53 protein-coding genes and 1 tRNA gene (1 of these 54 running past the window's edge) are annotated in these 55,700 nt (G+C 72.5%); 31 read left to right on the top strand and 23 right to left on the bottom strand.

The features are described from left to right. On the top strand, positions 1–479 hold the 3' portion of the coding sequence (locus AB0E14_RS11295) for a GntR family transcriptional regulator (protein WP_362414954.1). It extends 217 nt beyond the left edge of the window; the window shows 479 of its 696 coding nt (coding positions 218–696); the start codon falls outside the window, past its left edge; the stop codon is at positions 477–479. A 134-nt stretch (positions 480–613) separates the two neighbouring features. Beyond that, positions 614–1,264 carry a hypothetical protein gene (locus tag AB0E14_RS11290; protein WP_362414952.1) on the top strand — a complete coding sequence of 217 codons (651 nt, stop codon included), beginning with the start codon at positions 614–616 and terminating at the stop codon, positions 1,262–1,264. A 63-nt stretch (positions 1,265–1,327) separates the two neighbouring features. Here AB0E14_RS11290 and AB0E14_RS11285 read toward each other — a convergent pair whose 3' ends face one another. Further along, a complete protein-coding gene (locus tag AB0E14_RS11285; protein ID WP_362414950.1) occupies positions 1,328–2,083 on the bottom strand; it encodes an SLATT domain-containing protein in 756 nt (251 codons plus the stop codon). 271 nt (positions 2,084–2,354) lie between these two features. On the opposite strand from AB0E14_RS11285, the gene AB0E14_RS11280 reads away from it, so the two are divergent. The 10 genes from AB0E14_RS11280 (at position 2,355) to AB0E14_RS11235 (ending at position 13,438) form a co-directional block, all read left to right on the top strand. Further along, entirely contained in the window at positions 2,355–2,693 is a 339-nt protein-coding gene (locus AB0E14_RS11280; RefSeq protein WP_362415098.1) for a YbaB/EbfC family nucleoid-associated protein, read from the top strand. A gap of 103 nt (positions 2,694–2,796) precedes the next feature. Then, positions 2,797–3,396: a recombination mediator RecR gene (gene recR / locus AB0E14_RS11275; RefSeq protein ID WP_362414947.1), complete on the top strand. Its 600-nt coding sequence runs from the start codon at positions 2,797–2,799 to the stop codon at positions 3,394–3,396. 59 nt (positions 3,397–3,455) lie between these two features. Next, positions 3,456–4,115 carry a DUF5063 domain-containing protein gene (locus AB0E14_RS11270; RefSeq protein ID WP_362414945.1) on the top strand — a complete coding sequence of 220 codons (660 nt, stop codon included), beginning with the start codon at positions 3,456–3,458 and terminating at the stop codon, positions 4,113–4,115. A gap of 12 nt (positions 4,116–4,127) precedes the next feature. After that, on the top strand, positions 4,128–6,131 hold the full coding sequence (locus tag AB0E14_RS11265) for an NB-ARC domain-containing protein (protein ID WP_362414943.1): 2,004 nt from the start codon (positions 4,128–4,130) through the stop codon (positions 6,129–6,131). Positions 6,132–6,171: 40 nt separating this feature from the next. Next, positions 6,172–6,651 carry a hypothetical protein gene (locus AB0E14_RS11260; RefSeq protein ID WP_362414941.1) on the top strand — a complete coding sequence of 160 codons (480 nt, stop codon included), beginning with the start codon at positions 6,172–6,174 and terminating at the stop codon, positions 6,649–6,651. Further along, positions 6,648–8,651, top strand: coding sequence for a tetratricopeptide repeat-containing protein (locus tag AB0E14_RS11255; protein ID WP_362414939.1), 2,004 nt, complete (start codon positions 6,648–6,650; stop codon positions 8,649–8,651). Before AB0E14_RS11260 ends, AB0E14_RS11255 begins: the two co-directional genes overlap by 4 nt. A gap of 270 nt (positions 8,652–8,921) precedes the next feature. Continuing rightward, the gene (locus AB0E14_RS11250) at positions 8,922–10,193 is read left to right on the top strand and encodes an aspartate kinase (RefSeq protein WP_362414937.1); all 1,272 of its coding nucleotides are present in this window, start codon (positions 8,922–8,924) and stop codon (positions 10,191–10,193) included. Beyond that, positions 10,190–11,260: an aspartate-semialdehyde dehydrogenase gene (locus AB0E14_RS11245; RefSeq protein ID WP_362414935.1), complete on the top strand. Its 1,071-nt coding sequence runs from the start codon at positions 10,190–10,192 to the stop codon at positions 11,258–11,260. The genes AB0E14_RS11250 and AB0E14_RS11245 overlap by 4 nt, the downstream gene beginning before the upstream one ends. A 289-nt stretch (positions 11,261–11,549) precedes the next feature. Further along, a complete protein-coding gene (locus AB0E14_RS11240) occupies positions 11,550–12,281 on the top strand; it encodes a SigE family RNA polymerase sigma factor (protein WP_362414933.1) in 732 nt (243 codons plus the stop codon). Continuing rightward, positions 12,278–13,438 carry a hypothetical protein gene (locus AB0E14_RS11235; protein WP_362414931.1) on the top strand — a complete coding sequence of 387 codons (1,161 nt, stop codon included), beginning with the start codon at positions 12,278–12,280 and terminating at the stop codon, positions 13,436–13,438. The genes AB0E14_RS11240 and AB0E14_RS11235 overlap by 4 nt, the downstream gene beginning before the upstream one ends. A gap of 61 nt (positions 13,439–13,499) precedes the next feature. Here the strand turns inward: AB0E14_RS11235 and AB0E14_RS11230 are convergent, their stop codons facing one another. From AB0E14_RS11230 to AB0E14_RS11215, 4 genes are all read right to left on the bottom strand, one after another. Beyond that, positions 13,500–14,240 (bottom strand): SURF1 family protein, encoded by a 741-nt coding sequence (locus AB0E14_RS11230; protein WP_362414929.1) that lies wholly within the window; start codon positions 14,238–14,240, stop codon positions 13,500–13,502. 22 nt (positions 14,241–14,262) lie between these two features. Then, complete coding sequence (locus AB0E14_RS11225) at positions 14,263–16,104, bottom strand: prolyl oligopeptidase family serine peptidase (protein WP_362415096.1); 1,842 nt, start codon at positions 16,102–16,104, stop codon at positions 14,263–14,265. Positions 16,105–16,174: 70 nt separating this feature from the next. Further along, positions 16,175–16,459 (bottom strand): DUF6191 domain-containing protein, encoded by a 285-nt coding sequence (locus AB0E14_RS11220; protein WP_362414927.1) that lies wholly within the window; start codon positions 16,457–16,459, stop codon positions 16,175–16,177. 34 nt (positions 16,460–16,493) lie between these two features. After that, positions 16,494–17,531 carry an Lrp/AsnC family transcriptional regulator gene (locus AB0E14_RS11215; RefSeq protein ID WP_362414925.1) on the bottom strand — a complete coding sequence of 346 codons (1,038 nt, stop codon included), beginning with the start codon at positions 17,529–17,531 and terminating at the stop codon, positions 16,494–16,496. Positions 17,532–17,666: 135 nt separating this feature from the next. Between AB0E14_RS11215 and AB0E14_RS11210 the strand changes: the two genes are divergently transcribed. Then, a complete protein-coding gene (locus AB0E14_RS11210) occupies positions 17,667–19,070 on the top strand; it encodes a tetratricopeptide repeat protein (RefSeq protein ID WP_362414923.1) in 1,404 nt (467 codons plus the stop codon). A gap of 17 nt (positions 19,071–19,087) precedes the next feature. Here AB0E14_RS11210 and AB0E14_RS11205 read toward each other — a convergent pair whose 3' ends face one another. The 6 genes from AB0E14_RS11205 to AB0E14_RS11180 all read right to left on the bottom strand — a co-directional run bounded on the left by AB0E14_RS11205 (position 19,088) and on the right by AB0E14_RS11180 (position 23,240). Beyond that, positions 19,088–19,339, bottom strand: coding sequence for a hypothetical protein (locus AB0E14_RS11205; protein ID WP_362414921.1), 252 nt, complete (start codon positions 19,337–19,339; stop codon positions 19,088–19,090). A gap of 59 nt (positions 19,340–19,398) precedes the next feature. Then, positions 19,399–20,496, bottom strand: coding sequence for a protein kinase (locus AB0E14_RS11200; RefSeq protein ID WP_362414919.1), 1,098 nt, complete (start codon positions 20,494–20,496; stop codon positions 19,399–19,401). Between the two features lie 90 nt (positions 20,497–20,586). Beyond that, positions 20,587–21,306, bottom strand: coding sequence for an organomercurial lyase (merB, locus tag AB0E14_RS11195; RefSeq protein ID WP_362414917.1), 720 nt, complete (start codon positions 21,304–21,306; stop codon positions 20,587–20,589). A gap of 101 nt (positions 21,307–21,407) precedes the next feature. Further along, positions 21,408–21,481: transfer RNA gene (locus AB0E14_RS11190), tRNA-Pro, on the bottom strand. 38 nt (positions 21,482–21,519) lie between these two features. Beyond that, the gene (locus AB0E14_RS11185) at positions 21,520–22,260 is read right to left on the bottom strand and encodes a Pr6Pr family membrane protein (protein ID WP_362414915.1); all 741 of its coding nucleotides are present in this window, start codon (positions 22,258–22,260) and stop codon (positions 21,520–21,522) included. A gap of 38 nt (positions 22,261–22,298) precedes the next feature. Next, a complete protein-coding gene (locus AB0E14_RS11180; protein WP_362414913.1) occupies positions 22,299–23,240 on the bottom strand; it encodes a metallophosphoesterase in 942 nt (313 codons plus the stop codon). 73 nt (positions 23,241–23,313) lie between these two features. Between AB0E14_RS11180 and AB0E14_RS11175 the strand changes: the two genes are divergently transcribed. Continuing rightward, on the top strand, positions 23,314–23,778 hold the full coding sequence (locus AB0E14_RS11175) for a GatB/YqeY domain-containing protein (RefSeq protein WP_362414911.1): 465 nt from the start codon (positions 23,314–23,316) through the stop codon (positions 23,776–23,778). A 115-nt stretch (positions 23,779–23,893) separates the two neighbouring features. On the opposite strand, the gene AB0E14_RS11170 is transcribed toward AB0E14_RS11175, so the two are convergent. After that, the gene (locus AB0E14_RS11170; RefSeq protein ID WP_362414909.1) at positions 23,894–26,119 is read right to left on the bottom strand and encodes a transglycosylase domain-containing protein; all 2,226 of its coding nucleotides are present in this window, start codon (positions 26,117–26,119) and stop codon (positions 23,894–23,896) included. Between the two features lie 551 nt (positions 26,120–26,670). Here AB0E14_RS11170 and AB0E14_RS11165 point away from each other — a divergent pair. Further along, complete coding sequence (locus tag AB0E14_RS11165) at positions 26,671–27,015, top strand: WhiB family transcriptional regulator (protein ID WP_181924596.1); 345 nt, start codon at positions 26,671–26,673, stop codon at positions 27,013–27,015. 123 nt (positions 27,016–27,138) lie between these two features. Here AB0E14_RS11165 and AB0E14_RS11160 read toward each other — a convergent pair whose 3' ends face one another. After that, a complete protein-coding gene (locus AB0E14_RS11160) occupies positions 27,139–28,566 on the bottom strand; it encodes an ArsA family ATPase (RefSeq protein WP_362414906.1) in 1,428 nt (475 codons plus the stop codon). Then, positions 28,563–29,525, bottom strand: coding sequence for an ArsA-related P-loop ATPase (locus AB0E14_RS11155; protein ID WP_362414904.1), 963 nt, complete (start codon positions 29,523–29,525; stop codon positions 28,563–28,565). Before AB0E14_RS11155 ends, AB0E14_RS11160 begins: the two co-directional genes overlap by 4 nt. Before the next feature lie 72 nt (positions 29,526–29,597). Here AB0E14_RS11155 and AB0E14_RS11150 point away from each other — a divergent pair, with 72 nt between their 5' ends. From AB0E14_RS11150 to AB0E14_RS11130, 5 genes are all read left to right on the top strand, one after another. After that, positions 29,598–29,756: a DUF4177 domain-containing protein gene (locus AB0E14_RS11150; RefSeq protein ID WP_017947820.1), complete on the top strand. Its 159-nt coding sequence runs from the start codon at positions 29,598–29,600 to the stop codon at positions 29,754–29,756. Beyond that, positions 29,756–30,244 (top strand): RidA family protein, encoded by a 489-nt coding sequence (locus AB0E14_RS11145; RefSeq protein ID WP_362414901.1) that lies wholly within the window; start codon positions 29,756–29,758, stop codon positions 30,242–30,244. The genes AB0E14_RS11150 and AB0E14_RS11145 overlap by 1 nt, the downstream gene beginning before the upstream one ends. A gap of 87 nt (positions 30,245–30,331) precedes the next feature. Further along, entirely contained in the window at positions 30,332–31,342 is a 1,011-nt protein-coding gene (locus AB0E14_RS11140; RefSeq protein ID WP_362414899.1) for an NUDIX hydrolase, read from the top strand. Further along, positions 31,339–32,169: an MBL fold metallo-hydrolase gene (locus AB0E14_RS11135; protein WP_362414897.1), complete on the top strand. Its 831-nt coding sequence runs from the start codon at positions 31,339–31,341 to the stop codon at positions 32,167–32,169. The genes AB0E14_RS11140 and AB0E14_RS11135 overlap by 4 nt, the downstream gene beginning before the upstream one ends. Positions 32,170–32,264: 95 nt before the next feature. Further along, positions 32,265–33,149 (top strand): prohibitin family protein, encoded by an 885-nt coding sequence (locus AB0E14_RS11130; RefSeq protein ID WP_362414895.1) that lies wholly within the window; start codon positions 32,265–32,267, stop codon positions 33,147–33,149. A gap of 98 nt (positions 33,150–33,247) precedes the next feature. Here AB0E14_RS11130 and AB0E14_RS11125 read toward each other — a convergent pair whose 3' ends face one another. Next, positions 33,248–33,922: a Crp/Fnr family transcriptional regulator gene (locus AB0E14_RS11125; protein WP_015034542.1), complete on the bottom strand. Its 675-nt coding sequence runs from the start codon at positions 33,920–33,922 to the stop codon at positions 33,248–33,250. A 253-nt stretch (positions 33,923–34,175) separates the two neighbouring features. Here AB0E14_RS11125 and nth point away from each other — a divergent pair, with 253 nt between their 5' ends. The 3 genes from nth to AB0E14_RS11110 all read left to right on the top strand — a co-directional run bounded on the left by nth (position 34,176) and on the right by AB0E14_RS11110 (position 37,283). Next, positions 34,176–35,201 (top strand): endonuclease III, encoded by a 1,026-nt coding sequence (gene nth / locus AB0E14_RS11120; protein WP_362414893.1) that lies wholly within the window; start codon positions 34,176–34,178, stop codon positions 35,199–35,201. Positions 35,202–35,311: 110 nt separating this feature from the next. Further along, positions 35,312–35,998: a CoA pyrophosphatase gene (locus AB0E14_RS11115; RefSeq protein ID WP_362415094.1), complete on the top strand. Its 687-nt coding sequence runs from the start codon at positions 35,312–35,314 to the stop codon at positions 35,996–35,998. Between the two features lie 85 nt (positions 35,999–36,083). After that, positions 36,084–37,283 (top strand): MarP family serine protease, encoded by a 1,200-nt coding sequence (locus AB0E14_RS11110; RefSeq protein WP_362414891.1) that lies wholly within the window; start codon positions 36,084–36,086, stop codon positions 37,281–37,283. 54 nt (positions 37,284–37,337) lie between these two features. Here AB0E14_RS11110 and AB0E14_RS11105 read toward each other — a convergent pair whose 3' ends face one another. From AB0E14_RS11105 to AB0E14_RS11080, 6 genes are all read right to left on the bottom strand, one after another. Continuing rightward, positions 37,338–37,526, bottom strand: coding sequence for a hypothetical protein (locus tag AB0E14_RS11105; protein WP_362005960.1), 189 nt, complete (start codon positions 37,524–37,526; stop codon positions 37,338–37,340). Between the two features lie 143 nt (positions 37,527–37,669). Next, positions 37,670–38,614 (bottom strand): alpha/beta hydrolase, encoded by a 945-nt coding sequence (locus AB0E14_RS11100; RefSeq protein WP_362414888.1) that lies wholly within the window; start codon positions 38,612–38,614, stop codon positions 37,670–37,672. Continuing rightward, on the bottom strand, positions 38,611–39,108 hold the full coding sequence (locus AB0E14_RS11095; RefSeq protein ID WP_362414886.1) for a phage holin family protein: 498 nt from the start codon (positions 39,106–39,108) through the stop codon (positions 38,611–38,613). Before AB0E14_RS11095 ends, AB0E14_RS11100 begins: the two co-directional genes overlap by 4 nt. 37 nt (positions 39,109–39,145) lie before the next feature. Further along, positions 39,146–40,588, bottom strand: a complete 1,443-nt coding sequence (gene nhaA / locus AB0E14_RS11090) for a Na+/H+ antiporter NhaA (RefSeq protein WP_362414884.1) — start codon at positions 40,586–40,588, stop codon at positions 39,146–39,148. A 233-nt stretch (positions 40,589–40,821) separates the two neighbouring features. Then, on the bottom strand, positions 40,822–42,777 hold the full coding sequence (acs, locus tag AB0E14_RS11085) for an acetate--CoA ligase (protein WP_362414882.1): 1,956 nt from the start codon (positions 42,775–42,777) through the stop codon (positions 40,822–40,824). Positions 42,778–42,988: 211 nt separating this feature from the next. Further along, positions 42,989–45,478: a SulP family inorganic anion transporter gene (locus tag AB0E14_RS11080; RefSeq protein ID WP_362414880.1), complete on the bottom strand. Its 2,490-nt coding sequence runs from the start codon at positions 45,476–45,478 to the stop codon at positions 42,989–42,991. A gap of 323 nt (positions 45,479–45,801) precedes the next feature. Here AB0E14_RS11080 and AB0E14_RS11075 point away from each other — a divergent pair, with 323 nt between their 5' ends. After that, positions 45,802–47,193, top strand: a complete 1,392-nt coding sequence (locus AB0E14_RS11075) for a hypothetical protein (RefSeq protein ID WP_362414878.1) — start codon at positions 45,802–45,804, stop codon at positions 47,191–47,193. A gap of 52 nt (positions 47,194–47,245) precedes the next feature. Here AB0E14_RS11075 and AB0E14_RS11070 read toward each other — a convergent pair whose 3' ends face one another. After that, positions 47,246–48,235, bottom strand: a complete 990-nt coding sequence (locus tag AB0E14_RS11070; protein ID WP_362414876.1) for an ATP-binding protein — start codon at positions 48,233–48,235, stop codon at positions 47,246–47,248. 112 nt (positions 48,236–48,347) lie between these two features. Here AB0E14_RS11070 and AB0E14_RS11065 point away from each other — a divergent pair, with 112 nt between their 5' ends. Further along, positions 48,348–49,175: an oxidoreductase gene (locus tag AB0E14_RS11065; protein ID WP_362414874.1), complete on the top strand. Its 828-nt coding sequence runs from the start codon at positions 48,348–48,350 to the stop codon at positions 49,173–49,175. 329 nt (positions 49,176–49,504) lie between these two features. On the opposite strand, the gene AB0E14_RS11060 is transcribed toward AB0E14_RS11065, so the two are convergent. Then, positions 49,505–50,371: an HAD-IB family hydrolase gene (locus tag AB0E14_RS11060; protein WP_362414872.1), complete on the bottom strand. Its 867-nt coding sequence runs from the start codon at positions 50,369–50,371 to the stop codon at positions 49,505–49,507. Between the two features lie 673 nt (positions 50,372–51,044). Between AB0E14_RS11060 and ssd the strand changes: the two genes are divergently transcribed. From ssd to AB0E14_RS11030, 6 genes are all read left to right on the top strand, one after another. Further along, a complete protein-coding gene (ssd, locus tag AB0E14_RS11055) occupies positions 51,045–52,097 on the top strand; it encodes a septum site-determining protein Ssd (RefSeq protein ID WP_362415092.1) in 1,053 nt (350 codons plus the stop codon). Further along, positions 52,094–53,266 (top strand): TadA family conjugal transfer-associated ATPase, encoded by a 1,173-nt coding sequence (locus AB0E14_RS11050; protein WP_362414870.1) that lies wholly within the window; start codon positions 52,094–52,096, stop codon positions 53,264–53,266. The genes ssd and AB0E14_RS11050 overlap by 4 nt, the downstream gene beginning before the upstream one ends. Further along, complete coding sequence (locus tag AB0E14_RS11045) at positions 53,263–54,147, top strand: type II secretion system F family protein (RefSeq protein WP_362414868.1); 885 nt, start codon at positions 53,263–53,265, stop codon at positions 54,145–54,147. The genes AB0E14_RS11050 and AB0E14_RS11045 overlap by 4 nt, the downstream gene beginning before the upstream one ends. Continuing rightward, positions 54,144–54,911, top strand: coding sequence for a type II secretion system F family protein (locus AB0E14_RS11040; protein ID WP_362414866.1), 768 nt, complete (start codon positions 54,144–54,146; stop codon positions 54,909–54,911). Before AB0E14_RS11045 ends, AB0E14_RS11040 begins: the two co-directional genes overlap by 4 nt. A 62-nt stretch (positions 54,912–54,973) precedes the next feature. Continuing rightward, entirely contained in the window at positions 54,974–55,234 is a 261-nt protein-coding gene (locus AB0E14_RS11035) for a DUF4244 domain-containing protein (protein ID WP_362414864.1), read from the top strand. Continuing rightward, on the top strand, positions 55,221–55,580 hold the full coding sequence (locus AB0E14_RS11030; RefSeq protein ID WP_362414862.1) for a TadE family type IV pilus minor pilin: 360 nt from the start codon (positions 55,221–55,223) through the stop codon (positions 55,578–55,580). Before AB0E14_RS11035 ends, AB0E14_RS11030 begins: the two co-directional genes overlap by 14 nt. Positions 55,581–55,700 lie beyond the last annotated feature (120 nt).

Below are 55,700 nucleotides of genomic sequence, written 5' to 3'. Positions count from 1 at the left end.
GCGTGCACGAGTTCTCGATCGCCGACTACCGGGGCATGGTCGAGGCCCGCATGCTCGTCGTGGACGGCATCTTCCGCCGCCACGACCCCGTCGCCCACCCGCCGGGCCCCGACGTCTCGCGCGGGGTCGCGCTCGTCTCCATACGGCGCCGGGGCGAGGCGGCCGCCCGCGCGGCCCGCGCCGGCGACCTCGACATCCTCATCGGCTACGACATCCGCTACTGGCGCGAGCTGGCCCGGCTGGTCTCCGACAACGACTACATCGCCGACTTCCTGCACCGGCTCCGCGTCCAGGCCTGGGTGTTCTCCGTGCCGTACCTGCGCGCCGACCGGGACGTCCTCGGCTGGCTGTGGAGCGGGCACGTCGACCTCGTCGACGCCCTGACCCTCGGCGACGCGGAGGCGGCGGCCGAGGTCATGCGGGCGTACAACCGGCAGTCCCTCGACTGGGCGGCCCGCCTGGAGGCGCGGGCCCGCTGATCGTTCCTCGGCCGCTCCGGGTGTCGGGAGGCGTGTCGAGGGGCAGGTGAGGGGCAGGCCCCCCACCGGGTGTGCGGCGCCGACCGCGCCGACTACCCTGGCCGTCCCTGCAACTGACGGAGAGCGAGCCTCCCTTGGCCTGTGACCTGTGGCTGGTCCCGCTGGTGGACGTGCTGTGCCACAGCCCCGACAATCCCTTCGCCGAAGAGATCGCCGCCTACGACACGGCCCTGACCGCGTCCGGTCTGCCCACCGTCCCCGTGTACGCCTACATGCCGGGGCTCTCCGGTGACGTCGCGCCCGTCGCCGGGTTCGACTACGACGCCCTGCACTTCCTGCGCCGTGCCTATCTGCTGCACCTGTGCGGCCTGCCCGTCGAGCCGGTCGACGAGCTGGGCGGGGACTACGAACAGCTCCTGGAGATGTTCGAGACGGCCGCGCAGCAGTCCCACCTGGTCTGGCACTACGACCACGCCGGGGCGTACGTCCCGGTGGACTTCCCCGCCCCGCTCTCCACCGACGCGCTCCTGGAGGGTGGCGGCCCGCTGGGCTCCTCGCACGGGCTGCTGCGGGAGCTGGAGTTCGTCGCGCCCGTCATCGGCATCGACCCGGCCAACCCGCCGGCCCCGCCGCTGCCGCCGGAACGGCCCACGTCCCTGGAGGAGCCGGCCCGGCCGATCGCGTACGACGACAGTCCGTTCGCGCGCGAGCGCCATGTGTGGCTGGGGCTGCACGCGGCGGCGACGCGGAGCCTCGGCCAGGGCTCGATGATCATCCTGAGCTGAGGGACACGCACAGCAGAAGAAGGGCGCCCCCGAGGGGGCGCCCTTCTTCTTGCGCTCACAGGCTCAGCGGGGCTCGGGCGGCCGCTGCCGGGGCATGTTCGGGCGGGTGCCCGGGGGGAGCGGGAAGCGGGAGGACGGGTGCCCGCCCTCGGGGCGGGGCGTGCCGACGCCGACCGACTGCAGCGCGAGCGGCGCGGGACCGGAACGGAACTCGACCATCCAGTCGGCCGTCTCCGCCCGTACGAGCTCGGTGACGTCCTCCGAGAACCGGCGCAGCACCCCCAGGCACCGCTCGGCCGCCTCGCTCGCGGTGCCCTCGGTGGGCCCGAGGACCTCCCGCACGCTCTCCGACGCCCAGTCGAACTGCAGGGCCTGGAGCCGGCGCTGCACGGCCTGCGCGGTCGCCACGTCCCTTATCCAGCCCGAGGTGAGGCCGAAGTACCGGTCGCAGGCCATGCAGGCGGCGCCGAGCAGCAGGGACAGGTACCCCCAGCCGGCCGCCCCCTCGGCGACGTCGGTCAGGTCCAGGAGGGGCAGCGCGGCGCCCGCGATGACGCCCAGCGCCGTACCTATGCGCAGGGCCCGCGCGCAGCGGCGCTTCCAGACCCGGTCGGAGAGGTACCACTCGGCGGTGCGCAGCGCGTTGGACTCGACCCAGCGGTACAGCTCGTCCAGACGCTCCGCGGGCTCGCCCCAGTCGCCGAGCGGGAAGGGCGTCCCGGTCAGATCACGGCGCGCGGCGGACCGCCCGGGCTGTCCCGGTTGTCCCGGCTGCCCGGGCGGCGGCTGCGGCGGCGGCATCTCCGGCTGCTGGCTCACCGGGGCACTCCTCTGTTCAGCTCAGCGCTCGTGTCGCTCTGTGACGTGCGGTGCACGTGGTGCCTGCCCTTCCTACCGCCGAATGGTGGGCTGTGGGCCCGGAATCCCGGGATTTCCGCCCGCAAGGGGGTCTTGATCAGGTAGAGGAGCCCGCAGTTTCTCACTCGAAAGAGTTGTGGCGGCAGGCCGGGCATGGACCACGTAGGCTCGGCATACCGAACATCAGTCGTCCCGGTGTCCTGCGGATACCGGCGAAAAGCCAGGAGTGACCGTGATTCCCGGTGGTGGCCAGCCCAACATGCAGCAGCTCCTCCAGCAGGCCCAGAAGATGCAGCAGGACCTCGCCCGCGCCCAGGAGGAGCTCGCGGCGACCGAGGTCGAGGGCCAGGCGGGCGGCGGCCTCGTGCGGGCGACCGTGACCGGCTCCGGCGAACTGCGCGCCCTGGTGATCGACCCCAAGGCGGTCGACCCGGAGGACACCGAGACCCTGGCCGACCTGGTCGTCGCGGCGGTCAAGGCCGCCAACGACAACGCGCAGGCGCTCCAGCAGCAGAAGCTGGGCCCGCTGGCGCAGGGCCTCGGCGGCGGAATGCCGGGCCTGGGCTTCTGACGCGTTTCGGAGCCGCTTCCGGGCGGCTTCGCGGCCTGGGCTTCTAAGGCGCCCCGGCAGCCACTACCGTAAGAAACAAGCACTTCTGAGAAGGGCGCTGGCGTTGTACGAAGGCGTGGTTCAGGACCTCATCGACGAACTGGGCAGGCTGCCCGGCGTCGGCCCCAAGAGCGCCCAGCGGATCGCCTTCCACATCCTCCAGGCCGAGCCGACCGACGTCCGCCGCCTCGCGCACGCGCTCCTGGAGGTCAAGGAGAAGGTCAGGTTCTGCGCGGTCTGCGGCAACGTGGCACAGCAGGAGCAGTGCAACATCTGCCGAGACCCGCGCCGGGACCAGACCGTCATCTGCGTGGTCGAGGAGCCGAAGGACGTCGTGGCGATCGAGCGGACCCGCGAGTTCCGCGGCCGCTACCACGTGCTCGGCGGCGCGATCAGCCCCATCGAGGGCGTCGGCCCCGACGATCTGCGCATCCGGGAGCTGCTCGCGCGGCTCGCGGACGGCACGGTCACCGAGCTGATCCTCGCGACCGACCCGAACCTGGAGGGCGAGGCCACCGCGACGTACCTGGCGCGGATGATCAAGCCCATGGGCCTCAAGGTCACCCGCCTCGCGAGCGGCCTGCCGGTCGGCGGCGACCTCGAGTACGCCGACGAGGTCACCCTGGGGCGTGCCTTCGAGGGGCGGCGACTGCTAGATGTATGACGACAGGGGCCGCGCGAGGGTCTGCGCGCCCGCGCCCGCGCTCCAAGGAGGCACCCGCGATGTCTGACGCCACACTGCACGCGATCACGCAGGACCCGGACGACTTCGCGGTCCAGATCGCCGACTCGATCGAGTCGTTCATCGTGGCGACCACGGAAGTGGCCAAGGGCGACGAGCCCGACAGCGCGGTGCCCTTCCTGCTCCTGGAGATCTCCCAGCTGCTGCTCGCGGGCGGGCGGCTCGGCGCGCACGAGGACATCCTCCCGGACGAGCGCTACGAGCCCGACACGGGCCCGGAGCCGGACGTGGACGAGCTGCGCATGCGCTTCGCCACGATGCTCGACCCGGTGGACGTCTTCTCGGAGGTCTTCGACCCCTACGAGCCCCGCAAGGCCCCTGTCCCGGCGCGGATCTCCGACAACCTGGCCGACATCGTCACCGACCTCCGCCACGGCCTGGCCCACTACCGGGCGGGGCGCACCAGCGAGGCGCTGTGGTGGTGGCAGTTCTCGTACTTCTCCAACTGGGGCCCCACGGCCTCGGCGACCCTCCGCGCCCTCCAGTCCCTCGTCGCCCACGTCCGCCTCGACCAGCCCCTGGCCGCCCTCGACGGCCTCGACACGGACGAGGACCTGACCGAGGACGACCTCGCGGAGGAGGCGGGGCGCGTGATGGCGGAGGAGATCGCGGGACCGCTGGGGCTCGGGCTGAAGAAGTAACGTTCAGGGCTCATGACGGGGGTTACGGGGGTGGCCGGCGCCGAGGCGTCCGGCGAGCGATCGGTGGCGGCGGGCGGGGCGATCGGCCGCGTCAACACGGGTGACTTCGTCACGCAGGTGGAGCGGGCGACGCTGCTGCCGCCCGAGGCGTTGCGGGTGGGCGCGTCCGGGCTGGTCCATCTCCCGGAACGGACGCGGCTGTTCGTCGGCCGCGAGCGCGAACTGGCCCTGCTCGACGCGGGTTCGGGGGTCCAGGTCATCTGCGGCCTGGGCGGCATCGGCAAGTCGACGCTGGCGGCCCGCTGGGCGGCCGACCGGGTGGCCGACCACACGGTGGTCTGGTGGATCACGGCCGAGACCCCGGCCGAACTCGACGCGGGCCTGGCGGAGCTGGCCCGGGCGATGCAGCCCTCGGTGGTGGGCGTCCTGCCCGAAGACGCCCTGCGCGAGCGGGCGTTGCAGTGGCTGGCGACGAACGAGGGCTGGCTCCTGGTCCTGGACAACGTCTCCGACCCGGCGGACCTGCGCCCCCTCCTGGCGAGGGCGGGGTCCGGCCGCATCCTGGTCACGTCGAGGCGGGCGACGGGCTGGCAGGACGTCGGGCGGACGGTGGCGCTGGAGGTCCTGGACCCGGAGGAGGCGGCGGAACTCTTCAGGGGCGTGTGCGAGGCCGACGACGGACTCGACGCGCTCTGCGAGGAGTTGGGCTACCTCCCGCTCGCGCTGAAGCAGGCGGCGGCGTACTGCGCGGAGGCCGGCATCCCGCCGCGTACGTACGCGGAGCTGCTCGCCGCGTATCCGGCGGAGATGTTCGCGGCGACGGCGGAGGGCGGCGAGGCGGCGCGGACGCTGTCTCGGGTGTGGCAGGTGACGCTGGACCGGCTGGGGGACACCCCGATGGCGGTGATGGTGCTCCGGGTCATCGCCTGGTGGGCGCCCGAAGGCATCCCGCGCCGGTTTCTGGAGCCGCTGGGTACGCCCCTGGAGATCACGGAGGCCGTGCGGCGCCTCGCCGCGCACAGCATGATCACGCTGCGGAACGGGGAGCCGGCCGTCCACCGGCTGGTGCAGGCGGTGGTCCGGGCGGACCTGGCGGAGCCCACGGCCCTGGCCCGTGAGTTCGCCGTCAGGCTCCTGCACCACGCCGCCTCGTTGGACGAGTCCGGTTGGGAACGGCAGGTGGCCGTCCACGCGGAGGCGCTGGCCGGGCACACTCCTCAGGCAGAGGACACCGAAAGTGAGGCCATGCTGTTCTGGCTGGCCGGAACGTTCTTCGGGATGGACATGGCCGTCAGCCGGTCCCGCCCGCTCTGCGAGCGGGCGGTGCACGCCCTGCGCAGGGTGCACGGCCCGGACCATCCGCACACGCTGGGCGCGGTGCAGAGCCTCGCCCTGACGATGGGGATGGCGGACGGCGAGGACGCGTCGATCGACCTCCTGGCGGGCAACCTCGCCGACCGGCTGCGGGTCCACGGTCCCGACGACCCCGACACCCTGCGAGCTCGCTGGTTCCTGGCCGAAGCCGTCCAGGGGCGCGACCCGGAGCGGGCGGCGGCACTGCTCACCGAGAACATCGAGCACAGCCGCCGTCTCCTCGGGCCCTCACACCCCCTGACGATCCAGGCACGGTACGCGCTGCTCCAGACCCTCACCGGACAGAACCCGGAGGTGGCGGCGCTCGAGGAGCTGGCGACGGAGGCAGAGCAGGCGTCCCCCGGGGATGTTCTCCTGGAGACCACCATCAAGCGCGCCCTGGCGCTGGCGCTCTCCGCCGCGGGGGAGACGGAGCGAGCCTTCTCCGTCGCCGAGGAAGTGACCGAGATGTCCCGGCGCATGGGCGGAGGAGCGGACTCGCACGTCTTCCTGTCGCGCCTCATCGGCGTCCGTGTGCTGGGCCAGGGCGCGCAGGAGCAACGCGATCGTGCCCAGGCCCTGGGGGCCGAACTGCTCGACGACTGTCTGCGGGTGCTCGGCGAGTGCGAGTTGACGCAGCTCATCCGGCAGGAGCTGGCCTGAGCCCCGCACGGCCTGGCAGCCGCGCTGTCATCATGGGCACATGGCAACGCGCGTGAACTCAAAGGCACTCCTCTGGACCGGCGTTGGCGTCGGTGTCGCGGGGATCGGCGCGCTCGTCGCCGTCGCGCTCACCGACCTCGGCAAGGCCGACCAGATCGCGAGCGTCTCGGGGGTGGTCCTCGCCGTCGTGGGCATCGGGCTCACCCTCTGGGGCCAGTTCGGCCGGGGAGCCGGTCCTCAGCCGCCCGCTCCCGCACCCGCACCCGCGCCCGCGCCCAGCGTGACCGCCTCGGGCGCCGGCTCCGTCGCGGCGGGCGGCAACATCGGGTCCGTGGCCACGGGCAGCGGCACGACCCCCGCACCGGCCGCCGCGCCGAGCCCCGCGCCGAGCCCCGCCTCGGCACCCGCGCCGAACCCCAGCCCCACCCCGCCGCCCGCGCAAGGGTCCGTCACGGCATCCGGAGACCGCTCCGTGGCCGCGGGCGGGGACATCGGGAGCGTGTCGACGGGGGACGCGTGAGCGACAGGGAACGCGGGGTCGAGGCCGCCGGGGACCGGGCCGTCGCTGCCGGCGGGGACATCGGGCGGGTCGCCACCGGTGACTACGTCACCCAGGTCGAGCGCGCGGTCCTGCTCCCGCCCGAGGCCCTCGCGCCCGCGGCCTGTCCGCCCGGCCTTTCCAGGATCCCGCGCAAGGGCGTGCGGTTCGTCGGACGCGCACGCGAACTGGAGTGGCTGGACTATCACTTGGGCAGCCCGGAGGACGGTGTCGTCGTCCTCCTGGGCCTCGGCGGCGTCGGCAAGTCGACGCTCGCGGCGCACTGGGCGGCCCGGCGGGCCGAGGGTCATCGCCCCGCGTGGTGGATCACCGCCGAGAGCCGCGCCGAACTCGACGCCGGGCTCGCCGACCTCGCCGGGGCGATGCAGCCCGCGCTGATCGACGTACTCCCGAGGGCAGCCCTGTGCGAGCGGGCACTGCACTGGCTGTCCACGCACGACGGGTGGCTGCTCGTGCTCGACAACGTCACCGAGGCCGCCGACGTCGAGCCGCTGCTCTCCCGGGTCCCCGGGTGCGGCCGGATCCTGATCACGACCCGGCAGGCGGCCGGGTGGGACGGCCTCGCCGAGGTGCTCGCCCTGACCGTGCCGGACGTGGACGACTCGTACGCGATGTTCGCGCAGACCGTCACCGGTCTCGGCCCCCGCGACGTCTACGACGTGCGCGTCCTCTGCGCCAGGCTCGGCCACCTTCCGCTCGCCGTCGCCCAGGCGGCCGCCTACTGCGCCGAGACCCGCACGTCGCCGGCCGAGTACCTCGATCAGCTGCGGCAGTACCCGGCGGACCTGTACGAGACGGCGCCCGGCGACGGGCGGCAGGCCGTCGCCTGGACCTGGCGGCTCACTTTGGACCGGCTCGCCGCGGCCGATCCCCTCACCGGTGTCATCCTCCGCGTCCTCGCCTGGTGGGGGCCCGACCGGATCCCCCGGCACCTCCTCGACCGGCTCGGTCCCGCGCCGCGCGTGCGCCGCGCGGTCGGCAGGCTCGCCGCGCACAGCATGGTGACGCTGCACGAGGACGGCGCCGTCTCCGTGCACCGGCTCGTCCAGGCCGTCGCGCGCATGGCGGACGGGGACGATCCGCACCGGCGGGCCGACGACATCGAGGACGCCCGCGCCCTCGCGGAGGAGGCGCTGACGTCCGCCCTGCCGCACGGCGTGGACAGCCGGGAGGAGTGGCGCGCGTGGCGCGAACTGCGCCCGCACGTCGAGACGTACGTCGCGCAGGCCGACCCGGCGACCGACACCGCGCGCACCGCGGCCCTGGTGCACCGAGGGGCGCGGTTCCTGGTGTCGGACCGGGACACGTGGGAGGCGGAGGACTGGTACGAGCGGGCGGTCGCCTGCCGGGAACGGGTGCTCGGCGCGGACCACCCCGAGACCGCCGCCAGCCGGGAGTGCCTCGCCGAGTGCCTGGGCATCAGTGGGGATCTGGAGCGGTCGGGCGAGCTCCTGGCGCGGGTCGTCGCCGACCTGGAGCGGGTGCTGGGTGAGGACCGGGTGGAGACGCACGTGGCCCGGGGCAAGCTCGCGATCAACCGGCGCCATCTGGGGGACAAGGACGGCGCGGTCACGCTCCTCGAAGGGGCGCTGGCCGGGCTCGAACGGCTGCTGGGACCCGGCGACCGGGAGACGCTCCTGGTGCGGAGCAACCTCGGCATCGCCTACCAGGACGCCGGGCGCCTGGACGACGCGATCGCCCTCCAGGAGACGACCCTCCGCGAGCGGCGGAGCCTGCTCGGTCCCGACCACCCCGACACGCTGACCTCGCGGCTGAACCTGGTCCGGCTGTACGAGCTGGTGGGGGAGGTCGAGCGGGCGGTGGCCGAGTTCGACGCGCTGGTCGAGGACACCTTGGAGGCGCTGGGCGAGGACCATCACTTCACCGGCCACCTGATGCACGTCTCGCCCCCGGGCGGGCATCGCAGGCCGCTCGGCTGGTTCCCCAGCCCGTTCTGCTGAGGTTCCCCGACCCGTTCTGCTGAACCGGCCCCGGCCGAACCGTGCGCGCGGCCGGCTCTGCGCCCGCCCCTGTGAGCCCGCACACATCCCCGCGTACCCCCGCGCCCCCCGGGCATGCGGTCCTCCACGGGCGGCCCGGGTTCCACGGTCGTGATCACGTCCTGAGCGGGACATCTCAGGATGCGATATACGGTCGGCGATTCCGGGCCGCTCGTTAAACTGAGCCGACCGCAGTGATGACTGCGGCCTAAGACTGAGCGAGGAGCGCACGTGGGCCTTGTCGTGCAGAAGTACGGAGGCTCCTCCGTTGCCGATGCCGAAGGCATCAAGCGCGTCGCCAAGCGGATCGTGGAAGCCAAGAAGAACGGCCACCAGGTGGTCGTCGTGGTTTCCGCGATGGGCGACACGACGGACGAGTTGATCGATCTCGCCGAGCAGGTATCCCCGATGCCGGCCGGCCGTGAGTTCGACATGCTGCTGACCGCCGGAGAGCGGATCTCCATGGCGCTGCTGGCCATGGCGATCAAAAACCTGGGCCACGAGGCCCAGTCGTTCACGGGCAGCCAGGCCGGTGTCATCACCGACTCGGTCCACAACAAAGCGCGCATCATCGATGTCACGCCGGGCCGGATCCGTACCGCCCTCGACGAGGGCAACATCGCCATCGTCGCGGGCTTCCAGGGTGTGTCCCAGGACAAGAAGGACATCACCACGCTCGGCCGCGGTGGCTCCGACACGACCGCCGTCGCGCTGGCCGCCGCGCTCGACGCCGAGGTCTGTGAGATCTACACGGACGTCGACGGCGTCTTCACGGCCGACCCGCGTGTGGTGAAGAAGGCGAAGAAGATCGACTGGATCTCCTTCGAGGACATGCTGGAGCTCGCCGCCTCCGGCTCCAAGGTGCTGCTGCACCGCTGCGTCGAGTACGCACGTCGTTACAACATCCCGATCCACGTCCGCTCGTCCTTCTCGGGGCTGCAGGGCACCTGGGTCAGCAACGAGCCGCAAGGGGACCGCAAGGTGGAGCAGGCCATCATCTCGGGCGTCGCCCACGACACCTCCGAGGCGAAGATCACCGTCGTCGGCGTGCCGGACAAGCCGGGCGAGGCCGCGGCCATCTTCCGTGCCGTCGCGGACGCCGAGATCAACATCGACATGATCGTCCAGAACGTGTCGGCCGCGTCGACGGGTCTGACGGACATCTCCTTCACCCTCCCCAAGGCCGAGGGCCGCAAGGCCATCGACGCCCTGGAGCGGACGAAGAGCGTCATCGGCTTCGACTCGCTGCGCTACGACGACCAGATCGGCAAGATCTCCCTGGTCGGCGCGGGCATGAAGACGAACCCGGGCGTCACCGCCGACTTCTTCAAGGCGCTCTCGGACGCCGGGGTGAACATCGAGTTGATCTCCACCTCGGAGATCCGCATCTCGGTCGTCACCCGCGCCGACGACGTCAACGAGGCCGTGCGCGCCGTGCACTCCGCCTTCGGTCTGGACAGCGACTCCGACGAGGCCGTCGTCTATGGAGGCACCGGACGATGACCGCCAAGCCGACGCTCGCGGTCGTCGGTGCGACCGGAGCCGTCGGTGCGGTCATGCTCCAGATGCTCACGCAGCACGCGGACGTCTGGGGCGAGATCCGACTCGTCGCCTCTCCCCGCTCGGCCGGCGCCAAGCTGGCCGTGCGGGGCGAGGAGACCGAGGTCCTCGCGCTGAGCGAGGAGGCGCTCCAGGGCGTCGACCTCGCGCTCTTCCTCGTCCCCGAGGACATCGCGGCGCGCTGGGCGCCGATCGCCGCCGCCAAGGGCGCGGTGGTGGTGGACACCTCGGCGGCGTTCCGGGGCGACCCGGACGTGCCGCTGGTGGTCCCCGAGATCAATCCGCACGCCGCGCGGGTACGGCCCCGGGGCATCGTCGCGAGCCCCGGCTGCTCCACGCTCGCGCTGATCGTCGCCGTGGGCGCGCTGCACGCCGAATTCGGGCTCGGCGAGCTGGTGGTGACCGCCCAGCAGGCCGTGAGCGGGGGCGGGCAGGCGGGCGTCGCCGCGCTGCGCGGGCAGCTCTCGCTGGTCGCGGGGACCGAACTCGGCACGCACCCCGGAGACGTCCGGCGGGCCGTGGGCGACGACACCGGGCCCTTCCCCGGGCCGGTCGCGCTCAACGTGGTGCCCTGGTCCGGCGTGCCGGCGGAGGACGGCTGGTCCTCCGAGGAGCTGGCGCTGCGCGCCGAGACCCGCAAGATCCTGGACCTTCCCGGGCTGCCCGTCGCCGCGACGTGCGTGCGCGTCCCGGTGGTGACCGCGCACTCGATCTCGGTGCACGCGCGGTTCGAGCGGCCGGTGAGCGTCGGGCGCGCGCACGAGATCCTGGCGACCTCCCCTGGCGTGGTCCTCTTCGACGACCCCGCGTCGGGCGCCTTCCCGACGCCGGCCGACGTCGTCGGCACGGACCCGGTCTGGGTGGGGCGGGTGCGCCGGTCGATGGACGACGAGCGGGCGCTCGAGTTCTTCGTCTGCGGCGACAACCTCCGCAAGGGCGCGGCGCTGAACGCCGTACAGATCGCGGAGTCGATCATTCGCCCGGAGCGTCCGGAAATCGACGACGGTTGATCGTTCGACTTTGTAGGATCTGTGAAAGACCTGTGAGCAAGTCGGCGCCAGATGCCCCTTGAACTGGGGTGACGCCATGTTCGACGATGCTCTTCACCCTTGCCGCAACCGCCAGTTGGGCCAGGGCGTCTCTTAGCGCACCCATGGGGTGTGCCGGTGGCGTGTCGCAAAACAGGCTGTGAATACGGGGCATTGGGGATGAACGAGTACGCATGAGGGCAATAGGGGCACCGTCAAGAACGGTGGCGTACTCGTACAACCCTGACGGGGGGAAGCGTGTCCAACAGACGTGGCAGAGGTACTCGATATCGCGGCGGTCGTCCCGCTCCGCGGCACGTTCACGGTTCCGGCACGCGCCGGCAGCGGCCTGGGCAGTGGCGTCCCTGTGGTGCGCCCGCTCCGGCAGCCGCGCCCGCGTCCGGCGAGCGGCGGCATGCCGGTGATCGCCCCCATGCCCGCGGGGACCAGGGCGGCCGGTGTGAACGGCATACCCGCGCCCCGCGAGAGCGCTGACGGCATCGTGTCCGCGGGCACCTCCGTCGATCACCTGACCGAGACCTACCGAGCGCACTACCGCTCGCTGCTCGGTCTCGCCGCGCTGCTCCTCGACGACACGGCCTCCTGCGAGGACGTGGTCCAGGAGGCGTTCATCCGCGTCCACTCCGCGCGCAAACGGGTCCGTGACCCGGAGAAGACCCTGGCCTACCTGCGCCAGACGGTCGTCAACCTCTCGCGCTCGGCGCTGCGCCGCCGCATCCTCGGGCTGAAGCTGCTGTCCAAGCCGATGCCCGACATGGCGAGCGCGGAGGAGGGCGCGTACGACCAGCTGGAGCGCGACGCCCTCATCAAGGCGATGCGCGGACTTCAGCGGCGGCAGCGCGAGGTGCTCGTCCTGCGATACTTCGCGGACATGACGGAGGCCCAGGTGGCCGAGACCCTCGGGATATCCCTGGGGTCGGTGAAGGCGTACGGCTCGCGTGGCATCGCGGCGCTGCGCGTCGCGATGGAGGCGACGGCATGAGCTCCGGCGGTACGAGTTCCGGTGGTACGAGCGGACTGCCCGACGGTGAACGCGACGACATGGGACACGGGATTGTGAACGACCGGCCGGACAACGAGCGGGCCGACGGCCACGGCGAACCCTTCGACGGCGACGAACTGGCGCTGCGGCGGCTGCTGCAGGGCGCCGTGGGCGACCTCCAGCCTTCCGACGGCGCCCTCGACCACCTGCGCAGGGCCGTCCCCGCGCGGCGCACCCGCAAGCGCCAGGCCGTCGTCGGCTTCGCCGCGGCCGCCGTGCTGCTGGGCACGGCCGTGCCCGCCCTCGTGCACGTCGCGGGCTCCGGCGGCCTCAGCGCCGACCAGGCCATCAACGCCGGCCACGGCGAACAGGCCCAGGGCGGCACCGGCTCGGAGACCGGCGTCGAGGGCGGCGGGCAGGGCGCGGGCAAGCCGAGCGGCACCGCGGCCCCCAGCCAGGGCGCGGCCGCCGGCGGGGGCGAGGCGGAGGACGCCGTCAACGGCGCCACCGGCAGCGGCCCCAGCTCCTCGGCGGGCTCCCTGCCGGTCTGCGAGGCCGGGCAGCTGGCCGTCGGCTCGGCGCAGGCGGGCGGCCCCGACGCCCAGGGGAAGGTCTACGGCACCTTCCGCATCTCCAACATCTCCGGCAAGGAATGCCTGGTCAGCGGCGACGGCACGATCGACTTCCAGGCGCACGGCGCGGCCGACCCGTCGAAGATCTCGGTCGTCGCGCACACCGCCGGTGACGCGGCGAGCGGACTGCCCGACCCCTCGCAGGAGTCGCCCACGCTGCTCCTGAAGCCGGACAGCGCCTACGAGGTGAGGTTCGCCTGGGTCCCCGCGGCGACCTGTCCCACCACGGGCACCACCCCGGACCCCGGCCCCGGCCCGGACCCGACCCCCACGCCGACCCCGACGCCGACCCCGACCCAGACCAAGGACGGCGAGGGTACGTCGACCGGGGCCTCGGGCGGCTCGACCGGCACGGGTGAATCCGTCGACGGCGCGGCCCCGCAGTTCGTCACGGACGGCACGCCCGCCGACGGCAGCGTCGCCATCAGCCACACCGCCGAGCCGGGCGCCCCGCAGGCGGCCACCACGATCCCGAACGCCTGCTCGGGCACCATCTACCGCACGGGCGTCCTGGACGCGTCCTGACCGGTGCCCCACGGCAGCCGGGCACGCGCCCGGCGCGCCGAGGGGCCTGGAAGCGGTTCCCCTACAGGCCCAGCGCCTCGTCGCGCTGGGCCTCCACCTCGCGGCGCAGCAGGCGGAACCACATGAACAGGACGAAGCCCGCGAAGACGAACCACTCCGCGGTGTAGCCGAGGTTCTGGAACGCCTTCAGGTCCAGTGAGGTGCCCGCCGCGGCCGCCGCCGGCACGGGGGTGAGCCCGGCCGGGGAGTCCGTGAGCGTGACCCACGCGTCGTAGATCTCGTCGGGGACCAGGTTGACCAGCGAACCGGCGCTGATCATGGCGAGCTGCCCCTCGGGCAGACCCCCGGCCGCGTGGACGCCTTTCGTGCCCGCGGTCTCCGACGCCTGGAGCGCGCCGACCACGGTGACCTCGCCCGACGGCGGGGCCGGGGCCTTCGCACCGGCCGGCAGCCAGCCCCGTACCACCGGCAGGGACTTGCCGGCGTCCGTCTTCAGGAGCGTCAGGACGTAACTGCCCGCGCGTCCGTCCAGCTCACGGTCGGGCACCAGGAACTGCTGGTCGTACCGGCCGCTCACCTCCGCGTGCCGACCCGAGGTCTCCTTGTCCACGGGCAGCAGCGAGGCCAGCGGCTCGGTCTTCAGCGTGCCCGGGTCGGGGGCCCGCTCCGCCTCCCGGTGGGAGTCGACGCGGTCCTCGAACTTCCCCATCTGCCACGTCCCCATGAACAGGCAGAACGGGATCGCCAACAGGACGAAGACGTTGATCCCCCACCAGCGGGGCGTTCTCAGGAACCGGTACACCCCTCCACGGTACGCAGCCGCCTCACCCCTCGACCGGCCGGGTCCCCAGGTGACGCGCCGCGAAGGCCAGCTCCTGACGGACCTGCTTGATCCGCTCCTCCACCACCAGCGAGCCGTGCCCCGCGTCGTACCGGTACACCTCGTGGACCGCGTCCCGGGCGGCCAGCCTGTCCACGTAGTTGTCGATCTGGCGGATCGGGCAGCGCGGGTCGTTGACCCCCGCCGAGATGTACACGGGGGCCGTGACCCGGTCCACGTACGTCAGCGGCGACGAGGCCTCGAACCGGTCGGGCACCTCCTCGGGCGAGCCGCCGAAGAGCGTCCGGTCCAGTGCCTTCAGCGCCTCCATCTCGTCGGCGTACGCCGTCACGTAGTCGGCGACCGGGACGGCGGCGAGCCCCAGCGACCAGGCCCCGGGCTGGGTGCCGAGCCCGAGCAGCGTCAGATACCCGCCCCACGAGCCGCCCGCCAGGACCAGCTTCGAGGGATCGGCGAACCCCGAGTCCACCGCCCACGCCCGGACCGCCGCGATGTCCTCCAGCTCGATCAGGCCGACGCGGTGCTTGAGCGCGTCCGTCCACTCCCGGCCGTAGCCGGTCGAGCCGCGGTAGTTGACCCGGACCACCGCGTACCCGTGGTCGAGCCAGGCCGCCGGGCCCGAGGCGAAGGCGTCGCTGTCGTGCCAGGTGGGACCGCCGTGCACCTCGAAGACCGTCGGGAACGGGCCCGCGCCCTCGGCCGGCCGCTGCACGAGGGCGTGGATCCGGCCGCCCGGGCCCTCCACCCACACGTCCTCCACCGGCACCGAACCGGGCGCCCGCTGCCCCGGCGGGTCGAGGACGACGCCGCCGGACGTCGAGCGCACGCTCGCCGGCTCGGCGGCCGAGGACCACAGGAACTCGACGCTGCCGTCGGGGCGGGCCGTGGCCTCCGACACCGAACCGGCCGGGGTCTCCACCCGGACCAGGGCGCCCGTCGCGATGTCGTACCGCCACAGCTCGCTGCGCGCCTCGAAGCTGTGGACGATCAGCAGGCCCGTCCCGTCCACGTACCACTCCGCCGCCACGTCGCCCGGCAGGTCCAGGCGCAGGTCGGTCTCCCGGCCCGTCGCCACGTCCCAGAGCATCGGCTCCCAGCGGCCCCGCCGCTGGTGGCCGACGAGCAGCCGGGTGTCCCCGTCCACCGGCGCGAAGCCGAGCACGGAGAGCCCCAGCTCCTTCGTGCCGCCCTTGGAGTCGTCCAGCTCGGCCACCACCGAGGAGTCCTCGGTGCGCAGCACCCGCAGCGCCTCGTGCATCGCGTCGCCGTGCTCGGTGTGCTCGATCACCAGGAGCGAACCGTCGTGCGAGAGGTCGCCCACCCCGGCCGACTCCGGGTGCCGGTAGATCTCGACGGGCGCCGCCCCGTCCCGTACGAGATGGATCGTCGAGCCCTCCTCGTCCGTCGAGCGGCCGACGACCACCGTGCCCTCCCGGCCGATCGCGAGCCCCGCCGGATAGGACGGCGCGAGCCCGGGCACCGCGGGCTCGTCCGCCCCGCCCTCGAAGGGCTGGCGCATCCAGACGCCGAACTCGTCGCCGTCCTTGTCCGAGAACCACCAGATCCACCGCCCGTCCGGCGACAGCGTGCCGTCCGTCGTGCCGTTCGGCCGGTCCGTGACCTGGCGCTGGGCGCTGGTCGCCCGGTCCCAGGCGTACAGCTCGTACGTCCCCGTCGCGTTGGACACGAACAGCGAACGATCGGGGGCCTCCTCCGCCCACTCGGGCAGGGAGACGCGCGGGGCACGGAACCGCTGCTCCCAGGCGGGGACGGCGCGGAGGTCGGGCGTGGCGGTCTTCTCGTTGCTCTCGGTCATGCCCCCCATCATGCTCCGAACGGCGGACATTGCGGCGCCCGCGTCCGCAGCCTGTGGATAACTCGGTGCAGTGGATGACTCAGGGCATGCGGATGACCGCGCGTCCGCCCGCCAGGTCCACCGTCGAGCGGTGCGGCGGCGCGCCGTCCTCCTCGTCGTCGCGCAGGACGAGGGCGCTCTGCCGCTCCTTCAGTTCGTTCTGCTTGCCCTGCGAGAAGGTGGCGTGCAGCTGCTCGAAGCCGGTCGACGACACCTGGCCCGTCCGCCGGCCGCGCCCGGTCATGCGCAGGATCTGGTCGGCGAAGGCGACCACGGTCAGCAGGATGACAAGACCCGGCAGCGTCACGAACACGGCGAACTCCATGCGCCCCATTGTCCGGCGGCGGTCCGCGCTCCGGCTACCCCTCCGCCGAGGGCGGGTCGGCCGGGCGGACGTGGTGGGTGCGGCGGCCGTCGGGGCCCAGGACCTGGGCGCCGAGCTTGTGGACGCGCAGCGAGAGGACCGTACCCGTGATGCGCAGCCCCGGGACGGCCCGGGCGACCGCCGCCGTCACGTCGTTCAGCTCGTCGACCGAGCGCAGCCACACCCCCGCGCTCAGGTTGTGCGGCCCGGTCACCGAGGTGACGAGCCGGGTCTGCCGCAGCCGCCCCACGGCCGCCGAGGCCGAGGCGGCCTCCAGGGGCGGCACGTCCGCCTTGACCAGCGCGAACACCGGGCGCCCCGAGAAGCGGGGGGCCGGCTTGCAGTGGTGGAACAGCGCCCCGCCCGTCGCGAGGGCCTCCAGCCTGCGACGTACGGTCGACTCGCTCGTACCGACCTGACGGGCGAGCTCGGCGGCGCTGATCCGGGCGTCCCCGGCCAGCGCGGCGACGATCCTGCGGTCGGCTTCCGTGAACCGGTGGGGCTTGCGCCCGGGGCCCGCCACCGGCCCGTTGAGCTCCGCGAGCCGTTGCGCCTGCTGGGGCGTCAGCTGGTCGAGCTGCGGGCCGTTGCGGAGCGGGTGCATCCGTGTGATCACCTGCGTACGGGACCTGATCACCCCCGGCAGCCCCTGGACGCGCCGCACCAAGTACTCGTCCAGCGCCACCAGGTCGGGGCAGGTCACCAGGAGCACCAGGTCGGTGTCGCCGGTCACCTGGTGGACGCCGCGGGTCTGCGGGTCGCGCGCGAGTTCGCCGGCGGTGACTTCGGACTGCCCGGCGGCGCAGTCGACCTCCACCCAGGCGTAGAGCGCGTCGGCGGAGGCTTGGTGGCGCGCCAGGAGGCCGGCCCACGCGTAACCGCCCGACGTGAGCTGCTCCCAGCGCCGCGCGAGCGTGTCGGGGCTGGTGCCGATGACCGCCGCGAGGTCCGTCCATGTGGCACGGGGTGCCAGCTGCAATGCGTGGATGAGCGCCAGATCCGCCTCTCCCAGGACGGATTCCCCGGTACGCATTTCCCTCCCTGGCCGTTCTCCGGCAAACCGCCGGTGCCTGCGCCACGGCGCCCCAGGATGGCCCGGGGCACAGGCATTCAAACCGTAATGGCTGTGAAAAGCCACGAAGAGAGACGTGAGGCAGGGGCCGCAGCGATGGGGGACAGAGAGCGTCCGGCGGGCAGTGAACGGGATCCCGGGGCGATACGCGCGCGCCTGCGCGAGGGCCCGGCCCCCTGGCCGCCCCCCGAGCAACTGGCCGTGGTGGACGCCGGATACGCGGCCTGCGACCGCGCCGAACAGCTCCTCTGGGAGCGGCTGTCCGTCTTCGAGGGCACCTTCGGCCCGGAGGCGGTACGGGAGGTCTGTGCGTCGGGCGCGCTGCCCGCCTCCGAGATCCTCGGGGTTCTCGACCGGCTCGCTCCGCTCGCGCTGCTGCCCGTCGAGGGCGCCGGCGGCGAACCCGGCTACTGGATGCCCCACCCGATGCGGGCCGTCGGAGCCCGCAGGCTCACCGAGCGCGGGGACCGCTGGGCCGTCGTTCTGCACCACCGCAGGTGGTGCGTGAAGGTCGCCCGGCGGGCCGCCGACTGGTGGCACGGCGGACGGCAGGAGGACGCCCGCGCGCTCGCGCTGCGCGAACTCCCCGACCTGACCGCCGCCATGGACCCCACGACCGCCCCGCTGTCGCCGTCGGCCGAGGCGGACTCGGCGGTGGAGATCGCCGTCTCGCTGTGGTTCCTCTGGATCGCCTGCGGGCGGGTCGTCGAGGGCCTGACGCGGCTGCGGCACGCCATGGCCCTGCACCCGGGACCGCTGCCGGCCCGAGCGCTCTGGCTGGCCGCCTTCCTCGAACTGGAGGCCGGCCGCCCGGAGGACGCCGACCCGCTGCTCGTCCAGGCCTGGGCCGCCGCCGTGCGCGAGGGCGACGACCGCTGCCTGGGCCTCCTGGCCCACCTGAGGGGCTCCACGGCCCTGTTCCAGGGGCGTACGGAGGCCGCGGCGGCGGAGTTCCGCGAGGCCCTGAACACCATCGGCGACTATCCCGAGGTGGGCCCGAGCCGGGAAGCCGTGTGGGCGGCGCTCGCGCTCGCGCTGATCCGCACCGACCCCGAGGCGGCCCAGGAGGCTCTTGACCGCGCGGCGGGCTGGAACTGGACGGGCCGGGACCTCATGGCCGAGGCCTGGACGTCCTACGCCCGTGCCGAACTCCACTCCTGGGAGGGCGATCCGGTACGCGCCGAACGGCACGCGGTCCGCGCCCTGCGCACCCACCTCAGGCTCGGCGGCGTCGTCGGGGCGACCTGCGCGGCCGAACTCGTCGCCCGGCTGCGGATCCTCGCCGGCCGCCCGAAGGAAGCGGCCCATCTGCTGGGCGCCGTCGACCTGTTACGGAGGTCCGCCTTCGACGACTCGTACCGCGCCGCCCCGTTCTGTGCCCCGGCGCGCCGGCACAGCGACAGCGCGCTCCGCGAGGCGCTACCGGCCAGGGAGCTGACCCGGGCGTACGAGGAAGGCGCCCGCCGAGGCCTGGAGGCCCTGGCGCACGAGTCGCCCTGAGGTCGGCGGAACCGGCGTCAGTTGCGGGACCGCTCGGAAGCGGCCCCCGGCTCGGAAGCGGCCGCCTGCCCCGGCGTCTGCCCGGGCGTTCGCTCGGCGGATCCGTCGAGGCGCTTCGCCGTGCGACCGCGTCGTACGACGGCGGTGCCGATGGCCCCCGCGACGGCGGCGGCGCCGAGGCCGAGGGCGAGCGCGGACGGGCCGGAGTCGGAGACGACCTCGGCGGGAACGGTGGCCGCCGCCTCGGCGGCTGTCCGGAGGGGGTGCATGTCCCCAGGGGACCGGACCGCCCCACCCCGGGCCACCCGGCGACCCCCGTTCGGGTCACTCACGACATCCAGGCCATGCCGATCAGGAGGAAGACGACGAAGGCTATGCCGCCGGCGACGGCGGCGGTCTTCCGGGGCCGCCGCCGCGAGAGGGCGGCGAGCCCGCTCTCCGCGCGCCGCGCCTGCCGCCGCGAGGAGGCGTGGTTCGCGGACCGGTTCGCGGACCGGTTCGCGGCCCGGGGCGCGCTCTGTGCCGCACGCGGCGGCTGAGCCTGATTCCGCGGCGGCTGCCCCTGGCTCCGCGACTGGACCTGACTCCGCGGCTGAGTCGGTGGAAGCGGATGCCCCCGCCAGGCACCGGAGGTGAACCAGTCGGCGATCGCCTGGGCCGGAGGCCTCTGCTCGGGCTCCTTGGCCAGCATGGAGAGGAGGTACGCCTCGAACGCCGCGGGCAGCCCCACTCCGAGCTGCCTGGGCGGCGCGGGAGGTGTGTCGATGTGCTGGTAGAGCAGGGAGGTGGCGGTGTCGCCCTGGAACGGGGGCCGTCCGGTGAGCAGTTGGTACAGCACGCAGCCCAGCGAGTACACGTCGGAGGCGGGCGAGGCGGCCCGGCCGAGCGCCCGCTCGGGGGCGAGGTAGAGGCCGGTGCCGACGATCTGGCCCGTGGTCGTGAGCGCGGCGGACGGGTCGTCGACGAACCGGGCGATCCCGAAGTCGGCGAGCTTCACGGTCCCGTCGCCGTCGAGCAGCAGGTTCCCGGGCTTGATGTCCCGGTGCACGACCCCTTCCCGGTGCGCGGCGGCGAGCCCGGCGGCGGCGTGACCGGCGACGACGGCCACCCGCTCGGCCGGCAGCACCAGGGGCGGCGCCCCGCGCTCGGAGGCGAGGCTGGACCCCTCCACCAACTCCATGACGAGATAGAGCTTTCCGTCCCACGTGCCGAAGTCGAAGACGCCGACCACATGGGGATGGCTGAGCCGCGCGGCGGTCTGCGCCTCGAGCCGGAACCGCTCGCCCGCGGAGGGATCGTGCTCGTGCCCGAGCATCAACTTCACGGCCACGGACCGCCCGAGCACCTCGTCGGTGGCCTGCCACACCTCGCCCATGCCCCCGCGGCCGACACACGTCTGAAGCCGATATCGGTCCGCGACCAGCAATTGAGACCCAGCCTTTCGACGGTCGACTACCTGGTCGACACCTGCGCCGTAACAGAGTAGAGCCGCTTGATCGACTTCCCGCACCGGGCCCTAGGGCCTTTCGTCGGGCAGCCCCCAGAAGGCCCCTCGCAGCCCGACCTCGGCGAAGTAGGCGGAGGCGGAGGCGGGGTCGCGGCGGGTGTAGCCCGGGTGGAGGCGTCCGGTGTACCAGTCACCGGCGAAGCGCCAGAGGGTGTCGAGCCCCATGACGTAACCGCGCTCCTGCCCGGTCCGCCGCAGCCAGTCGTCGACACAGTCCTCGGAACAGAACAACCGCTGATGGGCGCAGGTGTGCAGCACGTCGTCCCAGGCATGCGCCATGGGCACGAGGAAGTGGGCCACTTGCCCGCCCTCCGGCGGCGCCTCCCGGCCGACGACCCAGGCGTGCGGGGCGTCGCAGGCCGGGCAGCGGGTGGCGACCAGGACGTCGGGCTCGTCGTCCAGCAGGTGCGGCAGGGCGAACGAGTCCCAGGCGCAGCCGCCCCACCAGAGTGTGTGCGCCCCCATGACGGAGAACCCGAGCGGCACGGCCGCGAAGGGGTGCGCCAGGACGACCCGGTCGCCGTCCTCCGGATCCAGCACAAGATCACGACTCTCGTGCAGGCCGCGCAGCTCCCGCCGCACCTCCTCGCCGGTGAGCCGGGTGAGCCCGGCCAGCTCCGCGACCCCCGGAGCGTCGCCGGTCCGCGCGAACCCGTGATAGACGGCCAGCCGAACCCGCTCGGCCCCACTCAGATGCGACGCGGGCGCGGTCGAGACCTTCCCACCCATGCCGTGGCTCCTTCCCGGGATAGCGCCCCCACGCCCCAGGAAACCACTCAGGGGCCTGATCCGCTCGCGCGGATCAGGCCCCTGACCTGGTGTTTCAGCTGTCGGGGTGGCGGGATTTGAACCCACGACCTCTTCGTCCCGAACGAAGCGCGCTGCCAAGCTGCGCTACACCCCGATGTCACTGCTCAGTTCTTCACGTCGCGGCGACATCGATTACTTTAGCCCACCCGCGCCCTGAGACGAAATCCGGTTTTCGCGGCCCCTCACCGCAGGTCGGACGCGGTCCAGGGCGACGATCGCCAGGCCGAGCGCGGAGAAGGCGAGGCCCAGGACGAGGGCGTTGACCGCCACGCCCGCGTAGCCGTACTCGGTGACGTCGATGAAGGGATACGTGTAGCGGGTGGGGACGTCCGGGGCGAGCAGGGCGCCGCGGATCAGGGCGAAGGCCAGGTAGGCCGCCGGGGCCGCGAGCCACTGGACCGCGTGGCGCCAGCGCATCGCGCCGGGGAGGGTGAGGAGGAGCCAGTCGAGGACCGCGCCGATCGGGGTCACCGTGTGCAGGAGCTGGTTGGCGACCGCCTTGCCGCCCGTGAGCTTCGCGATCTCCGCGGCCTGGTTGAACTCGCTCGAACCGTTCGCCAGGACGAAGTGGAAGACCAGCCCCACCACGGAGATGCACAGCAGCACTCCGCCGGTCCACACCGCGGGCAGCGGCGGCCGGCCGGTCCAGGCGCGGCGGGCCGAGAGCGCGAAGACGACCGCGACCCCGATGTTCGACCAGATCGTGAAGAAGCTCAGGACGACCGGCACGCTCCCGAGGACGCACTCGATCACCACGCCCGTCGCCGCCGCGAGCGCGACCAGCCCGCGGAGGACGGCGGCCACGGGCCGGCGGACGGCGGGTACGACGGCGGCGGCCGGTACCGCGGCCGAGGCGGGGTTCGGCGTGAGCATCCCCCCACCGTAAAGGCGCCGTCCGGTGGTCCGCAGGCTCAGTCCCGCGCCGTCAGCGTCAGCAGCGTCGCCTCCGGGGGGCAGGCGAAGCGGACCGGCGTGAAGCGGTTCGTGCCGCAGCCGGCCGAGACGTGCAGGAACGACGTCCGGCCCGCCGCCGTGTGCGTGGAGAGGCCCTTCACCCGGTCCGTGTCCAGGTCGCAGTTGGTCACCAGCGCGCCGTAGAAGGGGATGCACAGCTGGCCGCCGTGCGTGTGCCCCGCGAGGACCAGCTCGTAGCCGTCCGCCGTGAACGCGTCGAGGCTGCGGAGGTACGGGGCGTGCACCACGCCCATCGAGAAGTCCGCCGACGCGTCCGGGCCGCCGGCCACCCGCTCGTACCGGTCCCGCTTGATGTGCGGGTCGTCGAGCCCGGTGAAGGCCAGGTCGAGACCACCGGGCAGCTTCAGCCGGCCGCGCGTGTTGGTGAGGTTCACCCAGCCCGCCTCGTCGAAGGCGTCCCGCAGCTCCTCCCACGGGTTGTGCACCGCGCCCACCACCGGCTTGTTGCCGTTCAGGCCGTGCCGCCCCTGGGCCTTCTCCATGAGGTAGCGGGCGGGGTTGCGCAGCCGAGGCCCGTAGTAGTCGTTGGAGCCGAAGACGTACACACCCGGGTACTCCATCAGCGGGCCGAGCGCGTCCAGGGCCTCCGGCACCGCGTCCGTGTCGGAGAGGTTGTCGCCGGTGTTCACGACGAAGTCGGGACGCAGCCCCGCGAGCTTCTGCAGCCAGGCCCGCTTCTTCCGCTGCCCGCACACCATGTGGATGTCGGAGACCTGAAGGACCCGCAGATCCCGCATCCCGCGCGGGAGAACGGGGATCGTCACCCGGCGCAGCCGGAACGAGCGGGCCTCGAAGCCCGCCGCGTAGACGATTCCGGCCGCGGCCGTCGCCGTGAGACCTGCCGTGACCTTCAGGGGGATCCCGTACCGTGCGCGCATCCCCCCATCGTCGCAGACCCGATGGGCGGAAATGCGCGGGCGGGTGGGGTGGGACACCTGACACACTTGGGGCATGACCACGCTCAAGGCCACGCTTCAGGACGACCTCAACGCCGCCATCAAGGAGCGCGACGAGCTGCGCTCCTCGACGCTCCGGCTCACCCTCACCGCGATCACCAAGGAGGAGGTCTCGGGCACCACCAAGCGCGAGCTCTCCGACGACGAGGTGCAGAAGGTGATCGCCAAGGAGGCGAAGAAGCGCCGCGAGGCCGCCGAGGCCTTCGCCCAGGGCGGCCGCGCCGAGTCGGCCGAGCGGGAGAAGGCGGAGGGCGAGATCCTCGACGCGTACCTGCCCAAGCAGCTCGACGACGCGGAGCTTGAGCAGATCGTGGCCGCGGCCGTCGCCGAGGCCAAGGCCGCCGGCGCCGAGGGCCCGCGCGCCATGGGCGCCGTCATGAAGATCGTGAACCCGAAGGTCGCGGGCCAGGCCGAGGGCGGGCGCGTGGCGGCCGCGGTGAAGAAGCTGCTCGCCGGCTAGCGGGCGACGACGTACGGACCGTCCGGAGGGTACGGACGGTACGGACGGTACGTACGACCGAGGGCGCCCCCCCCGCCGCGCGGGGGAGGCGCCCTCAGTCATGTCCCTGCCGGTGCTACGGGCCGTTGCCGCCGCGGCCCCGGCCGCCTCCGTCACCGCCGCCGATCAGGTCCGGCGGGAGCGTGATCCCGGGGAGGTTCGGCCGGTTGGGCTTGCCCGGCTTGTTGTCGTCGTCGCCGGGCTTGTCCTTGTCCTTGTCCTCCGGCTTCTCGCCGCGCGGTACGGAGATGGGGGCGAACTGCGGCGTCTCGGAGGCGTCGAGCGCCCCGCGCATCGCGATCTTCCAGATGGGGCCGGGGAGGCAGCCACCGCAGACCTTCGGGTAGTACTGGCCGCCGATGGTGATGTTGAACATCGACACCTTCTCGCCGACGTCGTCGCCGACCCAGACGGCCGTGGACAGGTTCGGCGTGTACCCGACGAACCAGGCGTCCTTGCGGTCGTTCGTCGTACCCGTCTTGCCGGCGTTGTCGCGGTCGCTCAGACCGGCCTTCGTACCGGTGCCGTCCTCGACGACGCCCTTCAGCATCTGGTTGATGGTGTCGGCCGTCCGCTCGCTCATGGCACGCGAGCACTCGGTCTGGGGCACCTTCAGCTGCTCGCCGCCCGCCGTCTTGATCGACTCGATGGCGATCGGCGTGCAGTACGTGCCCCGGTTGGCGAAGGTCGCGTAGGCGGCGGCCATGTCGAGCGGGGTGGCCTCGATGGCGCCCAGCGTGATCGAGGGGCTCTCCTTGACCTTCTTGCCCAGCTCGCGCTCGTAGCCGACGTTCTTCGCCATCGTCACCGTCTCGCACAGGCCGGCCATCTGCTCCAGCTTGGCGAAGTAGGTGTTGATGGACTTGCCGAGCGCGCTCGTCATGTCCCAGGTGCCGGTCTCGGACTTGAGCTCGTTGCCGACCTTCCAGTCCGCGTACCCGGCCGGCTTGCCGTCACAGCGGGTGTACGAGTTCTCCGGGACGGAGATCTCGTAGCCGGTGGAGAAGCTCTGCGCGGGGCTCAGCCCCTTCTCCAGGGCGGCCGCGGCCGTGATCGGCTTGAACGTCGAACCGGTCTGGAAGCCGTACGTCGTGCCGCCCATCTTGCTGCCCACGGCCAGGTTGAGCGTGGTCTGGTGCTGCTTCTGGTCGAGACCGTACGGCCGCGACTGACCCATCGACAGGATCTTGCCGCTGCCCGGCTGGACCTGGACGACCGAGGCGGCGACCTTGTCGTCCTCGTTGACGTGGGCGACCGCGGCCTCGTTGGCCGCCTCCTGGGCGCGCGGGGCGAGCGTGGTCCGGACGGTCAGGCCGCCGAGGTTCCACAGCTTCTGCCGCTCCTCGACCGTCTTGCCGAAGACCGGGTTGGTGAGGATCGTCTTGCGCACGTAGTCGCAGAAGAAGCCGGCGCCGTCGACGGCGGTGATGCAGCCGTTCTTCGGGGTCTTCACCTTCAGCTTGATCGGCGTGGCCTTCGCCTTGTCCGCCTCGGCCTGGCTGATGTCCTTCACGTCGGCCATCCGCTGGAGGACCACGTTGCGGCGCTTGGTGGCTTCCTGGAGGTCGTTGATCGGGTCGTAGCGGCTCGGCGACTGGACGAGGCCGGCCATCATCGCGGCCTCCTCCACCTTGAGGTCGGCGGCGGGCTTGGAGAAGTAGCGCTGGGACGCCGCCTCGATGCCGTAGGCCTGCTGGCCGAAGAAGGTGATGTTGAGGTAGTTCTCGAGGATCTTCTTCTTCCCCAGCTCCTCCTCGACCTGGATCGCGTACTTCAGTTCGCGCACCTTGCGGCCGATGGTCTGCTGGGTGGCGGCGGCGACCTTCTCCGGGTCGTCACCGGCCTCCTCGACGAAGACGTTCTTCACGTACTGCTGCGTGAGCGTGGACGCGCCCTGGGCCACGCCGCCCGACTGGGCGTTGCGGTTGATCGCGCGCAGCACGCCCTTGAGGTCGATCGCGCCGTGCTCGTAGAAGCGCGAGTCCTCGATCGCGACGATCGCCTTCTGCATGTACGGAGAGATCTTCTCCAGCGGCACGACCTTCCGGTCGCGGGAGTAGACGGTGGCGAGAACGCCGCCCTCCGAGTCGAGGATGGTGGTGCGCTGACTCAGGGGTGGCGTCTTCAGGTTCGACGGAATCTCGTCGAACCCCTCGACCGTCCCCTTCGCCGCAAGACCCAGTGCACCGGCCGCGGGCAGGGCGATGCCTGCCAGCACCGCTCCCGCGAGCACACTGACACCGAGGAACTTGGCGGCCTGCTGGGTCCCGGTCAGACCTCCGCCCGAGCGCTTCTTTGCCATGGGGGCAGCCTAATCCGTAGTGATGAGCGTTCCGTAGGAGCGGGGGCCTCTCGGAGCGTTCGAGTACGAGAACGTGACATCCGGGCCGGTCCTGGCAGGTCCGGGCCCATGACGACGCGGACATGACGAGTCGACGTTCGCATTCGCCGGACAGACGGGAATGCCTTGGCCTAAGCTGCTCCCAACTGTCACAGCAGTGTGGTTTCGCATCAAGGTCCAGGCAAGACCCCGGGCGTGACATCGGCAGTAATTCCCTTGGCCCCGAACCCTGGGAACCCCCTGTCCGATTTCGCCCCATGCGTCACTCGACGCCCTAAGTGGCACCGACCCAGCCGGGCGAACTGTACCGGTTCGACCGATTCGGCACGCATGTCCATCGGTCACTCCCCTGGGTGATCTGCCGCGTACGCATAGTCCGTTCGGGCCATTCAAGATTGGGCCCGAAGGGGGTGTTGCGCTGTGCCCACCTTCCGTAACGTCACCAACTGGCAGCGGTGAATATGCCGCTACCGCCGTGGGGGAGCCTCGATTCGGGAGAGGACGGCGCCGGTATGGGCTGGGTAGCTGACTGGAGTGCGCAGGCGGCCTGCCGCACTACCGATCCGGATGAACTTTTCGTGCAGGGAGCGGCGCAGAACAGGGCGAAGGCGGTGTGCACCGGCTGTCCGGTGCGGACCGAGTGCCTGGCCGACGCCCTCGACAACCGTGTGGAGTTCGGCGTGTGGGGCGGCATGACGGAGCGCGAGCGCCGTGCCCTGCTGCGCCGGCGGCCGACCGTCACCTCGTGGCGGCGCCTGCTGGAGACCGCGCGGACGGAGTACGAGCGGGGAGCGGGCCTGCTGCCCGTGGCGATCGACGACGACGCGACGTACGAGGCGTACGCGGCGGTGGGCTGACCGCCCGCTGCCGGCAGGAGCGATCGGCCGGCAGAGCGATCTGGCGGCACAGGGATCGGCCGGAACAGCGATCTGCCGGCACAGCGATCGGCTGCCCGAGAGATCGGCTGTAGTGATCCGCTGTCAGGACGTCGGCATTCGGCCCGCCGTGAGGCGGTCGCCGATGGCGCGGAGTCCGGACAGGTCGTGTACGTCGCCCGGCAGGGCGGCCACTTCGGCGACGGCCACCTCGGGGTGGAGCGCCGTGAACCGGTCTCGTGTGCGCTGCTCGCGCGCGAGCACCTGCATCCGCTCGGCATGGAGCCGGAGCAGGCCGGCGGTCAATTGCTGGATGTCCGGCGCGTCGGGGTCGGCAACATCGGCCTCGTCGGCTGTGGGGGCAGCCTCGGGGATCGGGTCGATGTCCGCGCTGGTGCCTGCGGTCGTACCCGCGGTGGGGACCGCGGTCGTGCCTGCGGTGGTGCCTGTCGTCGTGTCGGCGGCGGTCGCTGGGTCGGACAGCTCGTTGTCCGACGGCTCGTCGGGGGCGGTGGCGCGGGAGCCACGCCCTCCAGTCTTCCCGGCGCCCTGATCCACAATGCGCCCCTCGTCAAGATTTTCCGCCGCGGCCCGCGCCCGCTCGGCCGAGAGCCGGGCGGCGCCACTGCCGTGGACGCGGTTCAGGACGAGGCCCGCCAGCGGCATCTCCTCGGCCGCGAGACGCTCCACGAAGTACGCCGCCTCCCGCAGCGCGTCCCGCTCCGGCGTCGCGACCACCAGGAACGCCGTTCCCGGCGCCTGGAGCAGCTTGTACGTCGCGTCCGCCCGGGTCCGGAAGCCACCGAACATGGTGTCCATCGCGGCCACGAACGTCTGCACGTCCTTGAGGAACTGACCCCCCAGCAGCTTGCCCAGGGTCCCCGTCATCATGGACATCCCGACGTTCAGGAACTTCATCCCGGCCCGGCCGCCCATCTTCGCCGGGGCCATCAGGAGCTTGATGAACTTCCCGTCCAGGAAGGACCCGAGCCGCTTCGGCGCGTCCAGGAAGTCCAGCGCGGACCGCGACGGCGGGGTGTCGACGACGATCAGGTCCCACTCGTCCCGGGCCCGCAGCTGCCCGAGCTTCTCCATCGCCATGTACTCCTGCGTCCCGGCGAAGCCGGCCGACAGGGACTGGTAGAACGGGTTCTCCAGGATCGCCCGGGCCCGCTCGGCGTCCGCGTGCGCCTCGACGATCTCGTCGAAGGTCCGCTTCATGTCGAGCATCATGGCGTGCAGCTCTCCGCCGTCGGACCCCTTGATCCCGTCGACCTTGCGCGGCACGTTGTCCAGCGAGTCGATCCCCATCGACTGCGCGAGCCGGCGCGCCGGGTCGATCGTCAGGACGACGACCCTGCGGCCCCGCTCCGCCGCCCGAACGCCGAGCGCCGCCGCGGTCGTCGTCTTCCCGACACCGCCCGCCCCGCAGCAGACGATGATCCGGGTGCCCGGGTCGTCGATGAGCGCATCGAGTTCGAGGACGGGTACGGAGTCCAGACCGTTCGCCGTGCCGTTCACCGGACCCGTCACGCGCCCACCCCTTGCTTCCGCAGATCCTTCGCCAGCCGGTACAGCCCCGCGATGTCCGCCCCGTCCCCCAGGAACGGGAGTTCGTACGCCGGTACGTCGAGCCCCAGCAGCACCGCCCGCTGCTCGCGCTCCAGCTCCACCCGCTGTGCGTGCTCGGCCGCCTGCTCCAGGAGCGGCTCGACCAGCTTCGTGCCGCCCCGGACGCCCGCGGCGGCCAGCGTGCGTGCGACGGCGTCCCGGTGGTCGCCGGAGGCCGCCCGTACCGCCGCCTCGTCGAGGACGTGCGGACGGACCATGTTCACGATGACGCGGCCCACCGGCAGTTCGGCCGCGTGCAGCTCCGCGATGCCGTCCGCGGTCTCCTGGACCGGCATCTCCTCCAGGAGCGTCACCAGGTGCACCGCGGTCTCCGGGGACTTCAGGACGCGCATCACGGCCTGGGCCTGATTGTGTATCGGGCCGATCCGGGCGAGCCCGGCCACCTCGTCGTTGACGTTGAGGAAACGGGTGATCCGGCCCGTCGGGGGCGCGTCCATGATCACGTGGTCGTAGGTGTAGCCGCCGTGCTTCTCGCGCCGCCTGACCGCCTCGCAGGCCTTGCCGGTCAGCAGCACGTCCCGCACGCCGGGCGCGATCGTCGTCGCGAAGTCGATCGCGCCGAGCTTCTTCAGGGCCCGTCCTGCGGTGCCCAGCTTGTAGAACATCTGGAGGTAGTCGAGGAGGGCCCGCTCGGCGTCGATGGCCAGCGCGAAGACCTCACCGCCGCCCGGGGCGACGGCGATCTTGCGTTCCTCGTACGGAAGGGCCTCCGTCTCGAAGAGCTGTGCGATGCCCTGTCTGCCTTCGACCTCGACGAGGAGAGTGCGCTTGCCCTCCGTCGCGAGGGCGAGCGCGAGGGCGGCGGCGACCGTCGTCTTACCGGTACCGCCCTTGCCGCTGACGACCTGGAGCCTGCTCACGCCTTCGAGCCTAACCACTGGAGCGCTCGCCTAAGCAGGAGGCTGCCTGTGGCAGCGGATACAGTCGGCTCCATGACCAAGTGGGAATACGCGACCGTGCCCCTTCTCGTGCACGCGACGAAGCAGATTCTGGACACCTGGGGCGAGGACGGGTGGGAGCTCGTCCAGGTCGTTCCCGGCCCGAACAACCCCGAGCAGCTCGTGGCCTACCTGAAGCGGGAGAAGTCCTGATGAGCGGCGCCGCGAACGGCACCGGCGCCGTCGAGGCGAAGCTCGCCGAACTGGGCCTGACCCTGCCGGAGGTCGTGCCTCCGCTGGCCGCCTACCAGCCGGCCGTGCAGTCGGGCGTGTACGTCTACACCTCGGGCCAGCTCCCGATGGTGCAGGGCAAGCTTCCGGTGACCGGCAAGGTCGGCGCCGAGGTCACCGCCGAGGAGGCCAAGCAGCTCGCCGCCACCTGCGCGCTGAACGCCCTCGCGGCCGTGAAGTCGGTCGCCGGTGACCTGGACCGGATCAAGCGGGTCGTGAAGGTCGTCGGCTTCGTCGCCTCGGCCGCCGACTTCACCGGCCAGCCCGGCGTCATCAACGGCGCCAGCGAGCTGCTCGGCGCGGTCCTCGGCGACAAGGGCGTGCACGCGCGCAGCGCCGTCGGCGTGGCGGTCCTCCCGCTCGACGCCCCGGTCGAGGTCGAGGTCCAGGTGGAGCTGGTCGAGGCCTGACCGCCCGTACGTCCGTCAAGAGCCGGTTCTCCCGCCCAGGGGGAATCGGCTCTCGTGCATCACGGTAGTTGCGCATACCATCCGGCCATGCCGAATGGTCAGTGGTACCCACCGGAATGGCCCGACCGCATCCGCGCCCTCGCGGCGGGTGAGCTCACGCCCGCGGCCCCCAGGCGGGCGGCGACCGTCCTGCTGCTGCGCGACGCCGCCGACGGGCCGCACGTCCACATGCTGCGGCGGCGCGCCTCCATGGCCTTCGCGGGCGGCGCGTACGCCTATCCCGGTGGCGGGGTCGACCCGCGCGACGAGCACCCGGTGCGCTGGGCCGGGCCCTCCTTGGAGAGCTGGGCCGAGCGACTCGGCGTCACGGGTACGCAGGAGGCGCAGGCGATCGTCTGCGCGGCCGTGCGCGAGACCTTCGAGGAGGCGGGCGTCCTGCTCGCCGGGGAGACCGCGGACTCCGTGGTCGACGACACGACGGGGGAGGACTGGGAGAAGGACCGCGAGGCGCTGGTCGCCCGCGAGCTGTCCTTCGCCGACTTCCTCGACCGGCGCGGGCTCGTCCTGCGCTCCGACCTGCTCGGCGCGTGGGCGCGGTGGATCACGCCGGAGTTCGAGTCCCGGCGGTACGACACCTGGTTCTTCGTGGCCGCCCTGCCGGCCGGTCAGCGCACCCGGGACGTCTCGACGGAGGCGGACCGCACGGTCTGGATCCGTCCGGCCGACGCCGCGGCCGGCTACGACCGGGGCGAGCTGACGATGATGCCGCCGACGATCTCGACCCTGCGCGGCCTCGAACGCTTCGGTACGGCCGCCGGGGCGCTGGCCGCGGCCGAGGACCAGGACCTGACCCCCGTACTGGCGCAGGCCCGCCTCGAAGGGGACGAGCTGATCCTGAGCTGGCCGGGCCACGAGGAGTTCACCAAGCACATCCCGACGGGGTCCGGCAACGGCGCGGGCACGGACGCGGGCACGGACGCGGGCGCGGACTCCGGCACGGGCGCGGGCACGGGCGCGGACTCCGGGACCGGCGTGGGCACGGGCGCGGACTCCGGCAACGGCAGCGGCAGCGCTCCGGAGTCCGGGGGTGCGCGGTGACCGCCGCGGGTTCGCTGCCGGGGCAGCCGAGGGGCGGGGTGCTCTCCGGTCCCGCGACCGCCCGTACCGTCAACGTCCTCGCGCCCAACCCGTCCGCGATGACCCTGGACGGCACCAACACCTGGATCGTCTCCGAGCCCGACTCCGACCTGGCCGTCGTCATCGACCCGGGCCCGCTCGACGACGGCCACCTCCACCACGTCGTCGCGACCGCCGAGAAGCTCGGCAAGCGGGTCGCGCTCACCCTCCTCACGCACGGCCACCCCGACCACGCCGAGGGCGCGGGCCGGTTCGCCGAGCTGACCGGGACGCGGGTGCGCGCCCTGGACCCGGCGCTGCGCCTCGGCGACGAGGGTCTCGGCGCGGGGGACGTCATCACCGTCGGCGGTCTGGAGCTGCGGGTCGTACCGACCCCCGGTCACACCTCGGACTCGCTCTCCTTCCATCTGCCCGCCGACCGGGCGGTCCTGACGGGCGACACGATCCTGGGGCGCGGCACGACGATCGTCGCCCACCCCGACGGGCGGCTCGGCGACTATCTGGACTCGCTGCGCCGACTGCGTTCGCTCACGGTCGACGACGGGGTGCACACCGTGCTGCCGGGCCACGGGCCGGTCCTGGAGGACGCCCAGGGCGCCGTGGAGTTCTACCTCGCGCACCGTGCGGGACGGCTCGCCCAGGTGGAGACGGCGGTCGAGAACGGCCACCGGACGCCGTCGGAGGTGGTCGCCCATGTGTACGCGGACGTGGACCGCTCGCTGTGGCCGGCCGCCGAACTCTCCGTGCGGGCACAGCTGGAGTACCTGCGGGAGCACGGTCTGATCTGACCGTCCGCCCCCGTCCACCCCCGAGGGCGCGCGGCGCACGGGGCGTGCTTTACGCTCCGCTTACCTTTTGACCGTAGTCCTCGGGGGGAAAGCCTGTGTTCGTCATATCGATTCTGCTGCTCGTCGCGGCGGTCGTGCTGTTCTTCATCGGCCGGTCCAACGACTCGAAGGGGCTGAAGCTGGGCGCGCTCGGCGCGGTCCTCGCGGGCGCGTTCTCGCTGATCGCCTCCATGACGTACGTCGTCAGCGCGTACGAGGTCGGTGTCCCGGTCGCCTTCGGCAAGGTGGGTCAGCCGATGACCTCGGGCATGCACGTCAAGTCGCCGTTCACCGATGTCACGACCTTCTCCACCCGCCCCGTCGACCTCAACCTCTCCGACAAGGACGTGGTCGAGGTCCGTTCCTCGCAGGGTGGCGTGATGGAGGTCGAGGTGACCGTGAAGTGGGCGGTCACGCCCGCCAAGGCCGTCGAGCTGTACCGGCTCGCGGGCAGCGAGGAGTCGATCCAGACGAGGCTGGTCTACCCGGACAGCCGGGAGATCGTCCGTAACGTCTTCGCCCGCTACACGAGCGAGCAGGGCTACGCGAGCGACCGCGAGAAGATCAACGCCGAGATCGGCGCGCTCATCAAGGAGCGCCTCGCCCCGCGCGGGATCGACGTCACCGCCGTCAACCTGCGCAACGTGAAGCCCTCGGCGGCGCTGCAGACCCAGATCGACCGCAAGATCCAGCAGCAGCAGGCCACCGAGCGTGCCACCGAGGCGGCCCGCACGGCCAAGGCCGAGGCCGACCGGCGCCGTATCGAGGCCGAGGGCATCGCCCGCGCCAACAAGATCCTCAACGAGTCGCTGACCGACAAGGTCCTGGCGAACCAGTGCATCGACGCCTACAAGGAGGCCGCGGCGAAGAACCCGGTGTACGCGGTTCCGTGCGGCAGCGGCACGGGCACCCCGGTGATCGTGGACGGCTCGAAGCGCTAGTCGCCCGTACGCGCCTGCAGGCGTCCGTACGCGTCCGTACGCGAGAAGGCCGCCCCGGTTCCAGGACCGGGGCGGCCTTCTCGTACGTACGGGAGGGGTCAGCGCGAGCGCTTCGCGAGCCGCTCCACGTCCAGCAGGATCACGGCGCGGGCCTCCAGGCGCAGCCAGCCGCGCTGGGCGAAGTCCGCGAGGGCCTTGTTGACCGTCTCGCGGGAGGCGCCGACCAGCTGGGCCAGCTCTTCCTGGGTGAGGTCGTGGACGACGTGGATGCCCTCCTCCGACTGCACGCCGAAGCGGCGCGACAGGTCGAGGAGCGCGCGGGCGACGCGGCCCGGCACGTCGGAGAAGACCAGGTCGGACATCTGGTCGTTGGTCTTGCGGAGCCGGCGGGCGACCGCGCGCAGCAGGGCGGTGGCCACCTCGGGGCGGGCGTTCAGCCAGGGCTGGAGGTCGCCGTGGCCGAGGCCGAGCAGCTTGACCTCGGTCAGCGCGGTCGCGGTGGCGGTGCGCGGGCCCGGGTCGAAGAGGGACAGCTCGCCGATCAGCTCGCCGGGGCCGAGGACGGCGAGCATGTTCTCGCGGCCGTCGGGGGACGTGCGGTGGAGCTTCACCTTGCCCTCGGTGACCACGTACAGGCGGTCGCCGGGGTCTCCCTCGTGGAAGAGCGCGTCGCCACGGGCGAGCGTCGCTTCACTCATCGAGGCGCGCAGCTCCGCGGCCTGCTCGTCATCGAGCGCCGCGAAGAGCGGGGCGCGCCGCAGAACGTCGTCCACGAGTTCTCTCCTATGTCGACCTGCTCAGGGGACCTTGATCCCATGATGCCGGACGCACAAAACAGTGCGATCAATCACAACAAGTTTGACGTACCGAACCGCCCGTCCGTACGTCAGGGCCCCGATTGGGTCCTCATCGGCCGTGCCCGGGGCGGATGTCAGTGGCGGCCCTTAGGCTGGCCGGGTGTCCAACTCGCCGGTGAGAGCGCAGGCCAAGGGGGCTGGGAGAGTGTCCGCGAAGGGTAATTCCGCTGTGGGCGAACAGGGTGCCTCGAAGCGGACAAATGTCGCGAAACGCACGCCGAAGGCCGCCCCGGAGCCCGACCGGAAGCCCGCGCAGAAGTCTGCCCGGACGCCCGCGAAGCGCACGGCGAAGGCGGCCGGCGCGACGGCGGGCTCGAAGGCGGGCGGCGCGACGGCGAGCGCGAAGGCCGCCCCGAGGACGGCTTCGAAGACGGCCTCGAAGACGGCCCCGAAGGCCGCTCCCAAGGCCGCGAAAGCGGAATCCCGGCTCGGGATGGTCCGCCGGGCCAGGAAGATCAACCGGGAGCTGGCCGAGGTCTATCCGTACGCCCACCCCGAGCTGGACTTCCGGAACCCCTTCGAACTGCTCGTCGCCACCGTTCTCTCCGCCCAGACGACGGACCTGCGGGTCAACCAGACCACCCCCGCGCTCTTCGCCGCGTACCCGACGCCCGAGGACCTGGCCGCCGCCGTCCCCGAGGAGGTCGAGGAGCTGATCAGGCCCACCGGCTTCTTCCGCGCGAAGACCAAGTCGATCATGGGTCTCGCGGCCGCCCTCAGGGACGACTTCGGCGGCGAGGTCCCCGGCCGCCTCGACGACCTGGTCAAACTGCCCGGCGTGGGCCGCAAGACCGCCTTCGTCGTCCTCGGCAACGCCTTCGGGGTGCCCGGGATCACCGTCGACACCCACTTCATGCGCCTCGCCCGCCGCTGGAAGTGGACCGAGAGCGACGACCCGGTCAAGATCGAGGCCGAGGTCGCCGAGATCTTCCCGAAGAGCGAGTGGACGATGCTCTCGCACCGGGTGATCTTCCACGGCCGCCGTATCTGCCATGCCCGCAAGCCCGCCTGCGGCGCCTGCCCGATCGCCCCGCTCTGCCCGGCGTACGGCGAGGGCGAGACGGACCCGGACAAGGCGAAGAAGCTCCTGAAGTACGAGAAGGGCGGCTATCCGGGCCAGCGCCTCAACCCGCCGCCGGACTACCCCGGCCGTCCGGCCGCCCCCGCCACCGGCGTGGCCCCGGGCGCCGAGTGACACCGGTCCGGGGGACCTGGGGGAACGAACCCACGCACGGATCGCGTTGTGAATCACGGGGGTGTCTGCCTATGACGCGCACGGACGAAGAGACCGAAGAGACCGACGGCATGCCACCGGGCGTGGGTGCCGGCGGCCTGGTGCGCCGGGACGGGCTGCCCGACTGGCTCGCCCCCGTCGACCGGGCCGCGCGCGGCGTCCGGCCCGAGCAGCTCAGCCGCTTCCTGCCGCCCGCGAGCGGCGCCGGACGCCAGTCCGCCGTCCTGATCCTCTTCGGCGACGGGGAGCGCGGCCCGGAGCTGCTGCTCATGGAGCGCTCGGGCTCGCTCCGCTCGCACGCGGGCCAGCCCTCCTTCCCCGGCGGCGCTCTGGACCCCGAGGACGGCGACCCGGCCGACGGAGGCCTGCTGCGGGCCGCCCTGCGCGAGGCCGAGGAGGAGACCGGCCTCGACCCGGCCGGCGTGCAGCTCTTCGGCGTCCTGCCCCAGCTCTACATCCCGGTCAGCGGCTTCGTCGTCACCCCCGTCCTCGGCTGGTGGCGCGCCCCCAGCCCGGTCGGGGTCGTCGACCCCGCCGAGACCGCCCGGGTCTTCACCGTGCCCGTGGCGGATCTCACGGACCCCGCGAACCGCGCGACCGCCATCCACCCCAGTGGCCACGCGGGTCCCGCGTTCCTTGTCGCATCTGCCCTGGTCTGGGGTTTTACCGCCGGAGTGATCGACCGGCTACTGCACTACGCCGGCTGGGAGCGGCCGTGGGACCGGGCCAAGCAGGTCCCGCTCGACTGGCGGTCATGACAGGCTGACCCAGGAACGGACCGACCCGGAGCTGGGGCGACCCTGGTCCGGGGCGACCGAAGACGGAACTGCGAGGCTATTGACGGTGAACGTGCTGGACATCCTGCTGCTGCTCGCCGCCGTGTGGTTCGCGATCATCGGCTACCGCCAGGGCTTCGTGGTCGGCATCCTGTCGGTCATCGGCTTTCTCGGCGGCGGTCTCGTCGCCGTCCTGCTGCTCCCGATCATCTGGGACCAGCTGACGGACAACTCCGAGGTGTCGACCACGGCGACCGTCGTCTTCGTGGTCGTGGTGATCGTCTGCGCCTCGGTCGGCCAGGCCTTCACCACCCACCTCGGGAACAAGCTGCGCCGCCACATCACCTGGTCCCCGGCGCGCGCCCTGGACGCCACCGGCGGCGCGCTGGTCAACGTGGTCGCCATGCTCCTGGTGGCCTGGCTTCTCGGCTCCGCCCTCGCCGGCACCTCGATGCCCACGCTCGGCAAGGAGGTCCGCAGCTCCAAGGTGCTGCTCGGCGTGGAGCAGGTGATGCCCGATCAGGCGTCCACCTGGTTCACCAACTTCACCTCGACGCTCGCGCAGAACGGCTTCCCGCAGGTCTTCAGCCCGTTCGCCAACGAGCCCATCACCGAGGTCCGCCCGCCGGACCCGGCGCTCGCCGGCAGCCCGGTCGCGGCCCAGGCCCAGCGCGCCATCGTCAAGGTCGTCGGTACGGCCCCGAGCTGCGGCAAGGTCCTCGAAGGCACCGGCTTCGTCTTCGACGAGCGCCGGGTCATGACCAACGCCCACGTGGTCGGGGGCGTCGACGAGCCGACGGTCCAGATCGGCGGCGAGGGCAAGCTGTACGACGCGAAGGTCGTCCTCTACGACTGGCAGCGCGACATCGCCGTCCTGGACGTGCCGAACCTGAACGTCAAGCCCCTGCAGTTCACCGACCAGGACGCCCGCAGCGGCGACAGCGCGATCGTCGCGGGCTTCCCCGAGAACGGCTCGTACGACGTCCGCTCGGCGCGCGTCCGGGGCCGTATCAACGCCCAGGGCCCGGACATCTACCACCGCGGCGAGGTGCGCAGGGACGTGTACTCCCTGTACGCGACGGTCCGTCAGGGCAACTCCGGCGGCCCGCTGCTCACCGCGGACGGCAAGGTGTCCGGGGTGATCTTCGCCCGCTCCCTCGACGACAAGAACACCGGCTACGCCCTGACGGTCGACGAGATCCGCGAGGACATCGTCCAGGGTCGCGCGGCGACCCAGCAGGTCGACAGCCAGGGGTGTGCGCTGTAGAAGGCGGCGAAGGCGGGGGCGGTGCGCCCGGGCCGGGTCCCGGGTGCGCCCGACTCAGTCCCGGGTGTGCCTGAGCCGGGCCGAGACCCAGCGGGCCCGGCGGCGCAGGATGCGCGGGATCCCGATCTCCTGCACGGGATGCGAGCGGCCCTGTTCCTGTGGGCCGCTCCTTTCGTGTGAGCCCGGCCCAGCGGCCGAGCGGCGGTTGCGTGCTGTGTCACCGAAGTCGTGCGTCCAGCCCATACCTCGACGTCTGCCCGTGCCCCAAGGTCGGTAACCGCCCCGGGGCCCGCCAATTGGAGTATGCGCCGGGCACATGGCCGTTCGGGGAACGGACGTACGGAGTCGGGGTGCTGACGGTGCGCCGACCCCGTGCCGACGGGGTGTCAGCGGTCCGGCTCGGGGTCCTTGAGCCAGTTGATCAGCTCCGTGGAGAACGCCACCGGGTCCTCCTCGTGGGGGAAGTGCCCGAGGCCGTCGAAGAGCCGCCAGCGGTACGGCGCCTCCACGTACTGGCCCGATCCCGCCGCGCTGCGGGTCCGCATCACCGGGTCCATGGAGCCGTGCAGATGCAGCGTGGGCACCCGCACCGGGCGCTTCATGCGCCGGTTGAACTGGATGCCGTCGGGGCGGGCCAGCGAGCGCACCATCCACCGGTACGGCTCGATCGAGCAGTGGGCCGTCGACGGGATGCAGATCGCCCGCCGGTAGACCGCGATCGCCTCCTCGTCCGGCAGGCCGGGGCCGGACCAGTCCTCGATCAGCCGGCCCACCAGGGCCGCCTCGTCCGCGACGAGCTGACGTTCCGGCAGCCACGGGCGCTGGAAGCCCCACACGTACGATCCGGCGCGGGACTGCGAGAAGTCCGACAGCATCGCCGAGCGCCAGCGGCGCGGGTGCGGCATCGAGGAGACCGCGAGCCGGCGCACCAGCTTGGGCCGCATGACCGCCGCCGTCCAGGCGAGGTAGCCGCCCAGGTCGTGGCCGACCAGCGCCGCGTCCGGCTCGCCGAGGGAGCGGATGACGCCCGTGATGTCGAGCGCCAGGTTGGCGGGGTCGTAACCCCGGGGCGTGCGGTCGCTGCCGCCGACGCCCCGCAGGTCCATGGCCACGGCCCGGAAGCCGGCGTCGGCGAGCGCGGGCAGCTGGTGGCGCCAGGTCCACCAGAACTGCGGGAACCCGTGCAGGAGCAGGACCAGCGGCCCGTCGCCCATCTCGGCGATGTGGAAGCGCGCTCCGTTGGCGGCCACGTCGCGGTGGGTCCACGGACCGTCGATCCGGACGGGGCTGCCGACGGGGCCGCTGCCGTTGCTGCTCTCGGGGACGGTCATGTGGACGAGCGTCCCACAGCCGCGACCTTGTCCTGGACCGCGGCGGGCAGCGCCACCTGTTCGGGGCGCGGGTGCGGCTTGGCGTTCTGCAGGATCGCGGCGGTCTGCTTGGCCGAGGCGATGGACTTCTCCGGCGGCTTGACCTTCTTGAACTTGGCGTACGCGATCAGCCCGAGCAGCCCGGCGAGCAGCACGTTCGCCGCGAAGGAGAGCAGGAAGCACCAGGCGAGGTTCCAGCCGCCCTCGCCGTTGTGGCCGCCGGTCCAGGCGTTGATGCCGTACGCGAGCGCGAAGCTCAGCATCGGCAGCGAGAAGAGGAGCACCGTGGCGGCCGTCACGCCGGCCGCGCCGCCGATGGCGCCCCGCTTGACGTCCTGTCGGATCTCGGCCTTGGCCAGCGCGATCTCGTCGTGCACCAGCGCGGACATCTCGGCGGTCGCCGAGGCGACCAGCTGGCCGAGGCTGCGCTCGGCTCCGTTGACCGGGTCGCTCATCGCTGCTCCCTCTTCTCTTCTACGGTCCGACCTCAGATCATGCCGGACTGTCGTCGTCATCGCGCGATGCCCCCGCCAATAGGGCGCGCTCTCGGTGCTCGGCGGCCTTGCGCTCGTAGATGGCGGCCATCCGGAGGTGGTACTCGGGGTTGTCCTCCTCGTAGATGTCCGGGATGCCGTCCTGGTCCTCGTCGCGCTCCTCCTCCGCCATCAGTGCCTCGTACTTCCGCACGCGCAGCTTGAGCAGGATCGTGGCGAGGACGGCCGCCGTGAGCGAGCCGATCAGGACGGCCGCCTTGACCTCCTCCGTCAGCGTCGGGTCGCCCTCGAAGGCCAGTTCGCCGATGAGGAGGGAGACGGTGAAGCCGATGCCGGCGAGGGAGGCGACGGCGAAGACGTCCGGCCAGGCCAGGTCGCTGTTGAGCTCCGCGCGGGTGAAGCGGGCGGCGAGCCAGGTGCCGCCGAAGATGCCGACGGCCTTGCCGACGACCAGGCCGAGGATCACACCGAGGGTGACGGGGTTGGTGGAGACCTCGGCGATGGACTTGCCGGTGATGGTGACGCCCGCGGAGAACAGCGCGAACAGGGGCACCGCGATGCCCGCGGAGAGCGGCCGGACCAGGTGCTCGATGTGCTCGCCGGGGGAGTGCTCCTCGCCCTCGCGCTTGGTGCAGCGCAGCATCAGGCCCATGGCGACACCGGCGATGGTGGCGTGGATGCCGCTGTTGTACATCAGGCCCCAGATGACCAGGGCGAGCGGGACGTAGATGTACCAGCCGCGGACGCCCTTGCGCAGCAGCAGCCAGAAGACGGCGAGGCCGACGAAGGCGCCGGCGAGCGCGGCGAAGTTCAGGTCGCCGGTGAAGAACACGGCGATGATCAGGATGGCGAAGAGGTCGTCGACGACGGCGAGCGTGAGCAGGAACGCGCGGAGCGCGGACGGCAGCGAGGTGCCGATGACGGCGAGGACCGCGAGGGCGAAGGCGATGTCCGTGGCGGTGGGCACGGCCCAGCCCTGCATCGAGCCGCCGCCGATGAGGTTGGTGAGTACGTAGACGAGGGCCGGTACGGCCATGCCGCAGAGGGCGGCGATGACGGGGAGCGCGGCGGCCTTGGGGTCGCGCAGCTCGCCCGCGACCAGCTCGCGCTTGAGCTCGATACCGGCGACGAAGAAGAAGATCGCGAGGAGGCCGTCGGCCGCCCAGTGCTGGATCGAGAGGTCCAGGCCGAGAGCGGCCGGGCCTATGTGGTAGTTCCGTACCGTTTCGTAGCTGTCGCTGAGGCCGGTGTTCGCCCAGACGAGGGCGGCGACGGCGGCCACGAGCAGGAGCACGCCACCGACGGTCTCGGCGCGCAGTGCGTCGGCCACGAATCGTCGCTCGGGCAGCGACAGTCGGCCGAGGAACTTGCGGTCGGTGCGGGTGGGTGCGGGCGCGGGCACGGCGGGCGACCTCCGGTCGGTAGGCAGGGCGAAGCACATGCCGACCAGACTTCCCGGCGCACCTAGGTATTTCTGTCGCGTCTCTGACGCGATCTTTACTTTACCTAACGAGCGAGGGTTGTGTCCGGCGATCTTCACTTTAAGTACAAGGCCGCACTCCGGCTCGTTGGAGACAAAGCGCCCATAGAGGTGTGAAGGGGGTTATTTACGCCAAAGGGCGCCCGCTCCAGATGGACCGGAGCGGGCGCCCTACGGGAAGCGGGGGTTGGGGCTCAGTCCTCGCTGGCCGCGCTCGGCAGCTTCGTCTGGATGAGGTCCATGACGGAGGAGTCCGTGAGCGTCGTCACATCGCCGAGCTCCCGGTTCTCCGCCACGTCCCGCAGCAGGCGGCGCATGATCTTGCCGGACCGGGTCTTCGGCAGCTCGGCCACCGGCAGGATGCGCTTCGGCTTCGCGATCGGGCCGAGCGTCGTACCGACGTGGTTGCGCAGCTCGGCGACGAGGCCCTCGTCCTCGCTCGCCGTACCGCGCAGGATCACGAAGGCGACGATCGCCTGTCCGGTCGTCTCGTCGGCCGCGCCCACGACCGCCGCCTCGGCGACGGCCGGGTGCGAGACCAGCGCCGACTCGACCTCGGTGGTGGAGATGTTGTGCCCGGAGACGAGCATGACGTCGTCGACCCGGCCCAGCAGCCAGATGTCGCCGTCCTCGTCCTTCTTCGCGCCGTCGCCGGCGAAGTACTTGCCCTCGAAGCGCGACCAGTACGTGTCCAGGAAGCGCTGGTCGTCACCCCAGATGGTGCGGAGCATCGACGGCCACGGCTCGGTGAGGACCAGGTAGCCGCCGCCCCCGTCGGGTACCTCGTTGGCCTCGTCGTCGACGACGGTCGCGGAGATGCCGGGGAGCGGGCGCTGGGCGGAGCCCGGCTTGGTCTCGGTGACGCCGGGCAGCGGCGAGATCATCATCGCGCCGGTCTCGGTCTGCCACCAGGTGTCCACGATGGGGGTCTTCCCGGCGCCGATGTGCTCGCGGTACCAGACCCACGCCTCGGGGTTGATCGGCTCGCCGACCGAGCCCAGCACGCGCAGGCTCGACAGGTCGAACTTGGCGGGGATGTCGTCGCCCCACTTCATGAACGTGCGGATCGCGGTGGGCGCCGTGTAGAGGATCGTGACGCCGTACTTCTGGACGATCTCCCAGAACCGGCCCTGGTGCGGGGTGTCCGGGGTGCCCTCGTAGATGACCTGCGTCGCGCCGTTGGAGAGCGGCCCGTAGGTGATGTACGAGTGTCCGGTGACCCAGCCGATGTCGGCGGTGCACCAGTAGACGTCGGTCTCCGGCTTGAGGTCGAAGACGGCGTGGTGGGTGTAGGACGCCTGGGTGAGGTAGCCGCCGGAGGTGTGCAGGATGCCCTTGGGCTTACCCGTCGTCCCCGAGGTGTAGAGGATGAAGAGCGGGTGCTCGGCGTCGAACGCCTCGGGGGTGTGCTCGGTGGACTGGCGGCCGACGATGTCGTGCCACCAGACGTCCCGGCCCTCGGTCCAGTCGACGTCCTGGCCCGTACGGCGGACCACGAGGACGTTGTCCACGCCGGCGCCCCGGGTCAGGGCCTCGTCGACGGCGGGCTTCAGAGCGCTGGGCTTGCCGCGGCGGTAGCCGCCGTCGGCGGTGATCACCAGCTTGGCGTCGGCGTCCGCCACGCGGGTGGCGATGGCGTCGGCCGAGAAGCCGCCGAAGACCACGGAGTGCGCGGCGCCGATGCGGGCGCAGGCCAGCATCGAGACGACGGCCTCGGGGATCATCGGCAGGTAGATGGCGACCCGGTCGCCGGAGGTGACGCCCAGCTCGGTCAGGGCGTTGGCCGCCTGCGAGACCTCGTCCTTGAGCTGGGCGTAGGTGAGGGCGCGGCCGTCGCCCGGCTCGCCCTCGAAGTGGATGGCGACCCTGTCGCCGTGACCGGCCTCGACATGGCGGTCCACGCAGTTGTACGCCACGTTCAGCGTGCCGTCGGCGAACCACTTGGCGAACGGCGGGTTCGACCAGTCGAGGGTCTCGGTCGGCTCGGTGGCCCAGGTGAGGCGCTTCGCCTGCTCGGCCCAGAAGCCAAGCCTGTCCGCCGCGGCCTGCTCGTAGGCCTCCGCCGTCACGTTGGCGTGCGCGGCCAGCTCGGCGGGCGGCGCGAACCGCCGCTCCTCCTTGAGCAGGTTGGCCAGGCTCTCGTTGCTCACGACATCTCCCTTTCCCAGGGCGTCCTATGTGCCTATGTGTCCCGCGTCATAGCTCATCAGTCAGAGGGCCGGGTGACAAGAGTCTCCAGGCAATTGGTTTAGACCTGTGAGCCGACGGGGGTGCGCGGTGGCGGGATGCGCGGTGGCCCCTCCGTCCCGAGCGGTAGGACGAAGGGGCCACCCAGTCTCACGGACGCGCGGGCGGGACGGTTCAGGACGCGCGGGCGTCCGTCAGGTCGTCGACGCGGGACGCGGCGACCCGGTCGTCGTCGACGGTCCGCGCGAGCACCTCGTCGGGCGGTGCGGGGTGCTGCGCGAGGCGGTCTTCGGACTCCTCGGCCCGCCCCTCCGGTCGTCCGGCCGGTCCCGACGGTGCGACGCGGTCGAAGACGTCCTCGTAGCGGTGCTGCTCGTCCGGCGCGGCCAGCAGATACGCCTGTGCCTCGCCGACGTGGAAGTACATCCCGTGCAGTGTCAGCGTGCCCTCGGCGAGCCGCCGCGCCACCGACTCGTACGCCCGCAGGTGCTCCAACTGCTGGACCACGTTGGTCAGACAGAGCTGCTCCACCGCGTCGGCCGGCAGCCGTCCCGAGATCCGGGCCCAGGCGTGGTGCCGGCTCGCCATCCGCTCCAGGCTGGGCTTCCCGTGCCGCAGCCAGCGCCGCAACGGGGTCCGCGGGGCGTCCGGCGCGCTGTTCATGAGGGCCTGCATGGCGCCGCAGCCGGAGTGTCCGCAGATGGTGATCGACTGGACCCGCAGCACCTCCACCGCGTACTCGATCGCCGCCGCGACCGAGTCGTCGCCGCTCTCCTCGCCGGGCAGCGGAACGAGATTGCCCACGTTCCGCACGGTGAACAGGTCACCGGGGCCGCTTGAAGTGATCATGCTCGTCACCAGGCGGGAATCGGCGCAGGTGAGGAAGAGCTGCGAGGGGCGCTGGCCCTCGCGGGCCAGCCGGGCGAGCTCGTCGCGCACGAGCGGCGCCGTGTTGCGCTGGAACTTGCCGATGCCGCTCGCCAGTTGGTGCCCGGTGGCCGGCCGGTCGTCGGTCGCCGGCCGATGCCCCGTCGCCCGGCGCGTCTCGTCGGCGGGGTGATGGTGCCCGCCGCAGTGGTTGCGCCAGGGCGTCCAGGGGCGGCAGCACGCGTGGGAGGCCGGGTCGGGCTCGGCGATCCGGGCGCCGGACGGGCCGGTCACCTCGACCTCGCCGCCGAGACGGACCTGGCTCGCCTGCCAGTCGTGCAGGGTCTCGTACGCCGCGTGGTCCATGAACGACCCGTCCAGCTCGACGACGACCCGGGCTCCCTGGGGCAGTTGGTGCAGCGCCCGGCTCAGCCGGGGAACGGCGAGGAACGTCAACTGCCCGCGGATGCGCACCAGGTGGCGGCCGTCCCGCTCCTCGCGGGTGATCCGGGTCTTGGTGAGGCGGTGCATGGCGACGGCGGTGGCCACGGCGATCCCGAGCGCGACGCCTTCGAGGATGCCGACGAGGACGACTCCGCTGACCGTCACGGCGTACACCAGGACCTCGCGGTGGCGGGTGACGCTGCGGATGTGCGTGATGCTGACCATCTGGATGCCGACGACCATGACGAGCGCGGCGAGCGCGGGCAGCGGGATCAGGTCGAGGACCGGGACCAGGAGGAGCGCGGCGAGCACGATCCACAGGCCGTGCAGCATCGTGGAGTTACGGCTCACGGCGCCGGCCGAGACGTTGGCGACGCTGCGCACCGCGACCCCGGCGACCGGGAGCCCGCCGAGGGCGCCCGAGACGACGTTCGCGGCGCCCTGGCCGGCCAGTTCGCGGTCGAGCCGGGACCGGGGCACGCCGTGCCCGTGGTCCGCGCGGGCGGCCACCAGCTTGTCCACGGCGACCGCGGAGAGCAGCGACTGCACGCTGGTGACCAGGGTGATCGTGAGGACGCCCGCCGCGATGCCGAGGACGGGGCCCTCCGGCAGCCCGGGCAGGGCGTGACTGCTCCAGGAGGGCAGGTCGACGCGCGGGACGGCGAGCCCGGCGAGCGTGGCAGCGGCCGTCGCGGCGGCCACGGCGGCGAGGGCGGCCGGGACCTTCCGCAGCAGCCGTCCCGTACGGCCCGGCAGGCGTGGCCACAGCAGGAGCAGGGCCACGGTGAGCGCACTGATCACCAGCGCGGCCGGGTGCACGTCGGCCACCTGCGAGGGCAGGCCGACGACGTTGTCCACGGCGGAGCTCTGCGGGGTGCCGCCGAGCACGATGTGGAGTTGCGCGAGGGCGATGGTCACGCCGATGCCGGCGAGCATGCCGTGCACGATCGCGGGGGAGACCGCGAGGGCCGAGCGGGCCACCCGCAGGGCGGACAGGCCGAGTTGGGCGAAGCCGGCGAGGACGGTGATGGCGCAGGTGGTGCGCCAGCCGTAGCGCTGGATCAGCTCGGCGGTGACCACCGTGAGGCCCGCGGCGGGGCCGCTGACCTGGAGCGGCGAGCCGCCGAACCGGCCGGCGACGATACCGCCGACGGCCGCGGCCACGAGTCCGGCCTGGAGTGGGGCTCCGGTGGCGAGGGCGATACCGAGGGAGAGCGGCAGCGCGATCAGGAAGACGGCGATCGACGCGGACACGTCGGCGCCTGCGATACGGAAGCGGCGGGCGGGGCCGCCGTCGGGCGGGCTGTGCGGTCGCTGGTCGGGGGTTCGGCGCAGGGGTGAGCAGAGTGTCATGTGTTCCCGTCTTCTCCGGGGCAGCGCGGTCGCGGCTCGTGCGGGACGAACGTGGGGGTCGCGGCCGTGGGTCACGGCGTGCAGTGGCGGGATGACCGGGCGGCGACACACGCCGTGCGGGGCGACGGCGACTATCAACGCTCAGTAAATGGATCGTAATGGAGAGTAAAGACTGCGGCATTATTTTCGGGGCAAACAGGGCAATGATTCACCGGTTGGGGTGACAGTCCGTTGCCGTTCCGCTTGTCGTTTCATCGTTCCGGGCTCCGTGGTGCGACGTTGACGCCGCTCGCACCCGTACGGAACCGAGGAGAGGTGGGCGGATGTCAGCCGCCGGGAGAAGGACCACTGTCCGCACTGTCCGCAGGAGGGCCCTCGGCGTCGGTGCCCTCGCCGTCGCCCTGATGACTTGCCTCGCCGGCTGCTCGGATTCCTCGGGGTCGGCGCCGAAGGAGAAGGGCGCCCCCGGGGCGAAGAAGCCCGCCCCGGCCGCCGCGCCGAACGCGCCGCGCCTGATCGGTGACGGCTCCACCGCCTTCACCGGCGCGCAGCCGCGCCAGCCCGTCTGGAAGAAGCTCGAACCGGGGCAGCAGCCCCCGCAGTTCGTGGTGTTCTCCTGGGACGGCGCGGGCGAGGACAGTCAGAAGCTCTTCTCCCACTTCCGTGAGGTGGGCAAGAAGTACGACGCGACCATGACCTACTTCCTCAGCGGCGTGTACCTCCTGCCCGAGGACAAGCGCACGCTCTACGACCCGCCGGGCCACGCGGCCGGCCGCTCCGACATCGGCTTCAACGACACCGAGGGCATCCGTGCCACCGTCCGCGAACTGCGCGGCGCCTGGCAGGAGGGCAACGAGGTCGGCACGCACTTCAACGGCCACTTCTGCGGGCCGGAGAGCGGCGTCGGCACCTGGTCGGTCGAGGACTGGAAGAGCGAGATCGGTCAGGCCAAGTCCTTCGTGAAGAACTGGAAGACGAACTCGGGCCTGACCGCCGAGCAGCCCCTGCCGTTCGACTACGACAAGGAGCTGGTCGGCGCCCGTACGCCCTGCCTGGAGGGTCGCGAGAACTTCGTGAAGGCCGCCTCCGAGCTGGGCTTCCGCTACGACACCAGCGGCGTCAACGACCAGATCTGGCCGAAGAAGGACCACGGCCTGTGGGACCTGTCGATGCACCTGGTACCGATGCCCGGCCGGGCGTTCCAGACGCTCTCGATGGACTACAACTTCATGGTCAACCAGTCGGGCACCAGGACCCAGGGCGACCCCTCGCAGCACGAGTACTGGGGCAACCAGATGCGGGACGGTCTGGTGCAGGCCTTCAACCGCTCGTACCACGGCAACCGGGCGCCGGTCGTGATCGGCAACCACTTCGAGTCCTGGAACGGCGGCACGTACATGCGCGCCATCGAGGAGACCATCGCCACGGTCTGCGTACAGAAGGACGTGAAGTGCGTGTCCTTCCGGCAGCTCGCGGACTGGCTCGACGCCCAGGATCCCGCCGTCATCGCGAAGATGCGGACCCTGAAGGTCGGCGAGGCCCCGCAGGGCGGCTGGTCGACCTTCCTGGCCTCGCAGCCGCAGGCGCCGTCGGACCCGCTGGCTCCGCCGGCGAAGCCGCTGACGGGCTCCGAGCCCCTGGCGGGATCCGAGCCTGTGGCGGGATCCGAGCCGGTGGCCGGATCCGCGCCGCTGAGGGAGCCCGGACAGGACTGAGCCGCCCTCGGGGCGGCCGCTGTTCAGCCGGGCTGGGCGCCCGTACCGCCGCTCAGCCGGTCTGGGCGGCGACGGCCCGCTCCTCGCCGAGGACGAAGCCGGGGTCGACCTGCGCCGCCAGGTCGACCCCGGTCTTGGCGTTGCCCCAGCTCTCCGCGTTCCGCAGGTGGAAGTGGACCATCTGGCGCGTGTACCGCTCCCAGTCGCGCCGCTCGTACGAGTCGTCCGCGGCGTTCTGGAGGGCCTGCAGCGCCATCCGGTTGTCGGCCTCCAGGAGCTCGAAGCGGGCGGGGCGGCCCTTCTCCATGGCGCGCACCCAGTCCGAGTGGCCCACCGTCACCAGCAGGTCGTCGCCCACCTCGGCGCGCAGGAAGTCCACGTCGTCCTGGCCCTGCACCTTGTTGCCGACGACCTTGAGGGCGACGCCGAAGTCCCGCGCGTACTCCTTGTACTGGCGGTAGACCGACACCCCCTTGCGAGTCGGTTCGGCGACCAGGAACGTCATGTCGAAGCGGGTGAACATCCCCGAGGCGAACGAGTCCGAGCCGGCCGTCATGTCGACGACCACGTACTCGTCGACCCCGTCGACGAGGTGGTTCAGGCAGAGCTCCACGGCGCCCACCTTGGAGTGGTAGCAGGCCACCCCGAGGTCCGACTCGGTGAACGGCCCCGTCGCCATCAGCCGGATCTCGCCGTCGTCCAGCCGGACCGTCCGGGCGCAGGTCTCGTACACCGGGTTGTCCTCGCGCACCCGCAGCAGGCGCGAGCCCTCGCCGGGCGGGGTCGTCTTGATCATCGAGTCCGCCGAGGCGATCCGCGGGTTCGCGCCCCGCAGATACTCCTTGATCATCGGCAGATGCGCGCCCATCGCGGGCAGCGCGGCCGCCTGGGCCTCGTCGAGCCCGAGCGCGGCCCCGAGGTGCTGGTTGATGTCGGCGTCCACCGCGACGACGGGGGCTTCATTGGCGGCCAGATGGCGGATGAAGAGCGAGGACAGCGTGGTCTTGCCGCTGCCGCCCTTCCCTACGAAAGCGATCTTCATGTTCACGAAGCGTAGCGCCATGACTGCGTCGCGTGGTCGAGGTCCGTGAAGAAGACCACTCCAAGGTGGGGCGGGCCGGGGTGGGCGCCGCGGGCGCGTAGCCTCCCTACTTATGAGTACGCACGCCTCTGACCCCCTGGCCGCCCTCGGCTCCCTGCCGGGCGTCGCCGACTCGGTGGACTCCGTACGCAAGGCCGTCGACCGGGTCTACGGCCACCGCGTCATGCGGCGCCGCAGCAACGAGATCACCTCCGAGGCCGCCCTGCGCGGGGCGCGCGGCTCGGCGGCGCTGTCCGGCGCCGACTGGGCCCTGGAGGAGGTCCGCCGGCGTACCGACTTCGGCGGCGACGCCGAAGCGCGGACGGTGGGCGCGGCCCTGCGGCTCGGCGCCGAGTCGGGTCAGCTGCTCTCCATCTGGCGCCAGTCCCCGCTGCGGGTGCTCGCCCGGCTCCACCTGGTCGCGGTCGGCGACACCCCCGACTTCGGGGACTCCGTCGGCAGGCCGCGGCAGCCGGGCGAGGCGGTGGACGAGCCGCTGATCGAGGCGCCGCTGCCGGATCCTGCGGAGGTCGCAGGGCGGCTCGACGGGCTCAGCGAGCTGATCATCGCGGGCGGTACGGCCCCGGCGCTGGTGACGGCCGCCGTGGTCCACGGCGAACTGCTCGCGCTGCGCCCGTTCACCTCGTACAACGGGCTGATCGCGCGGGCTGCCGAGCGGATCGTGCTGATCGGCAGCGGGCTGGACCCCAAGGCGATCTGCCCGGCGGAGGTCGGGCACGCGGAGCAGGGGCGTGCGGCGTACGTCGCCGCGTTCGAGGGGTACCTGTCGGGGACCCCGGAGGGCATGGCGGCCTGGATCGCCCACTGCGGGCGGGCCGTGGAGCTGGGAGTCCGGGAGTCGACGGCGGTCTGCGAGGCGCTGCAGCGCGGCGCGGCGTGAGACGTTCCTGCGGTGGGGGCGGTCTGAACCACCCCTGACAAAGGGTTGCGGCGGTACCAGTCCTGGTACCGCCGCTGGCACGTCTGCCGAGTTACCAAGCGTCCTCGATATGTGCCCATCAAGCGGGGAACTTTGCCCATCGCCTGGTGCGGCTGGCCCGTAATCGACGGGTCGACGTCGCGTGGGTGCTCAGCTTCTGTGCGTGGTCCGTGGGGCCTTCTTGCTCAACAGGTGATCCTCTCGGATGTCCTAGGTCTCGCGGGCCTGATTCCTTTCTACTCCTGTCGGGTGGGAAGCGAAAGTCCTGACTCCAGTTCTTTACTTTCGCCTCAAATCCGGGCAAAGCGATCGGCAAGGGTGGAGTGGCGTCGCCGGTTGGCGTACCAGACGAGACCGGCCGTCGCGGCGGCCGCGCCCACGGCGGCGGCAGCAAGGAGCGCGGGGCGCGGTGGCATCCGGAACGCGGGCAGTCGCTGCTTGAGGCGGACCGGCTTCTCGAAGGAGAGGATCGGCCAGTCCCGGGCGATCGCCTCACGGCGGAGCGTCCGGTCGGGATTGACCGCGTAGGGGTGGCCCACGGACTCCAGCATCGGTACGTCGGTCGCCGAGTCGCTGTACGCGTAACAGCGTGAGAGGTCGTAGCCCTCGGACTCCGCGAGCTCGTGGATCGCCTCCGCCTTGGTGGGGCCGTAGGCGTAGTACTCCACCTCTCCGGTGAAGCAGCCGTCGTCGCCGACGACCATCCGCGTGGCGACGACGCGATCGGCGCCGAGCATCTCGCCGATCGGTTCGACCACTTCGGCGCCGGAGGTCGAGACGATCACGACGTCCCGGCCGGCGGCGTGGTGCTCCTCGATGAGGGACGCCGCCTCGTCGTAGATGATCGGGTCGATCAGCTCGTGCAGGGTCTCGGCGACGAGCTCCTTGACCTGCGCGACGTTCCAGCCTTTGCAGAGCGCGGAAAGGTATTCGCGCATCCGCTCCATCTGATCGTGGTCGGCGCCGCCCGCGAGGAAGACGAACTGGATGTAGGCCGTCCGCAGGACGGCACGGCGGTTGATCAGTCCGCCTTGGTAGAAGGACTTGCTGAAGGTCAGCGTCGAGGACTTCGCAATGACCGTCTTGTCCAGGTCAAAGAAGGCGGCTGCGCGCGGCATCGAGTGGTTTTCCACGAGCCGAGCATAGGTGGCCGCCATTCGGCGTACCCTCGGGCGTGTGGGTTTGCCTGAGAAGGCTCTCGGGTACACCATGGAAGTCACGGATCGTTCGCGACCGTGCTAACCCGGTCCGGCTCCTCCCCCCCCGAGTCGGCCGGAGAGACGACCCCCGCTCTCCCCCCCGGCGGGGGTCGTCGCATGTCCGGACGCGTTTTCGTCCGCCGGATCCTCATCTCTCCCCCTCTCCGCGGCCGAGTGGCCGCGATGGCCTGATGCCTTCGTTTCGTCACTCAGCGTAGCGGTCAGGATGCTCTCCGGGCATCCCCGGTATGGGGCACGGGGATATTCACATCGGCGGGGTTATCCACAGTTTTTGAGCAAGATCCACACGATTTCCGGGATGGCGCCACGGTGATTCCGACCGCGAACTCCGCGGACGGAAGGAATCACCGATCTCGGCCGTGCGAGGGCGCGGCCGGGATCGCATCGACAGGGGGCGTGTGCTGTGGCGGGAACCATGACTTTCGGACCGGCGAGGGCGGCGAGGACCGCGAGGGCTTCGGGGGCTTCGCCGACGTGGACGGAGGGCGGGGCTTCGAGGGCGCGCGGTGCGCACGGGCCGGCAGGCGGGCGAGCGGCCCCGGGAGCGCGGGGTGCCTCGCGGACCTCGTCGGCGGCCGGGCCGGCCGGGGGCGCTCGTGCGGCCGGGCCGCTGATCGTGACCGAGGACCTCGGGCTCCGCGACGACCTGCTGCGGCTCTGCGCCGCGGCGGGCGCCGAGCCCGAGGTGCACCACACGGTGCCCGAGCGCCGGGCGAGTTGGACCGACGCCCCGCTGGTCCTGGTCGGCACCGACGTGGCGGCGCGCTGCCGTGGGGCGGCGCGCAGGCAGGGGGTGATCCTCGTCGGCCGGGACCCGGACGTGCCCGAGGATCCCGGGGTGTGGCGGCAGGCGGTCGAGATCGGCGCCGACTGCGTGCTGCGGCTGCCGGACGCCGAGAGCTGGCTCGTCGACCGCATCGCCGACGCCACCGAGGGCGCGGGCCGCCAGGCCCTGACCGTCGGTGTCATCGGCGGCCGCGGCGGAGCCGGGGCCTCCACCCTGGCCTGCGCGCTCGCCCTCGCCGCCGCCAGGACCGGGCGGCGCACCCTGCTGGTGGACGGCGACCCGCTCGGCGGCGGTCTCGACGTGCTGCTCGGCGGGGAGCGGGCGGAGGGCCTGCGGTGGCCCGATTTCGTCGCCTCCAAGGGGCGGGTCGGCGGCGGCGCCCTGGAGGAGTCACTGCCCTCGGTGCGCGGGCTGCGGGTGCTCAGCTGGGACCGCGGTGACGCGGTCCTCGTCCCGGCGGAGGCCATGCGCGCGGTCCTCGCGGCGGCGCGCAGGAGGGGCGGGATCGTCGTGGTGGACCTGCCGCGCCGGATCGACGAGGCGGTGACGGAGGCGCTGGCCCAGCTCGACCTCGGACTCCTCGTCGTCCCGGGCGAGTTGCGGGCCGTCGCGGCGGCCCACCGGATCGCCTCGCTCGCCGGCCAGGTCCTCGCCGACCTGCGCGCGGTGGTGCGCGGACCGTACGCGCCCGGGATCGACGAGCAGTGGGTCGCGGACACCCTCGGGCTACCGCTCGCGGGGGAACTCCCGCACGATCCGGGCCTCCTGGCCGCGCTCGACAGCGGGGCGCCGCCGGGCGACGAGGCGCGCGGACCGCTCGGCCGGTTCTGCGCCGCGTTCTGGGAGCGCGCGCTCGCACCGGAGGCCGCCGCGTGACCGCCGCCACGACGCACGGCGGCGGCGCGGGGCTCCTGGAGGCCGTGCGGCAGCGGCTCGCCGAGAGCGGGGCCGAGCCCACCCCGGCCAGGGTGGCGGCGGCCCTGCGGGAACAGGGCAGGCTGCTCGGGGACACGGAAGTCCTGGGCGCGGCCGAGGCGTTGCGCAGCGAACTGGTCGGCACCGGACCGCTGGAGCCGCTGCTCACCGATCCCGCCGTCACCGACGTACTGGTCTCCGGCCCCGACCGGGTCTGGGTCGACCGGGGCAGCGGCCTCGAACTGACCGGGGTCCGCTTCCCGGACGCCCCGGCCGTGCGCCGACTGGCGCAGCGGCTCGCGGCGGTCGCGGGCCGACGCCTCGACGACGCCCGGCCCTGGGTGGACGCCCGGCTGCCGGACGGGACCCGCATGCACGCCGTGCTGCCCCCGGTGGCCGTCGGATCGACGTGCCTGTCGCTCCGGGTCGTGCGGCCCCGGGCCTTCTCCGTGGGGGAGTTGACCCGGGCGGGCACGGTGCCGCCCGGCGGCGAGCGGATCCTGCGCGCCCTGATCGATGCCCGGGTCTCGTACCTGATCTCCGGAGGGACCGGCTCGGGGAAGACGACGCTCCTGTCCACGCTCCTCGGCCTGGTCGGCGAGCGGGAGCGGATCGTCCTCGCGGAGGACTCGGCCGAGCTGCGGCCCGACCATCCGCACGTGGTGCGCCTGGAGGCGCGACCGGCGAACCAGGAGGGCGCGGGTCTGGTGACCCTGCGGGACCTCGTCCGGCAGGCGCTGCGGATGCGGCCGGACCGGCTGGTCGTCGGAGAGGTGCGCGGAGGCGAGGCGGTCGACCTGCTGGCAGCTCTGAACACCGGCCATGAGGGCGGCTCGGGCACGCTCCACGCCAACACGGCGGCGGACGTACCGGCCCGCCTCGAAGCCCTCGGGACGGCGGCGGGACTCGACCGGGCCGCCCTGCACAGCCAGTTGGGGGCAGGACTCTCGGCGGTACTGCATCTCGTACGGGACAGGGCGGGAGTCCGGCGGATCGCGGAGATCCACGTCCTGGAGCGGGACCGGGCGGGGCTCGTGGTCACCGTGCCCGCGCTGCGCTGGGCGGCGTCCGGCTTCGAGCGGGAGCGCGGCTGGGAGCGGCTGCGGTCGCTGATCGGGGGTGGCTCATGACCGCGGACCAGTGGGCGCCGGCCCAGGCCGCGGCGGTGCTGTGTGCCGGGGCGGCGCTGTGGCGGGTGGCCGAGCGGGAGCGCGGAGCGCGCAGGGCGCGCCTGGTGCTCGCGGGTGTCGGGGCTCCGGGCGTGGCGGGGGACCACCGGGGTCCGTCGTGGCGGGCGCTCGGCCTGCGCTGGTGGGCTGCCCTGCGGGGGCGGCGCGCCTGGCTCTGCCTGCCGGTGGCGGCGGTCCTCGCGGTGCTCGGTGAGTCGCCGCTGCCCCTGGTGGCGGGCGCGGTGGCGGTGCCGCTGGTGGGGCGCCGGCTGCGGGCAACGGAGCTGCGCCGGGAGCGGGAGGCGCGGTCCGACGCGGTGGTGGACCTGTGCGGCGCGGTCGCGGCCGAGCTGAGGGCGGGGCGGCAGCCCGCGCGAGCGCTGCGGTTCGCGGTGCGGGCGACCGGGGCGCTCGGGCCGCGGGAGGAGGCGGAGGTGCTTGCGGCGGCCCGGTTCGGAGGCGATGTGGCCCTGGCCCTGCGGAGGGCCGCGCGGCGGGACGGGGCGGACGGGCTGGCCGGTCTCGCGGCCTGCTGGCAGGTCGCGGTCGACGGCGGCGCGGGCCTCGCGGCCGGGCTCGACCGGCTGGAGGCCGCGCTGCGGGAGCACCGGGACCAGCGGGAGCGGCTGCGGGCCCAACTGGCCGGCGCCTGGGCGACGGTGGCCGTGCTCGCGGTGCTCCCGGCCGTCGGTCTCGTGCTCGGTACGGCGCTCGGCGCCCGCCCGCTGCACGTGCTGCTGCACACCCCGGTGGGGCTGGGGTGCCTGGCCGTCGGCGCGGCCCTGGAGGCGGCCGGACTGTGGTGGGCGGCCCGGATCGTCCGAGGAGGGGAGCGCGTGTGACCGGGGAGTTCGTCCACAGCCTGGGGGTGACGGTCGCGGTCCTCGCCTCGCTCGCCTGGGCGGCCTGCGCGGTGGCCGACCGGCGGCGCGAGCGGCGGACGCGGAAACGGGCCGAGACCCTCCTGGGCGCCGGGCCGACGCGAGGGCGACGGTTCGGGAACCGATGCCCGCAGTGGCTGCGGACCTGGTTCGCCCCGCTCGCGACAGCGGCCCTCGTCCTGGCCCTCGTCGGTGGCGTGCCGGGGGGCCTGGCGGGCCTCGCCGCCGGCTGGGGCGTTCGGTGGTGGAGCGCGCGCCGCGCCCCCGCGGTCGGCGACGAGGAGGAGGCCGTACGGCAGTTGCCGCTCGCGGCCGACCTGTTGGCGGCCTGCGCGTCCGCCGGAGCGGGGCCGGGCGAGGCGGCCGAGGCGGTGGGGCGCTCGCTGGGCGGACCGCTCGGCGAGCGGCTGACGCGGACGGCCGGAGAGCTGCGGCTCGGTGGTGAACCGGCCGATGTGTGGCGGAGGTTCGGCGCGATACCGGGAGCCGAGGCCCTGGCCCGCTGCCTGGAGCGGGCCGGCTCCTCGGGGGCGCCCGCCGCCGAGGCCGTCGCACGGCACGCGACCGACCTGCGCGCGGAACGGGCCCGCGCGGCGGCGGCCCGCGCCCAGCGGGCCCAGGTCCTGATCACCGCACCCGTGGGGCTCTGCTTCCTGCCTGCCTTCCTGGCGGTGGGGGTGGCCCCGGTGGTGATCGGCCTCGCGACCGGGCTCCTGCGGAACTGACCACGAAGCACGACGACGCATCACGAAAACGGCGAACACAAGGACCACACATGGGGGTTGGCATGACGAAGACAGTCCGGACGGCTACGGGCACCACCGCGGCCACGGGGGAACGGACGCCGCGCACGCGGCGGACGATCGCCCGGTGGCGGGACCGGCGGGCGGCCGCCCGGGGCGACGCGGGGATGACCACCTCGGAGTACGCGATGGGGACGATCGCGGCGGCCGGGTTCGCGACGGTCCTCTACAAGATCGTGACCAGTGGGTCGGTCTCCGGAGCACTGGAGTCCGTGATCGGGAAGGCGCTCGATGCGCCGTTCTGACGACCGGGGCGCCGTGACCGTGGAGGCGGCGATGGCACTGCCCGCGCTGGTGGTGTTCACCATGGCGCTGGTCTGGGCGCTCGGCGCCGCCGCCGCGCAGATCCAGTGCGTGGACGCGGCGCGGGCCGGGGCGCGGGCGGTGGCCAGGTCCGAGCCGGTGGCCGGCGCAGAGGCGGCCGCCCGGGCGGCCGCGCCGGAGGGCGCGCGGGTCGCGGTCACCCGTTCGGGCGAGCTGTGGCGGGTGACTGTGGAGGCCCCCGCACCCGGTCCTGGCGGCATGGGCCTGACGCTGCGCGCCGGTGCGGCGGCACTCGCCGAGGACACGGTCGGGGTGGGGGAGCCATGAGCGGGGCACGGGCGGGCACGGCGGTCCGCGCGCCGCGTGGTGCCGGCCGGGGACGGCTGCGCGCGCCGCGTGGTGCCGGCCGGGATCGGGGGGTGGCCACGGTGTGGACGGCCTTCGCGG

The sequence above is a fragment of the Streptomyces sp. NPDC047981 genome, from assembly GCF_040653315.1.
In the GTDB taxonomy this organism is placed as follows: Bacteria; Actinomycetota; Actinomycetes; order Streptomycetales; family Streptomycetaceae; genus Streptomyces.
This window is presented reverse-complemented; position numbering and strand designations above follow the sequence as displayed.

Excerpts from the sequence above, each read along its gene's own strand:
- AB0E14_RS11070 (WP_362414876.1), bottom strand. The coding sequence starts at position 48,235 with ATGAAGATCGCTTTCGTAGGGAAGGGCGGCAGCGGCAAGACCACGCTG.
- AB0E14_RS11180 (WP_362414913.1), bottom strand. The coding sequence starts at position 23,240 with ATGCGCGCACGGTACGGGATCCCCCTGAAGGTCACGGCAGGTCTCACG.
- nhaA (WP_362414884.1), bottom strand. The coding sequence starts at position 40,588 with ATGTGCTTCGCCCTGCCTACCGACCGGAGGTCGCCCGCCGTGCCCGCG.
- AB0E14_RS11030 (WP_362414862.1), top strand. The coding sequence starts at position 55,221 with ATGCGCCGTTCTGACGACCGGGGCGCCGTGACCGTGGAGGCGGCGATG.
- AB0E14_RS11210 (WP_362414923.1), top strand. The coding sequence starts at position 17,667 with ATGGGGGACAGAGAGCGTCCGGCGGGCAGTGAACGGGATCCCGGGGCG.
- merB (WP_362414917.1), bottom strand. The coding sequence starts at position 21,306 with ATGGGTGGGAAGGTCTCGACCGCGCCCGCGTCGCATCTGAGTGGGGCC.
- AB0E14_RS11220 (WP_362414927.1), bottom strand. The coding sequence starts at position 16,459 with ATGGAGTTCGCCGTGTTCGTGACGCTGCCGGGTCTTGTCATCCTGCTG.
- AB0E14_RS11215 (WP_362414925.1), bottom strand. The coding sequence starts at position 17,531 with ATGCGTACCGGGGAATCCGTCCTGGGAGAGGCGGATCTGGCGCTCATC.
- AB0E14_RS11115 (WP_362415094.1), top strand. The coding sequence starts at position 35,312 with ATGCCACCGGGCGTGGGTGCCGGCGGCCTGGTGCGCCGGGACGGGCTG.
- AB0E14_RS11060 (WP_362414872.1), bottom strand. The coding sequence starts at position 50,371 with ATGGCGGCCACCTATGCTCGGCTCGTGGAAAACCACTCGATGCCGCGC.
- AB0E14_RS11150 (WP_017947820.1), top strand. The coding sequence starts at position 29,598 with ATGACCAAGTGGGAATACGCGACCGTGCCCCTTCTCGTGCACGCGACG.
- AB0E14_RS11105 (WP_362005960.1), bottom strand. The coding sequence starts at position 37,526 with ATGGGCTGGACGCACGACTTCGGTGACACAGCACGCAACCGCCGCTCG.
- AB0E14_RS11175 (WP_362414911.1), top strand. The coding sequence starts at position 23,314 with ATGACCACGCTCAAGGCCACGCTTCAGGACGACCTCAACGCCGCCATC.
- AB0E14_RS11260 (WP_362414941.1), top strand. The coding sequence starts at position 6,172 with ATGGCAACGCGCGTGAACTCAAAGGCACTCCTCTGGACCGGCGTTGGC.
- AB0E14_RS11035 (WP_362414864.1), top strand. The coding sequence starts at position 54,974 with ATGACGAAGACAGTCCGGACGGCTACGGGCACCACCGCGGCCACGGGG.
- AB0E14_RS11080 (WP_362414880.1), bottom strand. The coding sequence starts at position 45,478 with ATGACACTCTGCTCACCCCTGCGCCGAACCCCCGACCAGCGACCGCAC.
- AB0E14_RS11235 (WP_362414931.1), top strand. The coding sequence starts at position 12,278 with ATGAGCTCCGGCGGTACGAGTTCCGGTGGTACGAGCGGACTGCCCGAC.
- AB0E14_RS11265 (WP_362414943.1), top strand. The coding sequence starts at position 4,128 with ATGACGGGGGTTACGGGGGTGGCCGGCGCCGAGGCGTCCGGCGAGCGA.
- AB0E14_RS11075 (WP_362414878.1), top strand. The coding sequence starts at position 45,802 with ATGTCAGCCGCCGGGAGAAGGACCACTGTCCGCACTGTCCGCAGGAGG.
- AB0E14_RS11065 (WP_362414874.1), top strand. The coding sequence starts at position 48,348 with ATGAGTACGCACGCCTCTGACCCCCTGGCCGCCCTCGGCTCCCTGCCG.
- AB0E14_RS11140 (WP_362414899.1), top strand. The coding sequence starts at position 30,332 with ATGCCGAATGGTCAGTGGTACCCACCGGAATGGCCCGACCGCATCCGC.
- AB0E14_RS11245 (WP_362414935.1), top strand. The coding sequence starts at position 10,190 with ATGACCGCCAAGCCGACGCTCGCGGTCGTCGGTGCGACCGGAGCCGTC.
- AB0E14_RS11225 (WP_362415096.1), bottom strand. The coding sequence starts at position 16,104 with ATGGGGGGCATGACCGAGAGCAACGAGAAGACCGCCACGCCCGACCTC.
- AB0E14_RS11045 (WP_362414868.1), top strand. The coding sequence starts at position 53,263 with ATGACCGCGGACCAGTGGGCGCCGGCCCAGGCCGCGGCGGTGCTGTGT.
- AB0E14_RS11165 (WP_181924596.1), top strand. The coding sequence starts at position 26,671 with ATGGGCTGGGTAGCTGACTGGAGTGCGCAGGCGGCCTGCCGCACTACC.
- AB0E14_RS11145 (WP_362414901.1), top strand. The coding sequence starts at position 29,756 with ATGAGCGGCGCCGCGAACGGCACCGGCGCCGTCGAGGCGAAGCTCGCC.
- AB0E14_RS11170 (WP_362414909.1), bottom strand. The coding sequence starts at position 26,119 with ATGGCAAAGAAGCGCTCGGGCGGAGGTCTGACCGGGACCCAGCAGGCC.
- AB0E14_RS11100 (WP_362414888.1), bottom strand. The coding sequence starts at position 38,614 with ATGACCGTCCCCGAGAGCAGCAACGGCAGCGGCCCCGTCGGCAGCCCC.
- AB0E14_RS11270 (WP_362414945.1), top strand. The coding sequence starts at position 3,456 with ATGTCTGACGCCACACTGCACGCGATCACGCAGGACCCGGACGACTTC.
- AB0E14_RS11205 (WP_362414921.1), bottom strand. The coding sequence starts at position 19,339 with ATGCACCCCCTCCGGACAGCCGCCGAGGCGGCGGCCACCGTTCCCGCC.
- AB0E14_RS11185 (WP_362414915.1), bottom strand. The coding sequence starts at position 22,260 with ATGCTCACGCCGAACCCCGCCTCGGCCGCGGTACCGGCCGCCGCCGTC.
- AB0E14_RS11095 (WP_362414886.1), bottom strand. The coding sequence starts at position 39,108 with ATGAGCGACCCGGTCAACGGAGCCGAGCGCAGCCTCGGCCAGCTGGTC.